Here is a 57515-nt window from a genome sequence, read left to right on the forward strand (position 1 = left end):
CTGCCCAAATACTCCCCCGACCTCAATCCCATCGAGCAGCTCTTCGCCAAGCTGAAGCACCTGCTGCGCAAAGCCGGCCAGCGCACCAGAGACGCCGTCTGCTCCGCCATCGGCCAGATCCTCTCCACCATCTCCGCCGACGAATGCAGCAACTACCTCGTCAACTCAGGATATGGACGATCCTAATCTCATCCCGCTCTAGCGTGCAGGGCGACATCAAATGAATCGCCGTCGATCATCCGACCGCCCCGACTCTGGTCATATAATCATTCGATGTTCATTAGATCAAGGTGGGATTTTTAAATACGCTTCTCGGGAAAGACACCTATCAAACTCTTGGCCATTGGATGCCTCTCAGCGTTAGCTCCGCAATCGCGCCATTTGCGGGGTTTAGGCCCCTTTGATAGGCGTCGACCGCTTTCCGGCAGACGCCGCGCACCACGACCGCGACCCTCGACTGCGGGCAGCGCGCCACCGCCGGCCAAGGCGCGGAAGCACATAAGTCCGCTCACAACTCGATCGTTCGATCACCAGTGCGGCAGGGCGCATGCCGCTTGAGATGGAGCCGCACACCCGCGTCGGGAGCAGCCAATGCATCCAGCCCGTCGCGACATGAGGCCGCAGCGCCCGTTGGTTCACATTGTGCATCTATTGAGGAGCGCGCACTTCTCCATGACCGCTATTACCAGGGAGGCGAGCACCGATCGCTATCCCAAAAGGCGTCCGAAGGCGAAAGACTCGCTTTAACGGCGACACCATCGGCGTGATCGGCACAACCTGGAGCTCGCATCGCGCAAGCCGCGTTCGCCCCGCCACAGCGGGACAAATGAATCGCCAAAGATCAACTGGTCATCTTTTGCACGTCGGCTTTCTATCAAAAGCCATGATATTATTCTGCTATATCGCTGGTTTTAGCGACATTTTCGGCGAAGTGAGCGTTTCCTCCTGTTAGAAGGGGGCAGTCAGCGCCGATCTGATGGTCAGTTGTCTTGACAGATGAACACGCTTCGCCTAGCGTTTTTCTCGTTCGAAGCGCTTTGCGCTCGCGGACATGGCCATGGGAGATGGCTGGGAGGATCTTTGCATGAGGTTAGCGTGAACGGCGGTTCCGCCGTGGGATGATCCTGGCCGAGCGCCGGGTCTTGGCGGGCACCAGCCTCGTGATGGCATCCATCTCGCTTTGTCATTCCCGCGCCGACCGCTTTCACCGAAACCTCGTCCAGTCCGCTGGAGCAGGAACACCTGGCACTTCGTCTGGCCTCACCAGACCTGCCGCTGGAGCGCCATCCGCGCCCCGTGGCGCCTAGTGCGGAAGACGCCTGCGCTCTTCAGTTGTTGAGGGACTTTGGATGAATCGAATCATCAACAATCCGGATCTCGTGGTCGAGGATGCGGTCCGGGGGTATCTCAAGGCTCACAAGGACCTCGTCGCGCCGACGGACAACCCGCGGGTGATCCGCCACCATCTCGCGCCGCAAAAAGGCAAGGTCGGCGTCGTCACTGGCGGCGGCTCCGGCCATGAGCCTGCGTTCCTCGGCTATGTCGGCGATGGAATGATCGATGCGGTGGCCATTGGGGAGATCTTTTCCTCCCCCTCCGCGAAAGCTTTTCACGACGCGTTCGTGGCGGCCGATGGCGGTCGCGGCGTGGCATGCCTCTACGGCAACTACGCCGGAGACAACATGAACGTGAAGCTCGCCGTCAAGCAGGCCGCGGCACACGGACTAACGATCAAGACGGTTGTTGCCAACGACGACGTGCCCTCGGCGCCGAAGAGCGAGCCGCAGAAGCGGCGCGGCGTCGCCGGCGAAATCCTGATGTGGAAGGTGGGCGGTGCCCGCGCCGCCGAGGGCGCCGAACTCGATGAGGTGATCGCGTCCGCGCAAAAGGCGATCGACTCCACTCGCTCCATCGGCGTCGGCCTTTCGGCCTGCACCATCCCCGCCTACGGCAAGCCGAACTTTTCCATCGAGGATGGAATGATGGAAGTCGGCATCGGCCACCACGGGGAGCCCGGCGTCAAGGTCATGGAAACGCGACCGGCGCGTGAAATGGCGGACCTCATGCTGGATCATGTGCTGCCGGATCTGCCGTTCGAGAGCGGGGACGACCTCGCGGTGCTTGTTTCCGGCCTCGGCGCGACGCCGGTGATGGAACTCTACATCCTTTACGATCGCCTCTCGGAGGTGTTCGCCGAGCGCGGCATGAAAGTCCGCCATCCCTTCATCGGCAACTATTTCACCTCGCTCGAGATGATGGGCGTCACGCTGACGATCATGCGCCTCGACAGCGAGCTCGACCGCCTCGTCGGCGCGCCGGCCCGCTCCGTCGGCCTCACCAAGGTGGCATTATGAGTGGCGTGCGGATCGAGACGGCCGGCGGGCTCGTCAAGGAACTCGTCGAGGCCATCAACGCCAATCGAACGTGGCTCTCGGAGATCGACGGCGCCATCGGCGACGGCGACCACGGCATCAACATGAGCAAGGGCTTCACCAGCGCTGGAGCCAAGCTCGGCGATACGCCGCCGCCGCTTCCCGAGGCGCTGAATGTGCTTTCAAGCACGCTGATGGAGGATATGGGCGGCTCCATGGGGCCGCTCTATGGTTACCTCTTCTCGCGCATGGCCGACGCCTTGGAAGGCAAGAGCAAGCTCGAGGCCGACGACTTTGGCGCCATGCTTCGCGGGGCGCTCGAGGGCGTGCAGGAGATCGGCTCGGCCTCCGTCGGCGACAAGACGCTGCTCGACGCGCTCGCACCTGCGAGCGAAGCCTTCGATGCGGCTCTCGCGGCGGGAAAGCCGTTCCCGCAGGCTCTCGATGAAATGGCGGTAGCGGCCGAGCGCGGGCGTGACTCGACGCGTGACATGGTGGCCAAAGTCGGACGATCGGCGCGCCTCGGCGAGCGTTCGCGCGGCGTGATGGATGCGGGGGCGTCGTCCTGCTGTCTCATCCTGCAGACGCTCGCCAACGGCATCAAAACAAGACTTTCCGAGTGACCGGCCACGGCCGAGGGCTCGAATGTGATGAAAGGCCCGAGGGCCGGAAGGAGTAGAGACATGAGCGGAGCCACAAGATCCAACACTCTTCCTGAAACCATGCAGGCGGTCGTCGCCTATGCGCCGCACGACTATCGCTTCGAGACGGTTCCCGTGCCGCGCGCAGGCCCGGACGACATCATCATCGAGGTCGAAGCCTGCGGCATCTGCGCCAGCGATATCAAGACCTTCATCGGCGCGCCCTCCTTCTGGGGAGACAAGGAACAACCGCGTTACGTCAAGCCGCCGATGATCCCCGGTCACGAATTCGTCGGCTATGCCGTCGAGGTCGGTGAGAACGTCGCTCGCAAGGGCGAGTTCAAGGTTGGCGACCGGCTCATCTCCGAGCAGATCGTTCCGTGCGACGATTGCCGCTATTGCAAGCGCGGCGAATACTGGATGTGCGAGCGCCACGACGTCTACGGCTTCCAGAAAAACGTCAATGGCGCGATGGCCAAGTACATGCGCTTCCCGGCTACCTCTCGCACCCACAAGGTCCCGACGGACGTGCCCGTGGAGAAGGCCGCCTTGGTCGAGCCCTATGCCTGCTCTGTCCACGCGGTGAACCGCGGCAATATCCAGCTCGACGATGTCGTGGTGCTGGCCGGGGCCGGCCCGCTTGGGCTCGGCATGGTCGGCGCCGCGCGCCTCAAGAATCCGTCGAAGCTCATCGTTCTCGACACCAAGCAGGACCGCCTGGATCTCGCAAAGAAATTTGGCGCCGACATCGTCATGAACCCGCTCGAGATGGACGTGGTCAAGGCGGTGAAGGACATGACGGACGGCTACGGCTGCGACGTCTATATCGAGGCGTCGGGTCATCCTTCGAGCGTCAAGCAGGGTCTTCACATGATCCGCAAGCTCGGCCGCTTCGTCGAGTTCAGCGTGTTTGGCGAGGAGATCACCGCGGATTGGAGCATCATCTCCGACCGCAAGCAGCTCGACCTTCTCGGCTCGCACCTTGGCCCCTACTGCTATCCCTTCACCATCGCCGGGATCGCCGACGGCCGCCTGCCGACGGAAGGCGTCGTGACCCACAAGCTGCCCTTGTCGGAGTTCCAGAAGGGCCTCGACATGATGCACGAGGGCAAGGGATCGATCAAAATCCTCCTGGTTCCCTGATCCATCAAAGAAGGGGCCTTCGCCACGCTGCGCCGATCTCCGACGCAGCAATGTCGCAGAACTAGGGCGCGGCCTTTTCTTCTGGTGCCACAACGCGGCAACGTAGATGAAGCCGCGCATCATGGCCCGACCGGGCACGGCTTCGCCAAATAAGGCGAGGAGGTGCCGGCCGGGCCTTTTTCGCGTCCCGAATCTGGTGGTCCTGAACGCTGGCGCAACCGACAATCGCCATCCCGGCGCTCACGCGAAAGCAAGCCGCAACTCGGCCTTCAGGAATGGAGCCCGTCGTCCCTCAAGCGAGGCAGCACCTGACAAACTCGGCGCGCGCCGCGACATCGGCCTTTGGAAGTTCGATCAGAGTATAGCCGAGCTCGCGGTAGACACTCACCATCGCCTCGTGGGTGCGCCGTGCCGTTTCCATATCCTGTCGGCGCTCGGCATCCTGCCGATAGATTTCCGGCCAGACAGGCGCGATGAAGACGCGCTCGTTATAGCGGAAAGTCTCGGCGGCTTTCATGACGTGAGGCGGCACGCCCAGGCCCTCCAGGCGAAGATAACCGACGACGTCAGGAAGTCCGCGATCGAAGAGCACCGGCGCGGAGCCGTCTTGCCGTGCGGCGTGATAGGATCGCATTTCCCAGCCCAGCATGAGCTCGGCGAAGAGCGCTCGGTCGCGCCAAGGCAGCGCGGGGCCGTCGATGGCCACCTGATCCTGAATGATGCCGCGTCCGGCCTCGAGCGAACGGCGAAAGCCAACGCCTTCGAGATGATCCAGCAGGGTGCTCTTTCCCGAGCCGGGACCGCCCGTGAGAATGTGAAAGTTGTCCTGCAAACAGCGCATGGGTGGTGCCTCCATGGCAATGAGCCAAGGCGCCGAGAACGGCGTCCTGATTGGATTGATAGAAGGGAGGGAAGGTTCAGCCGGCCGTGAAGGGCGCGCGGGACGCTCTATTTGCTCAGCAGGAACCGTGCGAGGCGCCCCACGGCGAGAGAATCTCGTACGTGCGGGCTGACCTGCCACTGCGATAACCGTGCCCCGCCGCCCAGGCAATATGTCGTCGCGTTCGCGCTGCGTTGAAAGGGAGCGATTGGCTTCCCTCGAAAACCTTGGTAAGCAGCCGACAACAGTCTGGGCGCCTCGCCCGATTTTTTCGAACCTTCGCGCATCCGCCTGGTTCGATCTCGCCCATCTAGGACACACTCATGTCTATCCCTTCGACGAGCGCGCCGCTCGCCGCCGCCCTCGCCGCCCGTGGCTATACGGACCTTACCGAGGTCCAGTCCGCGGTTCTCAATCCCGAGGCCGCCGGCCGCGATCTCCTTGTCTCCGCCCAGACTGGCTCCGGCAAGACGGTGGCGTACGGTCTCGCGCTGGCGGATACGCTGCTCGGGGAGGATGAGGCGCTGCCTGAAGCCGGCGAGCCGATGGCGCTGATCGTCACCCCGACGCGCGAGCTCGCCATGCAGGTGACGAACGAGCTCACCTGGCTTTATGCCAACACCGGCGCCCGGCTCGCCACGCTCGTCGGCGGCATGGACCCGCGCGCCGAGCGCCGCAGGCTGGACCAGGGTACGCACATCGTCGTCGGCACGCCGGGACGTCTGCGCGATCACCTGACCCGAGGCGCGCTGCAGATCGGCGGCCTCAAGGCTCTCGTCCTCGACGAGGCCGACGAGATGCTCAACCTCGGCTTTCGCGAGGACCTGGAATTTTTGCTGGAGGCGACGCCCGCCTCGCGCCGCACACTTCTTTTCTCGGCGACCCTGCCCAAGCCCATCATCCAGATGACCAAGCGCTACCAGCAGGGCGCCTATCGCATTGAGGTGGCGCGCGGGCAATCCGGCCATGCCGACATCGAATACCGCGCCGTGCGGATCGCGCCCAACGAGGTCGAGCACGCCGTCACGAACATCCTTCGCCGCGCCGAGGCGCCGAGCGCCATCGTCTTCTGCAACACCCGCGAGAGCGTCCGGCATCTTTCATCCGGCCTGATCGAGCGCGGTTTTGCCGCCGTCACCCTGTCGGGCGAGCTTGGGCAGGCCGAGCGCAACCAGGCGATTCAGGCGCTGCGCGACGGGCGGGCGCGGGTATGCGTGGCCACCGACGTCGCCGCGCGCGGCCTCGACCTGCCGAGCCTCGGCCTCGTCATCCATGCCGACCTGCCGAGCGACCCAGAGACGCTGCAGCATCGATCCGGCAGGACCGGGCGAGCCGGGCGCAAAGGCATCTCGGTCCTGCTCGTGCCGATCTCACGCCGCCGCAAGGCCGAGCGCCTTCTCGCCGAGGCTCATATCGACGCGACCTGGGGCGCGGCTCCCTCCGCCGAGGAAATCCGCGCCGCCGACGAAGAACGGCTGCTGGCCGATCCAGCCTTTACCCAAGAGCCAAACGAGGAAGATACGGCGGCCGCCGCCAAGCTCCTCGCTGCGCATACCCCGGAAGTGCTCGCCGCCGCGCTGGTGCGCCAATGGCGCGCTCGCCTTCCCGCTCCCGAGGAGGTTTTCGACCCCAATTTCGGCCCTGGTCCGAAGCCCGGCAGGGAGCGCGAGGAGCGCGGCCCTTCCAAGCATCAGCGCGGCGGCCCCACCATCTGGTTCCGCATGGATGTCGGCCGGCGCAACAACGCCGACCCGAAATGGCTGCTGCCGCTCCTTTGCCGGCGCGGCAAGATCACGCGCCAGGAGATCGGCGCGATCAAGATCTACGACCGCGAGACCAAGTTCGAGATCGCCGAGAGCGTCGCCAAGCGCTTCGCCGACGCCGCCGCGCATAGCGACGATGACGACATCACGATCTCTCCCGCCGACGGCGCGGGCGAGCGCGGAGCGCCGGCCGGTGAGCGCAAGACCTTCAAGCCGAAGGACAAGCGCCCCTACGCCCCCAAGGGAGCCAAGGGACAGGACCGCACCCCATACGAGAAGCCGAGGCGCCCCAAGCCGAAGAAGCCCAAGGCCTGAGCCGGAGCTTCGCTGCCGCCCCTCTTCAATGCGGGGAGAGCTTCTCCACCCTGACGTCGAAGACGTAGCCATGTCCGCGCTCGGTTTTGATCAGCAACGGATTGGTGGGGTTTGGCTCGATCTTGCGCCTGAGCCTCAGGATCAGGACATCGATGGTGCGGTCGAAAATGTCGTCCGTGGTGCGATGGGTGATCTCCAGAAGCTGGTCGCGCGACAGGACGCGGCCCTGACGCTCCACCAGGGCATGGAGGAGATCGAACTCGGCGACGGTAAGAGGAATGGGCTCGCCGCCGGGACCGGTCAGACGGCGCCGGTCGGTGTCGAGCACGTGACCGAGAAACCGATAACCGTTGCGTGGAGGCGGCTCGAAGGAGGCGCCGCCCTGGATGTAGCGTCGCCTCACCGCCTTGACGCGCGCCAGCAGCTCGCGCGCGTTGAAGGGTTTGACGACATAGTCGTCGGCGCCGATCTCGAGCCCGAGGATGCGGTCGAGCTCGCCGCCGCGCCCAGTCAGCATGATGATCGGCACGGCGCTCGAAGCGCGGATGCTCGCGGCCAGCGAAAAGCCGTCGCGATCCGGCAATTGAAGGTCGAGAATGACCAGATCGATGCTCTCGGAGCGCTCGGCAAGGCCGAGATAGTCGGCAGCGCTGGCGCAAGCCAGAGCCTCGATGCCTTCGCTCGCCAGCACGTCGCAGACAACTTCGCGCACTGACGTATCGTCGTCGACCACCGCAACGCGCACCTTCTGGCCCGACAGCGTCATTCCCTCCCTGTTGGTGAAACTCGATCGTTCAGCCCGCCCGATCTTTGCCCATTACGGTTTCACGAAGCGCGAGAGGGATCAAGTCTTGTTCACTTGAGCGCGCGAGCGCGGCGACGTTGATGCTGGTGCAGATCTTCGTGAACAATATTACAGAAGAGCTATGCTGGCGTGAAATCCGTGGTTCACACACTCCCTGAAAGCTCCACCTGTCGATCAGGTCAGGAAGGCGGCCATTCCCGTTGGGAGCGGGAAAGGAGATCGCCGACCGTCTCGGGGGAGGAGGGCGCATGAACGATACTGTCTACGCGGCTCGTCCGCCCTCGTCCGACCAGGACAAGGCTCACGCGGTAGCCGACACGCCGGCTAATCCTGACATCGCCGCCGCGCTCGACGGGACGCCGCGTCCGAAGCGGGGATTGCGGCGACGACTGATGTGGCTTGCCGCCGGCGTCTTTCTAGTGATCCTCGCCTTCGAGGGCATGGCGCTGGTCGGGCTGGAACGGCTCGACGGCGTTCTTCGCGAAATCCAGAGCGAAGCCAGCCAGGACGCACGCAAGGTGCTGCTGCTCGCCGAAAGCACGGCGGGACTGTCACTCGCGGCCGATCGTTTCACCAAGGTTCGTGATCGTCAGGCGCTGTTTCGCGCCGAGGCCGATCTTCGCGCGGAGATCGATGCCTTTTCCGAAATGGCGCGGCAACTGCCGACGGTCCATGCGGGCGCCGAGACGCCCTCCCCGATGCCGCCAATCATCAACGCTGCCAACCGGCTCGACGGCGTCCTTCGCGAGCTCGCGGCCACGGCGGGCGAGGCGATCGACGCTCATGCCGGGATGAATGCGGCAGAGGAGGACCTTGGCAACGTCAAGGCGGCGCTGCTCCACGCCCAGGACCTCACCCCCGCCAACACAGAGGCTCTTGCCCTTGCCAGCATGGCGGTGGTTTCCGACGATCCTGAAGAGGTGAAGAGACTTCGCGCGACCTATAGGGATCTCGTCGCCCGCAGCGGCCGGCCGATGGCGCTCGGGCTGTTGACGCCACTCTTCGACAGGCGCCTCACCGTGCTCGACGTCGAGGCGCGCCAAGCCTCCCTCGTCAGCGCCGCGACCGTCGCGGCGGCGGAGGTGGCAAGCCTGGGGCGGCGTTATGGCGAGATCCTCGATCTGATTAGTGCCGAGCGGGTGGCCGAGCTGACCAGGGCATTGAGCCTCGGCAAGCTCGTGGCCATCGGCGCGGGGCTGATCGCCCTCCTCGCCGCCTTTTTCATTGCCAACGCCTTCCTGCGCGGAGTGGTCGCGGATCTCACCGGCATCGCCGAAGCGATGCGCCGGCTTTCCAAGGGCGACACCTCAGCTCGTGTGCCCGGCACCGCGCGCACCGACGAGATCGGGGCGCTTGCCGATGCCTTCGCGGTTTTCAAGAGCCAGGTGATCGAGCGGGCGCGCATGGCGCGAACGTTGCAGCAGGCCGAGCGGCTGGAGGCCATTGGGCGCCTCACCGGGGGCATCGTCCACGACTTCAACAATATCCTCACCGCCATCACGACCAACGCTCAGCTCATCCATGACGACGCCGATCCCGCCTCGCCGGCCAGGACAAGAGCGCTGCGCACGCTGGAGGCCGCCGAGCGCGGCTCGGCCATGGTCCAGCAACTCCTGACTTTCGGCCGCCGCCGCCCGCTCGCCCCCGAGGCGACAGATATCGACGCGATGATTGCCGCCATCGTCGATCTCGTGTCCGCGGGCTTCGGCGAGGGCGTGGCGCTGCGCCGCCGCGCGACGACCGCCGGGGATGGCCGCCCTCTCCTCGCCCATGTCGACCCGGAGCAGCTGGAGAATGCGCTGATCAACCTCCTGTTCAACGCGCGCGACGCCGTCGCAAACGCGGGAACGATCGAGATTGCGGCCGAGCTTTCGCCGGACGGCGACGTGCGCATCACAGTCGCCGACGATGGCTGCGGCATGACGCCGGATGTGCTCGACCACATCTTCGAGCCGTTCTTTTCGACCAAGCCCGCCCATGCCGGCAGCGGCCTCGGCCTCGCGACGGTCTACGGCTTCGTTCGCCAGTCGGGCGGCGAGATCGCGGTGACATCCGAGCCCTGCGTCGGAACGCGGGTGATGATGGACCTGCCGCGCTTTCCACGGGTGAGCGCGACATGAAGCGAACATCGAAAGCCGGACCATGGTGTCCGAAGCCTTCCGCGTCATGCGGACCAACGCCATCCATGAGGACAGCCGGAAAACGGCTGCTGGGAGGATGGGCATCACAAGGAGAAGTGACCATGAAAGCAATGACATGGATGACGATGGCGGCCGCGATCGTTTCCCTGGGAGCGACGACCGCTCTCGCGGCTGACGGCAAGGTGGTCGTCTACACGGCCGCGCCGCAGGAGATCGTGGACAAGCTCGTTCCCGCCTTCGAAAAAGCGTCGGGCATGGACGTCGACGTGGTCAAGGCCGGCGCGGGCGAGCTGATCAACCGCCTCAAGGCGGAAAAGGGACGCGAGACCGTTGACGTCCTCTGGTCGGTGGGCAGCGAGGTGATCGAGGCCAATCCCGATCTCTTCCAGGCCTACAAGCCCAAGGAATCCGACAAGATCGTCAAGGAAGTGGCGACGGAAGGCGTGTGGACGCCGTTCACCGTGGTCGCAACGAGCTTCATTATCAACACCGATCAGCTCGCCGAGGGCGAGCGGCCGAAGACCTGGAAGGACCTCGCCAAGCCGGAATACGAGGGCATGGTTTCCATAGCGCGTCTCGACAAGTCGTCCTCGTCCTACATCCAGCTCGCCACGTTGCTGCAGATCTACGGGGTCGACGAAGGCTGGGATCTCTACAGCCGCATCCTCGACAACACGGTCCTGGCCAATTCTTCCGGCGCCGTTCCGAAATTCGTCAATGACGGGGAAGCGGCCATCGGCGTCGCGAACGAGGACATCGCCAACCGCTTCAAGAACGGCGGCGGTCCGGTGGAAGTGGTCTATCCGGAGGACGGCACGACCGCCCAGGCCGACGGCATGGCGCTTCTTGCCACGCCCGCCAATCCCGAGGGCGGCAAGGCCTTCATGGACTACATGCTCTCGGCGGACGCGCAGAAGCTGGTCGCCGAGGTCGGGCGGCGCCCCGTGCGCGAGGACGTGACCGCGGGCACCAGCCTCACGCCTCTCTCCAAGATGAAGCTGATCGACTACGACCTCGAATGGGCCTCCAAGTATCACGACGAGGCGCTTGCCAAGTGGCAAGACGTCGTCATGAGCAAGTAACGATCATCGGACGGTCGCCGCGCCGGCGGCCGTCCGTTTTCTCGACCCTCGGAAGATGGAGGCAGGCCGATGGCCCGGGTTAAGATCGAAAATCTCAAGAAGAGCTATAGCGACTTCGTCGCGCTCAAGAATATTTCTCTCGACATAGCCTCGGGGGCCTTCTTCACGCTGCTCGGACCATCCGGCTGCGGCAAGACGACCCTTTTGCGCGCCATCGCCGGCTTCCACCGGCAGGATTCAGGATCGATCCAGGTGGACGGCGAGTCGATCGGCGACAAGCCGGCGCACCTGCGCGATGTCGGAATGGTCTTTCAGGACTACGCCGTCTTCCCGCACCTCAGCGTCTTCGACAACGTCGCCTTCGGGCTGCGCCAGCGCAAGGTTTCCTCTGCGGAACTCAAGCAGAGGGTCGGCGAGATCCTGGAGATCGTCCAGCTCGCACCGCTCGCGGACCGGATGCCGCATCAACTGTCGGGCGGCCAGCAGCAGCGCGTCGGCCTGGCGCGCGCTCTCGTCATCCGCCCCAAGGTGCTTCTCATGGACGAGCCGCTGTCCAATCTCGACGCCAAGCTGCGCGTGGAGCTGCGTCGCGACATTCGCGCCCTCCAGCAGGAATTCGGCATCACCACCATTTATGTGACGCATGACCAGGAGGAGGCGCTGGCGATTTCCGACGAGGTCTGCGTCATGTATGGCGGCGTCGCCCAGCAGGTCGCCAGCCCCTGGGACATCTATTCGCGCGCCGGCAATCTCTTCGTCGCCTCCTTCGTCGGCTCAAACAACCGGCTGAAAGGCGCGCTTGCCAACGGCCGCCTCGCCATCGGCGAACAGGCCTCGGAACGCCCCTTCAACCTTCCCGACGGACCGGTTATCGCCACCATCCGGCCAGAGAAGGTGAGGCTGGGCCGCGATGCCGGCGAGGACGCGTTCTCCCTCAAGGGCACGGTGCGTCATGCCATGTTCATCGGGCGGGAGCTGGAAGTTTCCATCGCCACGCAAGACGGCGTCGTCGACGCGCTGGTCAAGCCGGAGGCGCGCGCCGTCGCGCTGAAGCCCGGCGATCCGATCGAGGCGTCGCTGCCCGTTGCCGACCTGATGCTTTACGACGACGCCGAGAACGGGAGGCTGCTGGCATGAGCGAGGCCACTCCTTCCGCGCCGCTGCGGCGCAACCGCCTCGCATCCCTGAGCTTCTGGGATGCCGTCTTCGCGCTCTGCGTCCTCATCGTCTGCGTGCTCCTGATCCTGCCGCTGACGAAGGTTCTCTATGTCGGCTTTCTGGACCCGGAAACCGGCGCCTTCACGCTGAACAACTATATCGAGGTGCTGACGCGCCGCTATTATGTCGGCGCCCTGCAGAACACGCTGCTGGTCGGTGCCGGGGGCATGCTCGGTGCCTGCCTGATCGGCGTGCCCCTCGCCTATTTCGTCGCCCGCTATCACGTCACGGGGCGAAATCTCATCTCGACTGTCGCCGTCCTCGCTCTCGTCTCGCCGCCCTTCATCGGCGCCTATTCGTGGATCCTGCTCCTCGGCAACAACGGCGCGATCACCAGGGCCTTCCGCGATCTCGGCGTCCATCTGCCGTCGATCTACGGAACGGCGGGGATCATCCTCGTCTTCTCGCTGAAGTTCTTCCCCTTCGTCTATCTGATGACGGAAGGGGCGCTGCGCGCCATCAATCGCTCCTATGAGGAGGCGGCGGCCAATCTCGGCTGCTCGCCGGTGAAGAGCTTCTTCGCCATCACCCTGCCGCTCGTCTTTCCCGCGGTCAGCTCGGGGGCGATTCTCGCCTTCGTCCTATCGATCGCCGATTTCGGCACCCCCGCCATCATCGGGCGGAATTTCCGCACCCTTTCGACCATCGCCTACAACCAGTACACGGCCGAAATGGGCGGCACTCCCTCGACGGCCGTCGCCATCTCCATGGTCATGATCGCCATTTCCATGGCGGCCGTGTTTCTCCAGCGCTTCATTCTCGCCAAGCGACGCTATGCCGGTTCCTTCACCAACCTGCCGATCAAGAAGCCGCTCCATGGCCTGTTTGGGGCCGGCGTCCACGCCTTCTGCTATCTCGTGGTGGTGCTGGCAGCGGTTCCCATGGTCGTCGTCTTCTATACCTCGATCCTGGCGACCAACGGCCCGGTCTTCACCGGCGAGTTCGGCTTTTCGAGCTACGCGCGGGTGTGGAACGAACTGCCCAACGTCGTTGGCAATTCCTTCCTCTTCGCCACCGCCGCCGTCGCGATGATCACCCTCGCCAGCGCCTTCATCTCCTATCTGGTGGTGAGGCGCGAGACGCTGGCGGCGAGCGTGCTCGACAGCGTCCTCATGGTCCCCTACGTCGTGCCCGGCGTCGTCATGGCGATTGGCTTCGCCCTGACCTTCAACCGCGCGCCGGTCGATCTCATCGGCACCGCCTTCATCATCATTCTCATCGTCTTCATCCGGCGTCTGCCCTATGGCGTGCGCTCGACCTCCTCGATCCTCAGGCAAATCAAGCCGTCCATCGAGGAGGCGGCGGTCAATCTCGGTTCGCCGCCGGCCAAGGCGTTTCTCAAGGTCACGGTGCCGATCATGCTGCCGGGGATCATCGTCGGCGCGATGATGAGCTTCATCACCGCCATCAATGAACTGTCCTCGACGCTGCTTCTCTACACGGGATCGACGGCGACAATGCCGATCAAGATCTACAGCGCCGTTCTCGACGGCGAGTTCGGCCTTGCCGCCGCGCTTTCGACGATCCTCCTCGTCTCGTCCGGCATCTGCGTCTTCATCGTCTTCCGCCTTTCGGAAAGCCGCGAAGGCGCCTTCGTCTAAGTTTCGGGGGCGGGGCGCGCGTCGCTCCCGCCCTCTTCACCGAGCATGCCGCGAGGCTGCCGCAACAGGCGGCAGCAGGCGGCGCCGTGCCAATGTCAGGGCCTCTTCCATGCGCATCGACTGTCTTTCCGTTCCGAAATATCTCTCCTCCAACCGGCCGGGCGACGACGTGCCACTGGTGATGCCCGGCCGATGCTACGCCGTGTTCGACGGCGCCACCGACGTCAACGGCTCGACCATCGCCGGCGTCGGCAGCGGTCGCTTCGCAGCGCTCGAATGCGCCGCCGCCCTCGCCTCGGCCATGAGCACACCACCGGCGGACCGGCCCCTGCCCGGCGGCCTCGTGGCGATGCTCAACCGCCGCCTCAAGGACGCGCTGGAGCGCGAGTCCGAACGCCAAGGCAAGCCCGTCGGCGCCTCCACGACGCTGGTGATGATGGAGGACATGGGCGAGACCTATCGCTTCACCCTGGTCGGCGACTCCGGCCTGAGGCTCAACGGCACGGAAGTCTTCCAGCATCTCAAGCCCGTCGACGACATCATGTCGGCGGGCCGCGTGGCGCTTTTCCATCATCTCAAGGCACGAGGCATGGAAGCGCCAGAGCTGGAGCAACGCTCGCGGCAGGGCGTCTTCCACGGCTTCGACGCGGCAATCCCGGAACTGCTCTCGGCCGCGGAGGCCGAGGAGCTCATCGCCCGGACACGCGAGATGCTGGCGCCGACTTTCGACCCGGCTCTTTCCGAGCACATCGAGCCGATGCTGCGCGCGGGGATTCCCAAAGGGCAGTACCGCTATTCCAACGATCCACGCCATCCCATGGGCTATGCCGCCCTCGACGGCGGGCACTCGCAGGGCCCTGGCTGGCTGACTTTCGAGCGTCCGGCAGAGACGATCCACACGGTCGAGATCTTCAGCGACGGCTATCTGGAGCTGCCCCAGGAGACGACCCTTGCCGCCTGGGAAGACGTGTTCGCCCGCATCGAGCGGGAGGACCCGGGCAAGACCGAGACGCATTGGGGCGTCAAGGGTTCGAGCGCCGAGCAACTTTTCGACGACCGAACGATCATCATTCTGTCCGGCCTGTAACCGGGTCAAAAATCCGGTTCGCGCGGGGCGATGGGACGCCAGCCGTGATCGGGGACGAGGTCCGGCAGGCGCGCCTGCCAGAAATGTCCCTGAAACGGCTGGTCGAACGCCCGGCTGATCGCTTTTCCCGTCAGCGCGCAAAGAAGCAGCGTGCCGACCGCGCCATGGGCGACGATCGCCAGATCGCCTTCCCCGTGGCCCGCCACGATTTCTTCTACTGCGCGGCGGACCCTTGCCTGCGCATCCGCTGCCTTCTCCCAGCCGCGAACGCTCACGTCCGGCTGGGCGAAGAAGGCACCGGCGACCCGCTCGAACTCGTCCGGCGGCAGGAAGCCCGTCGCGCTGCGGTCGTTCTCACCCAGCGCCCTATTAGCGGATATGCCGCATCCGCGAGCTCCCGCCAGGATGCCGGCGGCCTCGATGGCCTTGGTCTCCGCGCTCGACCAGATCGCAGCGACGCCGGACAGCAAGGGCGAGGCGGCAAACGCCCTCATCCTGTCGATGCCGCGCGGGCTGAGGTGCCAGCGCTCGATCGCGGTGGCGGCATCGACGACGACCTCGGGATGGGTGATAAAGAAAAGTGTTGCCATGCATCCAGCCTATCGAACATGACGGCAATCACCGCGTGTCACGATAGATTGCACAGGCGACGCTCCACAAGCGCCCCCGGGGTTGGCATCCTCGCGCGAAGCGGATAACGCCGGCCGGCGATCGGATTGGCCCGCTGACGGATGTCCCCAAGATCGATGAAGGCCCAAGCCGTATGACCATCTCCAACGAACATGAACTCGAGAAGCTGCGGGAGATCGGCCGCATCGTCGCCAACACAGTGGAGGCCATGAAGGCTGCCACTCAGATCGGAATGACCACGGCGGAGCTCGACGCGATCGGCCGGCGGTCTCTCGAAGAGCACGGCGCCCGCCCCGCTCCGGAGCTGTGCTACGGCTTTCCCGGCGCGACCTGCATCAGCGTGAACGAGGAGATCGCTCACGGCATTCCGGGAGAATACCGGATCGCGGCGGGCGATCTCGTCAACATCGACGTGTCGGCCGAGAAGGATGGCGTCTTTGCCGACACCGGCGCGTCCTTTGCGGTTCCGCCGGTTGCCAAGGCGATCGAGCGGCTGTGCAGGGACGGCCGGCGCGCCATGTGGGCCGGCATCAGGCAGGTTGGCGCCGACCGCCCCATCGCCGGCATCGGCCAGGCCATCGGCGAGTTCGCGCGCAAGAATCGCTATACGCTCGTCCAGAACCTCGCGAGCCATGGCGTCGGTCACTCGCTTCACGAGGAGCCGAAGGAGATCGCCACCTGGCCGGACCCGTCGGAGCGCCGGACCATGCATGCCGGCCTAGTCTTCACCGTCGAGCCGTTCCTGTCCTTCGGGGCCGAATGGGCGACCGACGGCAACGACGACTGGACCTTGCTCAGCGAGCCTTCGGCGCCGACGGTTCAGTTCGAGCACACCGTCGTCGCCACCCGAAACGGGCCGCTCGTTGTCACCCTTCCGGGGTGAAAAGCGGGACGCGCTTGCGCCTCCCGGCGTTCGCTCTCCGCTTCCTCTTAGCCAGCGAGGCTTATCGACAATTCTTCTCCAGGCGCCAAATTGATGAGCCATGGATGCAAATTTGCATCCGCGGTTCCAATTTCTGCTTGGAGCAGACGACATGGCCATCACCATCAATGGAAGCGACGTCGAGGCGCCGGGCGATGCCCGCGTCTCGCTTTTGGACTTGGTCCGCGACCGCCTGAACCTTCCCGGCACCAAGAAGGGCTGCAATCAGGGCGCCTGCGGAGCATGCACGGTTCTGGTGGACGGCGAGCGCGTACTTTCGTGCATGACGCTGGCGGTTCAATGCGAAGGGCGATCGGTCACGACGATCGAGGGTCTCGCGGCGGGGGGCGCGCTGCACTCGTTGCAGCAGGCGTTCATCGACCACGACGGGTTCCAGTGCGGCTATTGCACGCCGGGACAGATCTGTTCGGCGGTCGGCATGATCGCCGAGATCGAGCGCGGGGTTCCGAGCGTGATCACGGCGGACCTTGGCGGCGAAGGTCTTTCGCTCAGCCGAGAGGAAATCCAGGAGCGGATGAGCGGCAATCTGTGCCGCTGCGGCGCCCATAACGGGATCATCGACGCGATTTCCGAGATTCTCGTTCGGGAGGCCGCAGAATGAACCCCTTCAGCTATTCCCGGGCCGCCGGTGCGGCCGATGCCATCCGCCTCGGCGCGGTGGCCGGAACCAAGTATTTGGGCGGCGGCACCAATCTGGTCGATCTGATGCGCGAGGGTGCCGAGCACCCCGAAGCGCTGGTCGACGTCACGGCCCTCTCCCGCGAGATCGAGGAGCGGGAGGACGGTGGCCTCATGATCGGCGCGGCCGTGCGCAACACGGCCCTCGCCGAACATCGGGCGGTGCGCCAGCGCTACCCCATGCTGTCGCGCGCCATCCTGGCGGGCGCATCGGCGCAGATCCGCAATATGGCGACGATCGGCGGAAACCTCCTCCAGCGCACGCGCTGCACCTATTTCTATGACGGCGAGGGATCGCGCTGCAACAAGCGCGAGCCCGGCCAGGGATGCGACGCCATCGATGGCTTCAACCGTAACCATGCCATTCTCGGCGCCTCGCCAGCGTGCGTCGCCACCCATCCTTCCGACATGTGCGTGGCGCTGGCGGCGCTCGATGCGAGCGTTCACATCGAAGGCCGCTCGGGCAAGCGCTCGGTGCCGCTGGTCGAGCTGCACCGCTTGCCGGACGGCCGGCCGGATCTCGATACGGTGCTGGAGCCGGGCGAACTGATCACGGCCATCGAGCTGCCGGCGCTGCCCCTTGCCAGCCGTTCCACCTACCGCAAGGTTCGCGACCGGGCGAGCTATGCCTTCGCCCTGGTTTCGGTGGCGGCGGCCCTGGAGGTCGAGAGCGGCACAGTCAAGGACGTGCGCCTCGCTCTCGGCGGTGTCGCTCACAAGCCCTGGCGCGCGTGGCGGGCCGAAGAGGCGCTGCGCGGCCAGCCGGCGAGTGAAGACGCCTTCCGCGCGGCCGCTGAGGCGGAACTCGCCGATGCCTCGCCGCTCAAGGACAACGCATTCAAGGTCGAGCTGGCGCGGCGGACGATCGTCGCGGTCCTCGGCGATCTGGCGGGAGCGGGCCGATGAGCAATTTTGTCGAGAACGCCAAGCAGGCGGTCCAGGGCGCAGCCCAGGCGGCGATGCAGAAGGCGGTCGAGCTTGCGCCCGATAGCTGGATTCCCGGCGGACGCCCCGATCCGCTGATCGATCGCAAGCACGGGCTGATCGGCGCGCAGACCTCGCGGGTCGACGGTTCGCTCAAGGTTCGCGGCGCGGCGCCCTTCGCGGCCGAGTTTCCGCTGGAGGGGCTGCTCTACGCGGCGGTGACCTTCAGCACCATCGCCAAGGGTCGCATCACCACGCTCGACACGGCAGAGGCCGAGGCCGCGCCGGGCGTCGTGCTGGTGATGACCCATCGCAACGCGCCGCGCATGCGGCCCATGCCGCTGTTCCTCACCAGCCAGAAGGCGGCGGGTGGCGACGATCTACCGGTCATGCAGGACGATCGCATCCACTGGAACGGGCAGCCGGTCGCCCTTGTCCTTGCCGAGACCCAGGAGCAGGCGGACCATGCCGCCTCGTTGGTTCGCGTCGCCTATGAGGTAGAACCGGCCCTGCTCTCTTTCGCCGAGGCCAAGGCGAAAGGCACCGAGCCGGGGATTTTCATGGGACCGATGAAGCTTGAGATCGGCGATCCCGAAGCCGCTCTGGCGGCCGCCCCGCACAAGGTGGACACGGTCTATCGCACGCCCCGCCACAGCCACAACGCCATCGAGCTGCATGCCGCCACCGTTGCCTGGCAGGGCGACACGCTCCGCGTCCACGACGCCTCGCAGGCGGTCGCCCACACCGCCTGGTCGCTCGCCGAGATCTTCGGCATCGACGAGAGCAACGTCCATGTGACCTCGCCTTTCGTCGGCGGCGGATTCGGCGGTAAGTCGCTCTGGCACCACCAGGTGCTGGCCGCCGCCGCCTCGAAGCTCACCGGCCGCCCGGTCCGCATCGTCCTGTCGCGCGAGGGCGTCTACCGCCTCGTCGGCGGACGCACCCTGACGGAGCAGCGGCTGGCGCTCGGTGCGCGCGACGACGGCACGCTCGACGCCATCATCCATACCGGGACGGTCGCGATGACGCCTCACAACGCGATGCCAGAGCCCTTCATCCTGCCGACACAGAGCGCCTACGCCGCCCGCTCGATCAAGCTCGACGTCGAGGTGGTCAAGCTCGACATGCTGGCCAACACCTTCATGCGCGCACCCGGCGAATCCGTCGGCACCTTCGCCCTGGAATCGGCGATGGACGAACTGGCGGTGGAACTCGGCATGGACCCGGTCGAACTCAGGATCCGCAACGAGCCGGAGAAGGACCCGACCTCCGGCCTGCCCTTCTCCTCACGCCACATTGTCGATGCCTATCGCATGGGCGCGGAGCGTTTTGGCTGGAGCGCCCGCAGCGCGACCCCCGGCATGCGACGGGAGGGAGAATGGCTGATCGGCATGGGCGTGGCGACCGCCACCTATCCCTATCACCGGATGCCCGGCGGCGCGGCGCGCCTGACGTTGACGCGGGACGGGCGTGTGACGGTCGAGGCCGCCGCCCACGAGATGGGCATGGGCACGGCTACCGCGCAAAGCCAGATCACGGCCGAGCGGCTCGGGCTATCGCTCGACCAGGTCACGGTCCACTATGGCGACTCGGCCATGCCGGGCATGATCCTGGCGGGCGGCTCTCAGCAGACGGCCTCGATCGGAGCTGCCGTCATCGCCGCCCAGCGTGAACTGGTGGCCGAACTCTTGAAGCTGGCGGGCAACGACTCTCCCCTCGCCGGGCTCAAGCCCGACGAGGTCGGCGGAATGAACGGCGGCCTCGCCAAGCTGGACGAGCCCGACCGCTTCGAGAGCTATGTCTCCATTCTGACGCGGGCGAACTCCGACGAGGTTTCGGTGGTCGGCAATGCGCCGATGCCGCTGGAGACGCAGCACTGGTCGATGCATTCCTACGGCGCCATGTTCTGCGAGGTGCGCGTCAACGCGATCACCGGCGAGCCGCGCGTCAGCCGCTTCCTCGGCTCTTTCGACTGCGGCCGGATCATCAACGCCAAGACCGCGGCCAGCCAGTTCCGGGGCGGCATCATCATGGGCCTCGGACTAGCGCTGATGGAGGAGACGGTCTTCGACGAGCGCTCCGGGCGCATCATGAACCCCAGCATGGCGGAGTATCATGTCCCCGTGCACATGGACGTGCCGGAGATCGACGTGATCTGGACCGACATTGCCGACCCGCACACGCCGATGGGCGCTCATGGCGTGGGCGAAATCGGCATCACGGGCGTCGGCGCGGCCGTCGCCAACGCGGTCTACAACGCCACCGGCAAGCGGGTACGCGATCTGCCGATCACGCTCGACAAGCTGATGTGAGCCGACTCTCGTCCTGCTCCTGGCGCCCCCTCCTGCGCCGGGAGCGGCCCGGTCGAGGAATGGAAGTTCCTCGCAGCGGCGCACGGCAGAAAGGCATTCCTTGAGATCGCCCGCGCTCTACCCGAGATAAGGCGCCAACAGAGATCACCTTGAAGGACTACCCATGAACAAGAGCCTCCTCGCCGCCCTGTCGCTCACGCTTCTCGCCGCGGCGCCCGCTTTCGCCGGCAACCTCGCTGATATCAAGCAGGCCGGCACCTTGCGGATCGGGACGGAGGGCACCTATGCGCCGTTCACCTATCACGATGCGTCGGGCAAGCTCGTTGGCTTCGATGTCGAGATCGGCGAGGCGGTGGCCAAGCACCTCGGCGTCGAGCCGCAATTCGTCGAAGGCAAGTGGGACGGGCTGATCGCCGGTCTTGGCTCTGACCGCTACGACGCCGTGATCAATCAGGTCGGCATCACCCCCGAACGCCAGCAGCGCTTCGATTTTTCCGATCCCTATATCGTCTCCAAGGCCGCGCTGATCGTCAAAAGCGACAATGACGAGATCAAGAGCTTCGACGATCTCAATGGCAAGCGTGCCGCCCAGTCGCTAACCTCGAACTATGGCAAGATGGCCCAGGCCGCCGGCGCGACGATCGTCGGCACGGAAGGTTTCGACCAGTCGGTTCAGCTGGTCCTCACCGGCCGCGCGGACGCCACCATCAACGACAGCCTGTCCTTCCTCGACTTCAAGAAGCACCAGCCGGACGCAAAAGTGAAGGTCGTGGAGACCCGTGAGGACGGCGCGCCTTCGGGGATCATCGTGCAGAAGGACAATCCCGAGCTCGTCGCCGCCATCAACGAGGCGCTGAAGGACATCAAGGCCGACGGCACCTACAAGGCGATCGCCGAGAAGTATTTCGGCGAGGACGTGTCGCGCTAACACCCGAGGCCATCGCGGGATGCGAGTTGTCGAATTGCGTTCCGCTCTATTTGCCTGATATGCCGCGCCGCTGATCCGCGAGCTTTCACGACGCTCGCGGGTGAGGTTTCCGGCGCGGTTCCTCCGGGGGCGAACCGAAGTGTCGTCGCCGGCTTCGTCCCGCGTTCTCATGCCCGGCGCCGCGCAGCGCCCCTATCTCCCGGCGAGGTCCGATTGCCCGACTGGCTGCAACTGATGCTGACCTCGTTCTGGCCGCTGCTGCGTGGCGGCTTGATCTTCACCGTGCCGCTGGCGATCCTGTCCTTCATCCTGGGGCTCGCCGTCGGCCTCCTGGTGGCGGTGGTCAGGCTCTTCGCGCCCAAGCCGCTGGTCTGGGTCGCCTCCTTCTATGTCTGGATCATCCGCGGCACGCCGCTGCTGGTGCAGCTCTTCGTCATCTTCTATGGCCTGCCGAGCGCCGGCATCCTGATCGACGCCTTCCCTGCCGCGCTCATCGGCTTCACGCTGAATGTCGGCGCCTATACCTCGGAGGTGATCCGCGCGGCGCTCACCTCCATCTCGAAGGGCCAGTGGGAAGCCGCTTATTCCATCGGCATGACGACGCGACAGGCGATGGGTCGCACGATCCTGCCACAGGCGACGCGGGTCGCCCTGCCGCCGCTCGGCAACTCTTTCATTTCGCTGGTCAAGGACACCTCGCTTGCCGCCGCGATCACCGTGCCCGAGCTGTTCCAGCAGGCACAACGCATTGTCGCCGTGACCTATGAACCGCTGATCCTCTACATCGAGGCGGCGCTGATCTATCTCGCCTTCTCCTCCGTGCTCACCGCCCTGCAAAGCCGGCTGGAAACGCAATTCGGCCGCTATGGCGGCTTTCTGGAGCGGGTCCGATGATCCGTCTTACCGGAATCGAGAAGCGTTTCTCCGGCAATCCTGTCCTGAAGGGTGTCGATCTTACCGTTGCCGAAGGAGCGGTCACGGCCCTGATCGGCCCCTCCGGCAGCGGCAAGAGCACGCTGCTTCGCTGTGCCAACCTCCTGGAGATCCCCGATGGCGGCGCGGTGGAAATCCAGGACCTTCGGCTCGAGTTTTCGGCCGGACGCAGGCCTTCGCAGGCCGAGATTCTGCGCCTGCGCCGCCGCACCGGCATGATCTTCCAGAACTTCCAGCTCTTCCCCCATCGCCGGGTGATCGAGAACGTCATGGAAGGGCTGGTGACGGTTCAGAAATGGCCGAAAGAACGCGCGCGCGAACGGGCGATGGACCTTCTTGGCAAGGTCGGGGTGGCCGAAAAGGCCGAGGCGTGGCCGGCGACGCTGTCTGGCGGGCAGCAGCAGCGCGTCGCCATCGCCCGCGCGCTCGCCCCCTCGCCAGCGCTGATCCTCTGCGACGAGCCGACCTCCGCCCTTGACCCCGAGCTCGCCGAGGAAGTCGTGGACGTTCTGAGGGCGCTCGCCAGCGAGGGCGCGACGATGCTGATGGCGACGCACGACCTTAGGCTCGCCCGCAGCGTCGCCAGCCACGTCGCTTTCCTGGAAGGCGGCGAGATCGTGGAGGAAGGCGCGCCGGAGACGATCTTCAGCGCCCCGGCCGAGCCACGAACGGTGCGCTTCGTCAGAAGCCTTGGGGCGTGATTCTCATCCGCTTGGGCGATCGAAGACCGCCGTCAGCCAGTCGATGAAAACACGCAGACGCGGCGCAAGCTGGCGCTTCTGCGGATAAAGCGCCGACACAGGGCTCGGCCGGGGCCGGTGGTTCGGCAGCACCTCCACCAGACGCCCTGCAACCAGGTCGTCGGCAAACCGATAGAGCGGCGCCTGAATGAGCCCGAACCCGAGACAGGCGAGAGCGGCGGACGTATCGGAGTGGTTGGCCGACACGCGCCATGGCAGCGTCACCTCGCACACCTTTCCATCGACCATGAATTCCAGCGGCATCGCCTCGCCGGTACGCGAGGAAATGAAGCCTACCATCCGGTGGCCGTCGAGATCGTCGAGCGATCGCGGGATACCGTGGCGCTTGAGATAGGAGGGGCTGGCCAGCGTCGACTCCTCCAGCGTTCCCAGCCGCTTCATGACGAGGCCGCTGTCTGAAGGCTCGCCAACGCGGATCGCGCAATCGACGCCCTCTCGCACAAGATCGACCAGCCTGTCGCTTTGCCCAAACTGGATGTCGATCCGCGGAAACCTATCGAGAAACGCCGGCAGCGCCGGAAGCAGGAAGGTCCGCGTGAGCAGGCCCGGCGCGTCGACGCGCAGGAGCCCGTGCGGCTCGGCCGCGCGCAGCGCCCCCTCCGCATCCTCGATATCGGCGAGGATCGCCACGCACCGTTCGTAGAACGCCTGTCCGTCGAGCGTCGGCGCGACATGCCGCGTGGTGCGATCGAGCAGGCGCGCCCCGAGTCGCGCCTCCAGGCGCCTTACCGCTTCCGTTGCGGTCGAGCGCGGCAACCCGAGATCGGCGGCAGCCGCCGTGAAGCTTGCCCGTTCGATCACCCTTACGAGCAGGCGCAAACTATTGAGATGATCCATCGCTCATTGTTCGCCTAAACCGAATGGAGTTGGCAAGCTCCGGGCGATTATTCCGCTTCGAGGCTCGCTTAAGTTCGAGGCACAAGGAGATTGATCATGACAGAGCAGCATCAACGCACCGCCATCGTCACCGGCGCCTCGAAGGGGATCGGCGCGGCCATCGCCCGCCGCCTCGCCGCCGATGGGATTGCCGTCGTTGTCAACTATGCCCATGGCCGCGAGGCCGCCGAGGCAGTCGTCGCCGACATTTCCGAAAAGGATGGCCGAGCGATCGCCGTCAAGGCCGACATCGGCGCCTCGGATGGCTTGCCGACATTGTTCGACGCGGCCGAGGGAGAGTTCGGCAAGGTCGACATTCTGGTGAACAACGCCGGGATCATGACGCTTGCGCCCATCGCGCAGATGGACGACGCCGCCTTCGAGCGTCAGGTGGCGGTCAATCTCGGCGGCGTTTTTCGCGGGATGCGCGAGGCTGCCCGCCGGCTTGCGGACGGCGGCCGCATCGTGAGCTTTTCGTCCAGCGTCGTCGGGCTCTATCAGCCCACCTATGGCGTCTATGCCGCCACCAAGGCCGGCGTCGAGGCGATGACCCACGTCCTTGCCAAGGAACTGGGGCCGCGTGGCATTACCGTGAACACGGTTGCCCCCGGCCCCGTCGCCACCGACCTGTTTCTCACTGGCAAATCGGACGAGCAGGTTTCCGCGATCAAGCGAATGAACCCGTTCGGCCGTCTCGGCGAACCCGACGACATCACCCGGGTTGTCGCTTTTCTGGTGGGGCCGGACGCCGGCTGGGTCAATGGCCAGACCCTGCGCGCGAACGGCGGCGTCGTTTGAAGAAGCGCTGTGGCCAAGACGACGACGGCGACACTCTCCCGCATAACCTGACCCAATACCCCCTTTCGATAAGGATTTCCCGATGCCCTTCGTCAACATCAAGATTCCCGAAGCCGCCCTTTCGCGAAAGCAGAAAGAGGAGATCGTTCACCGCGCCACCGACATGCTGGTCGACTACTTCACCGAGGCCGCGCGTCCGCACACGATGGTCCTGATCGAAGAGGTCAAGGATGGCGGTTATGCCCGCGCCGACGAGGTATTCGTCATTCCCGATGCGTACCGCGCGGTCGACGCCTGAGAGCTCGACAAAGGGGCGCGGGTCTTAGCCCCGCCCTCAAACTTGGCGGATTGTCTTCTCGATCGACCGCTTCCACGATTGGAATGCCGCCACGGCGGCAGTCATCGTCGCCCCTCGTGCCACCATTCACTCGCCATCCTGCCTGGCGATGGTGATTGGACGACGCGGGGGATCAAGCGGTAGCCCGTGGTCCATATCCATCATGCTCTGTATCTCTTCGCCGGGATTGAAGTCGCTGACCGTCGCCTTCAGGAGACGCAGAGCGCCGGATACGTTGTTCGTCTCGATCATCCGGCGCAACTCGTCAAAAATGCGGATGATCAAGGCACCTTCAATGGCCCGGGGCGACGCCGTCAGGATACCCTCGGCGTTGGTTTGCTTCAGAGCCTCGCCGGTACTGAACAGCTCCTCGTACAGCTTCTCGCCGGGGCGCAGACCCGTGTAGACGATCTTGATGTCGAGTTCCGGGCGCAGACCCGACAGGCGGATGAGGTTGCGCGCAAGGTCGACGATCTTCACGGGAGCGCCCATGTCGAGCACGAAGATCCTTCCGCGCTCGCCGCGGTGATTGAGCCCGTAAGCGGCAGCCTGCATGACTAGGAGGCAAGCCTCGGGGATGGTCATGAAGTAGCGTTCGATCTCAGGATGAGTGACGGTCACGGGACCGCCGGCCTTGATCTGCCGTTCGAAAAGCGGCACCACAGAACCGGAGGAGCCGAGAACGTTGCCGAAGCGCACTGTGACGAAGCGGGTTTCCGTGGCGTCGGCATCCAGATCCATGGCTTGGCAGAACATCTCGGCCAGCCGCTTGGTTGCGCCCATGGCGTTGGTCGAATTTACCGCTTTGTCGGTAGAGACGAGAACCACCGCCTGGGCATTGACCTTGATCGCCGCCTCGGCCACGTGCCGTGTGCCGATCGCATTGGTGAACAATCCCTGGAGTGGCTGCGCCTCGACGATCGGAACGTGCTTCAGCGCCGCCGCGTGGAAGACAACCTCGGGCCGATGGGTCTCCATGACCTGAAAGACCGACTCCCTCTCCCGCACATTGCACAGCAGCGCATGGCGTGGAACGTCGCGGAAATCGCGCGCCATCTCCATGTCGATCGAATAAAGAAGGTATTCGTTGGCATCCAGCAGAACGAGGTTGCGCGGCTTCAGCCTTGCCACCTGCCGCACCAGCTCGGAGCCAATCGACCCTCCCGCGCCGGTAATCAGCACCGACTTATCCGAAATCATCGCGGCGATGCTTTTCATATCAAGCTTCACCGGCGGGCGTTGAAGAAGATCCTCGACCTTCACCGGCTGAACCTCGACCGCTTGATCGAGCGAGCGCATCTCCAGGAGGTTCGGCAGGCGAAGCAGCTCCAGATGATACTGGCCGGCGACGGCGACGAGTTGCACCAGAAGCTCATGTGCCTGGTTCGCGTCCGCCGATTGAGCCACGATAAGGGCATCGACCTCCAGGCCACGGATATGGAAATCCTCGATGATGGTGCCGAGCATCTCCAGGGGCCCCTTGACCGGCACGCCCTGGATGAAGCGCCCCGCCCGACGCCCACGCTCATCGATGATCGCAAGAACCTCAAAGCCCGCGCTCGAGCGCTCCTTGATCACCTTGAGAAAGAGGTCGGCGGCGTCTCCCGCGCCAATCAGCAGGGCCCGCTTCTTTGCCTTCGCCTTGCCTCGGTGGGTGTCGCGCTCATTGCGATAAACGCGATAGGCGACGCGGGGTCCGCCCAGCAGAACGATCAGGAAGGCCCAGACGACGATAATGGAGGAGCGCGGGATACCATCGAGACGGACGAGAAAGAAATGGATGGCGATGAAGAGCAACACCGACGCCGTCGCCGCCTTGACGATGGCAACGAGGTCGGGAAGCGAGGCATAACGCCAGACGCCCCGGTTCATACCAAGCAGGAATCCGAACGCGCTCACGATGATGCCGAACATGAGCGAGGCGACGATGTACTCGACCAAATGCGGCATCAAGCCGTCGAAATCGAGCCGCAGGACCAGGGACAGCAGGAAGGCGATCGTGCCCATGATGATATCATGGAAAAGCGCCGCGCCCCGAACAAGCAGCATGCGAGTGTGGGGTCTGGATAGCGACATCATCATCCTCGCCGACAAGCCCCGGCTCCCGGGACAGGATCGCATATCACCGATCTCACCATTGCGACAATTGAGGGGCGTTATACTCGGCGGCTATTTCGTTCGCCGGCTCACCCACCTTTTTTGCGCTTGTCGACGACGGCGCGCCAGCCAAACGCAATGGACGCTACCACGTCCGGTGGTGAAAAACGATCAGAAGCTGTCTTGCCACATCGAGCGATTCCGGCCGTCACCGTCGTATCGAACGACAACACGACCGTTTTCTCGGCACGGGAGGGGCAGCATATTCAGATTTCAAGCCCTGGACCAAAGCTTCCAGCGGATAACTCGGCGGGCGGACTGGCCCGTCGATCAGCGAGCCGTTAAAGCTCCTGGGATTTTGACCTGGGGCGATGACGATGAACGGTAGGGGCGGGTATTTCCCGAATTGGACTCTCAAGAAGGAAGGCAGGATCATGCCTGACGAACGTTTGCCGCTCGGGCAAACGTTCGTGATCGGGCTACAGCATGTGATCGCCATGTTCGGCGCCACCGTGCTCGGCCCCATTCTCATGGGCTTCGACCCCAATGTGTCGATCCTCTTTTCCGGCATCTCCACTCTCATCTTCTTTGTCGCCGTCGGCGGCCGCGTGCCGAGCTATCTCGGATCGAGCTTCGCCTTCATCGGACCGGTTCTCGTGGCGACCGGCGCGACGGTCGGCGTGGCCAATCCGAACATCGGCGTCGCGCTCGGCGGCATCGTGGCGGCAGGCATTCTCTATGCTCTCGTCGGCGTCGTCGTGATGCTGGTGGGCTATCGCTGGATCGAGCGGCTGATGCCACCGGTCCTCACCGGCGCTATCGTGGCGGCCATCGGCCTCGTTCTCGCGCCGATCGCCATCGCCAGCGCATCTGGAACCTCGGCGGGCAATCCCGATGGCAGCGCACTCGCCCGCTGGATCTCCATCCTGACGGTGGCGGCCGTCGGCGCGGTGGCGGTCTACGGCCCCGGCCTATCGCGGCGCCTGCCGATCCTCATCGGCGGCGCCCTCTCCTATGTCGTCTATCTCGTGCTCGCCAACGGCATGGGCTTGGGCGCCCCCATCGACTTCACCCGTGTCGGCGAGGCCGCATGGCTGGGCCTGCCGCACTTCACGAGCCCGGTGTTCACCACCTCGGCGATGACGCTCATCATGCCGGTGGTGCTGATCCTGGTCGCGGAAAACCTCGGGCACATCAAGGCTGTCGGCGCCATGACCGGCCGCAATCTCGACCCCTATCTCGGCCGCGCCTTCATCGGCGACGGTTTGGCCACGATCCTGTCGGGCTTCTTCGGCGGAACCGGCATGACGACCTATGCCGAGAACATGGGCGTCATGGCCGTGACCCGCATCTTCTCGACGCTGATCTTCGTCGTCGCCGCCGTCATCGCCATCCTGCTTGGGTTCTCGCCAAAGTTCGGCGCGCTCATCCAGACGATCCCCGTCCCGGTCCTTGGCGGGCTCTCCATCGTGGTCTTCGGCCTGATCGCCGCAACGGCCGGCCGCATCTGGGTCGAGAACGCCGTCGACTTCTCGAACCCGCGAAACCTCATCACGGTGGGCGTCGCGCTGGTCCTGGGCGCTGGAAACTTCAAACTGACGATCGGCAACTTCACGCTCGACGGCATCGGCACGGCGACGATCGGAGCCATCATCCTCTATCACGTCCTGAACGGCGCGGAGGCGCGGGCAGAACGCGCTCGCTGACGCGTATCGGAGCAAACTTGCCGGATTAGAGTCAGAATCAGGACGGTCTATGCGACATTTTGTCGCATCATCATTCAACTGGTTCGTGCAGCAAAGGCTCGGTCCAACGATCGAGCCTTTGTCATTTGTGCGAGACCGCTTCCGGTATTCAGCCACCTCCAGGTGACGCTATCCACCTCAATGCCCGGAAGGCGTCACGTTGAAACGCCGCCCGAAGCGCATCGGCCAACGCCCGCACCGCCTTCGTCCCAAGGTTTCATTCCTCGAAGCCTGCTCCATTCGCGTGTTGGCGCCCGTAGCCCTGCCTCATTTGTCGAGGCGAGTCACGCACCCGGCATGGCGGTGGCCTCGCGCCATCGGATCAGCCCGGGCCCCCGCGACCAGGAGGCACCGCATCGCGCGGCTTACCTAAGGTTGCATGACGTCAATGCTGCAAAGTTGAGCCAGAAGCAATAGTAATAGACTATTATATTATTGCGGACACCCTTTTCTTCTGAAGATGACCAGGAGGGAAGTGTCGTGCGTTTAAACATTCCGCAGAAGCTTGTTCTTCTGATTGTGACTGCGGCTGCCTTGACCATGGCGGCTATCGGCGTCCAGTTGTACTCACTGAACCAAACAATTTGGGAAGATCAAGAAGAAACACTTGTGGCCCAGGTCGACGCGGCCCGATCGCTGATCCAGGGTTTTGCCGACGAAGCCAAGCAGGGCGAGATTTCAGAGGAAGAAGCGAAGCAGCGCGCCGCGAAAGCAGTGGGCAATATCCGCTTCGGCAACGATGATTACCTCTTCGTGTACGACTATGACGGTGTGGTCGTGGTTCTTCCAGGCAGCAATGAGGTCGGCCGGTCGCGATGGGACGAGCGGGATGCGGATGGCTCTTATCTCGTTCGCGACGTGATCGCGGCGACCAAGGCCGGCGGCGGCTTCGTCGAATATTCGGTTCCCCGTCTGGGCGAAAAGACGCCGACGCCGAAGCTTGCCTATGCTGCCCCCTTTGAGCCGTGGCAGTGGTCGATCGGGACCGGCGTCTATATCGACGACCTTCATGCACACACCTGGACGGCGGCGCTCCATTCGCTGGCTTGGCTTCTCGGCATCCTTGGCGTTCTGGCGTGTTGCGCCTGGCCCATCGCGCGGAGCATTACGAAGCCGCTCGGGCGGATCACGGGTGTCATGCACAGGCTCGCCGAAGGAGAGAAGACGATCGAGGTCCCCTTCATCGCGCGCCGAGACGAGATCGGCCAGATGGCCGGCGCCGTCGAGATCTTCCGGCAGGCCGCGATTGAAAGGGATCGGCTCGAGGCGGAGGCCGAGGCCGCACGCCAGCGCGCCGAGGCTCTAAAAGCAGAACAGGCAGCCGCCGAGCGCGCCAAGGCAGAGGAACTGCGTGCTTTCGTCGCCGATATCGAAAGAGGCTTCGCCCGGCTCGCCGATGGTGACCTGACGGTTCGCATGGCCCGCCCCGTGGCGGCCGAATATGAGGACATCAGGAGCCAGTTCAACATGTCGGTGGAGCGACTGGAAGGCACGATCGGCTCGGTTGTGACGGCAATCGGCTCCATCCGCAACGGGCTCGACGAGATCAACATCGCGTCCAACGACCTCGCACATCGCACCGAGCAGCAGGCGGCAGGTCTGGAGGAGACGACGGCGGCGCTGACCGAGGTGACGCGGGCGGTGAACGAGACGGCCGAAAGCGCGGGCCGCGCCCAGCACTCGGCCGAAACCGCCCAGAAAAACGCAGAGAAGGGCGGAGAGATCGTTGGTCAGGCCGTCGAGGCGATGGCCGAGATCGAGAAGAGCTCGGAGGAGATCGGCAAGATCATTGGCGTCATCGACGAGATCGCCTTCCAGACGAACCTCCTTGCGTTGAATGCGGGCGTCGAGGCGGCACGCGCCGGCGAGGCCGGCAAGGGCTTCGCCGTCGTCGCCCAGGAAGTGCGGGCTCTTGCCCAGCGCTCGGCGGAGGCCGCCAAGGAGATCAAGGGACTCATCTCCATGTCGTCCCATCAGGTCGGCCGCGGTGTCGAGTTGGTCACGGCGTCGGGCAAGAGCCTGGAGGAGATCGTGGCGCAGGTCGCGGCCATGAGCCGGGAGGTCGCGGACATCGCCAACAGCGCCCGCGAGCAGGCGGTGAGCCTGAAGGAGGTCTCCACCGCCGCCGATCAGATGGACAAGGTGACCCAGCAGAACGCGGCAATGGTCGAGGAGACGACGGCCGCCGCGCAGACGCTGGCGAACGAGACCGACCACCTCGCCCAGCTGATCGCCCAGTTCAAGACGGCGGCGGCCATGGCCCACGCTGCTCAGGCCGAACGCGCGGCCCGGCGCCCCGTGCCCAAGCCCGCTCCGGCAACCTCTGCGGCGAAGCGCGCTCAAACATCACCTTCCAAGACCGCTTCGAAGGCCGCGCCTTCCGCGCCCGTGCGCCAGATGAAGGCACAAGGGATCGGGGGAGCAGCGGCAAAAATGGAAGTGGAGGAAGACGACTGGGAGGAGTTCTGAGAAATCGGACATGACGGGGCGCCGGCTTGTCGGGCCGCGCCCACTCGCCTGTTCCACCTCGCGCCGTAAACAGCGACGAGGCGGGACAGGCCTCCGCTTGATGGCGCCGCGCTTGACGGCGGGCGCGGGAATGGATCATCTCCTGGAACGAACACCCTTGCGAATCCCGGCCGGATGAGGATCGCGTTCCATGGCTGAGAGACCTCAGGCCCTCGACCGTGCCATTGGCGCCCTGGCCGGCGTTGCTGTCGGCGATGCGCTGGGAATGCCCTCGCAGACCTTCCCGCGTCAGAAGATCGCCGAGACCTACGGCCATATCACAGACTTCGTCGCTCCTTGCGAAGGCCATCCGGTATCCCACGGCCTGCCGGCCGCCGCCATCACCGACGACACGGAGCAGACACTGCTCCTGGCGCGCCTCCTGGTCCGCTCGCCCGGTCGTTTCGACGATCTGGAATGGGCGCGCACGCTGATAGCGTGGGAGGCGGACGTTCGCGAGCGCGGCCTGCGCGATCTCCTCGGCCCCTCCACCAAGCGCGCCTTCGAGGCGCTTCTGTCCGGGGTCGACGCTTCGGAAACCGGTCGCGCCGGCACAACGAACGGCGCGGCGATGCGCGTTGCGCCCGTCGCCATCGTGACACCCTCAGGCAGCGTCGCCGCCCTCGTCGACCGCGTCGAGGAGGCATGCCGCGTCACCCACAACACGCGGGAGGCCATCGCGGCGGCGGCGGCCGTTGCCATGGTCGTCAGCCGCGGCGTCGACGGCGCGGATTTTACCTCGGCTTTGCCGGCGGCACTGGAGGCAGCACGCGAGGGCGCGCGGCGCGGCGCCCCGGTGGGAGAGAGCGACATGGCCGGGCGCATCGAGGCGGCGCTCGACATCGCCGCACATGGGACAGAAGCCGAGCTCGCCCGCACGATCGGCACGTCCGTTGCCAGCCGCGAATCGGTAGCGGCCGCCTTCGGCGTCGTCCGGCTGGCGGGGGGTGATCCGTGGAAGGCGGCGGTGATCGCCGCCAATATCGGCGACGACACCGATACGATCGGCGCCATTGCCGGCGCCATGGCGGGGGCGTGCAGCGGTGCGGCGGGGTTTCCCCGCGACAAGCTCCAGCGTATCGTCACCGTGAACCGCCTCGATCTCGAGGAACTCGCGTTGGCGCTCCTCGACCTGCGCCGCATGCGCACCGTGGAGGCCGCGGGATGATGCCGCGCCTCGTCCAACTCTCAGGCGTCATCGTCGACGTGATCTATCGCGTCGAAGAGGTTCCGCCGCCGGGCGGCGAGGCGATCGTCCATGGCATGACGGTGGCGGCCGGCGGAGGGTTCAACGCCATGGCGGCGGCGCGGCGCTGCGGCATCGACGTCGCCTTTGCCGGGACCTTAGGCACTGGCCCCTTTGCCGACATCGCCGAGGCGGCGCTGGCGAGCGAAAGTATCGAGCGGCTGCGGCCCCGGCTTCAGGGACATGACCAGGGCTGCTGCACCGTGCTCGTCGACCGGCATGGCGAGCGCAGCTTCATCGCCGCCTCGGGCGCGGATGGGCTCGTCAGCGACGACGACCTCGCGAGCCTGACGCTTCGGCCCGACGATCATCTTCTGCTGTCGGGCTACGCCCTTCATTATCCGGGTAGCCGCGAGGCGCTGACGCACTGGCTGGAGAATGACGGTAAGGGCCGGCGCCTGGTGTTCGACCCCTGCCCCATCGTCAGCCATCTCGACAGTCGCGCCCGCCGGGCGGCGCTCGATGCCGCGCTGTGGGTCACGGCAAACCGGGCCGAGGGCGAATCTCTCACCGGCCAATCGAACCCCGGGGCCGTCGCCCAGGCCCTCGCCAAAGGACGGCCGGCAGATGGCGGCGCGATCTTGCGCGACGGGGCGAATGGCTGTTTCCTTGCGCCCGCCGGAAGAGAGGCGGCGCACGTGCCCGGATTTGCCGTCGAGCCGATCGACACCAACGGCGCGGGCGACGCACACACCGGGGCGTTCATCGCCATGCTGGCGCGCGGCGAGCCGCCTTTGCGCGCCGCGGCGATCGCCAATGTCTGCGCCGCTCTTTCAACCACAAGGGAGGGGCCGTCGACGGCGCCCGACCTCGCAACGGTCCTCGCCGCCATGGGCGAGACCGCCACGCCACCGACAGGCTGAACCGCTCCCATACCCGTGAGGAGGAGAAGATGAAGAGACTGCTTCTGGCCGCCACCCTGGCCCTCGCCGCGCAAACCGCGCATGCCGACGAGATCCGCGTCCTCAACTGGCAGGGCTACGGCACCGATATCGATTGGGCCGTCAAGGAATTCGCAGAGAAGACGGGCAATACCGTCGTCCACGAATATTTCACCTCCGAACAGGAGATGCTGACCAAGCTGCGGACCAACCCCGGCGCCTACGACGTGGTCCTCGTCAATTCCGCCTATACCGCGCAGGCAGCGGACGAGGGCCTTATCGCCCCGATCGACACCGCGAAGATCAAGAACTTTTCCGATCTCGATCCAAAGCTCACCGGCACCGAAGCTCTCAACCCGAAGGGCAAGCTCTTCGGCGTGCCGTGGACCTGGGGCCTGACGGCGCTCGCCGTCAACACCAACGATTTCCCGGAGCCGCCGACCTCGCTCTCGGTCCTGTGGGACCCACAGTGGAAAGGGCGCGTCTCCATCCGTGACGACGGCCTGGAGGCGGTTCAGTTCGGCGCGCTGGCGCTCGGGCAGGATATGGACAACATCACCGACCTTTCCGCCATCAAGGCCAAGCTGGCCGAACTCATGCCGCAGATCACCACCTTCTGGAGCTCGGAAAACGAGTGGAACCAGGCGATGGCCTCCGGCGAGTTCGCGGTGGCGACCTATTGGTCGGGCTCGGCGGCGCGGTCGATCTCCAAGGGACTGCCCATCGCCTTCGTCGTGCCGAAGGAAGGCGCCGTCGGCTGGCTCGACAGCCTGGCGGTTCCCGCGGCGTCGAAGCACAAGGATGCGGCGCATGCCTTCATCGACTGGATGGTCGATCCCGCCTTCTACGTGAAGTGGGATGCCGAGGGCGCGCCGGTCTCCTCCAACACCAAGGCGATCGCCGCCCTTCCCGATGACAGCTTCAACAAGAAGCTGGTGGCCGATCCCGCGACGGTTTCGCGCGTTCACTTCTTCAAGCCGGTCTCCGATGCCGACCGCGAGACCTATCTGAAGCTCTGGCAGGATTTGAAGGCGGCGCAATAGCGCGGCTTGAAGGGGGGGAGGAAGCCGATGGCGAGCGCGATCCTGCGACGCGACCGGTTGCGCGCGCTCACGCTCCTCTCCCCCGCCTATCTGTGGCTGACGGTGGCGATCTTCCTGCCGCTGTCGGCCATGGTCTTCTTCAGCGTCCTGACCGACGTTCCCTTCGGCGATCGGGAATGGCACCTGACGGCCGGCAACTATCAGGCCTTCCTCGAAACCGGCACCTACGCCCGGCTGCTGTGGAAATCGCTGCAGCTCGGCGCGACGGTCACGGCGCTCTCCGTACTCATCGGCTTTCCCTGCGCCTATGTCCTGGCCAAGGTCGTTCGAGGCCGCTCGCGCGAGGCGCTGTTTTTGCTGGTGGTCCTGCCCTTCTGGTCCAACTCGCTGGTGAGGATCTTCTCCTGGGCGATCGTCCTTCGTGGCAACGGCGTTCTTGACCGGGCGGTGAACGCCGTCCTTCCCTGGCCGGTCAAGCTGAACCTGATGTACAGCCAGAGCGCCATCGTCATCGGGCTGGTGCACTCCTACCTGCCCTACGTCATTCTCACCTCCTATCTCGCGCTTCAGGCGATCGACGACAGCCTCATCGAGGCGGCGCGCTCGCTCGGCGCCAAGCGCCTGACGATCCTGCGGCGGCTGATCCTGCCTTTGTCGATGCCGGGTCTCGTCGCCGGCGCTGTGCTGATCTTCGTCCCCGTGGTCGGCTCGTTCATGGAGCCGAGACTGCTCGGCGGGCGGCTCGGCACCTATTACGGCACACTGATCGAGGACCAGTTCGTCGCCGTGTTCAACTGGCCGCTCGGTGCCGCCCTCTCGTTCATCCTGCTCGCCGTCGTCCTCGTCATCCTGGGCCTCGCGAGCCCGATCCTGAGGAAGGCGCGCCTATGACGGGCAAGGTTCTCGGGATCGTCGGGCGGGTCTATCTCGCGCTGATCCTCTTCTTTCTCTACGCGCCGATCCTCGTCATGGCGGCGATGTCGTTCAACGCGTCGGAGTTCTATCAGCTGCCCTTCGCCTATTCGGGCGAGTGGTACGAGCGGCTTTGGAGCAACCGCGCGATCCTTTCGGCCGCGTGGCGCTCGATCTGGATCGCCTTCGTGGTGACGGGCATTGCCACCGCGCTTGGCACGGCCGCCGCCATCGCCCTCTTCCGCTATGACTTTCCGGGCAAGAAAGTCCTTCGAGCGCTGCTCTTCCCGCCGATCGCCATTCCCTGGCTGATCATCGGCACGGCAATGCTGATCTTCTTCTTCGGTATCGGCCTCGGGCGCGGCACGCCGACGGTCATCATCGGCCATGTGGCGCTGGCGCTGCCTTATGTGATCGTCATCGTTTCGGCGCGTCTGGCGACTTTCGACGCCACCCTGGAAGAGGCGGCGCGGGTCCTCGGCGCCTCGCCCTGGCAGGTGACAAAGCGGGTGACGGTGCCCTGGATCCTTCCCGGCATCGTCGCCGGCGGCCTGCTGGCCTTCGCCGTCAGCTTCGACCAGTTCGTCGTCTCCTATTTCCTGTCCGAGCCCGGCGACGCCACCCTGCCGGTCCTGATCTACACATCCATCCGCAAGGGCTTCACGCCCGAGATCAACGCCATTTCCACCCTCATTATCGCGGTTTCCATGTCGGTCATGCTCCTTGCGGCGCGCTATTCGAACTTTGGGGGAGAGCGCTGATGGCCGAGGTTCGCGTCGAAAACCTGACCAAGACCTACGGGCCGCTGAAGGCGCTCGACGCGGTGACGCTCGACTTTCGCGACGGCGGCTTCTTCGGCCTTCTCGGCCCCTCGGGCAGCGGCAAGACCACGCTGTTGCGCGCCATCGCCGGCTTCGTCATTCCCGATGACGGACGTGTGCTGATCGGCGGGGAGCCGGTGGAGCGCGTTCCGGTGGAGGCGCGCGAGATCGGCATGGTGTTCCAGAGCTACGCGCTGTTCCCCAACATGACGGTAGCCGACAACGTCGCCTTCGGGCTCGACGTGCGAAGGATCCGTGGCGCGGAGCGCGACCGCCGGGTCAAGGACGTGCTCGATCTCGTCCAGCTCGGCGATCTCGGGCAACGCAAGCCGCACCAGCTTTCCGGCGGCCAGAAGCAGCGGGTCGCCATGGCGAGGGCCATCGTCACGCGGCCGCGCGTGCTCCTGCTCGACGAGCCGCTGTCGGCCCTGGACAAGGCGCTGCGGGTCGAGATGCAGGTGGAGCTGAAGCGCATCCAGCGCGAGGTCGGCATCACCACGATTTTCGTCACCCACGATCAGGAGGAGGCGCTGACGCTCTCCGACGAGATCGGCATCCTGAGAAACGGCCGACTGGTGCGCCACGGGCCGCCGCGCGAGGTTTACAACAACCCGCGCGACGCCTTCACGGCGCGCTTTCTCGGTGAGGCCAACCTGTTCAGCGGCTCGTTGGAGGCCGGAGGACTGCGCCTCCCCGACGGCGCTTTGATCCCCGGCGCCACAACGGCCATGGTTGCGGTCCGGCCGGAGAACGTCCAGGTGAGCGCGTCAGAGCCGAGCGGCCCGATCCGCCTGCGCGCGGAAATCCGCCGGCGTATCTTTGCCGGCGCCATGGGAACGCTGATTCTCGACCGGCACGGCGAGCCGATAAAGGCGATCGCGCGTGACAGCGAGTTCGCCGAGCTTCCCGACAATGGCCGGGTTTGGCTCTCCTGGCGCGAGGGGAGCGCCATTCCCGTCGAAAACGCGCCCAACTGATGCGCTCAGTGCATAACGACTGATCAGTCTGGGCCTATTTCCGCCACTTTTGTCCAAAGGAGACGGTGAGCCTTGCACTCAGCGAATGGAGCAGTTGCGCGAAAGGGTCTGACCAAACGCGGCGCATTGATCCATCTTAAGGGCAACAGCGAACGAGATTTCGAAAGGCAAAAACGATGACCGAGCGTCAGAACAACACCTCTTCCACCAGCAAGCCGAAGACCTTCTTCCAGCGCATCATCGAAGCCCGGCAGCGCCAGGCCGATCGCTACATCGCCGAGCGTCGCTTCGACTTCTAATAAACGGTAAACATCAATGCCGGAGCAGGCTCTTTACGATGCCCTGGCTCCAATCCCGAAGCATCATGGCCGCATGATCAAAAGAATCAGTGGCTCGCGATGAATTACATCACCGTTGCCGGGACCGTGCGGGCTCCCCGTTTGAGGCGCGGTGGTGATTGAGGGAAGCGCCGTTTTCGATCCGGCGCGGCATCAGATCGACGGCATTTAGACACCCGGAGACCTCTCAGGTTTCCGGGTGTTTTGTTTTGCGCCATCAAAAAAAGTCCATCATCCTGACCATCCGATACTAGAACTCGCTCCAAAGCTCCTGGGTGCGACGGAAGGGGGCGGACGATGTTGATTCAGATCAACTTGGCATCGGGGTCTCACGTCTAGAACCGGGCGAACGAAGCCGGCGACCGGGAGGGCCGCGTCGGCGCTCAATTCACCCCAGACGGCCTAGAGACTTCGGTTCATGTCCGGAGAGTGCGCGCCAGGAGTTCAATCGTTTGAAAGAGGCTTAACGGCTGCTGCCGTTTCCTTTGCCTCCGACGTATCCTGCCGCCTCCGCCGCCGCTCGCGTAAGCTGAAATCCTCCTCTTCATTCGCTTTGACGACCGTCCAGCACCGTGTTTTCTGGCGCGTCGATCGCCGGCCAAATCAAGAATTTCACAAGATCTACTTCAGTATCCGCCGAGTATGCACCGGCCCGGCCACTCCCTGTCCTGCCGGCGCCATGCATCATGAACGAGAGGAGGCTCCATGGAGCTCTGGAGAACCTTGTTTGCAAGCGGTGAAGGCGTCGCCAACGCGCTCTTCGCCGTCTCGCTGGTCGCCGTCGCGGGCCTCGCGATCGGCGAAATCAAGGTATTTGGGATAAAGCTTGGCATCGCCGGTCCGTTGTTCGCGGGCATCGGCTTCGGCTATTTCGGCTTGACGATGAACGAGCACATGCTCGAATTCGTCCGCGAATTCGGCCTCGCGCTCTTCGTCTACGGCATCGGCAACGCCGTCGGCCCGACCTTCTTTTCATCCTTCGCCAAGGACGGTCTGCGTCTCAACGCATTGGCCGTGCTCGTCGTGGGAGGCGGCGCGCTCATCACGGTGTTCCTGCATTATGCTTTCGGCACGCCGTGGGAAGCGGTCATCGGCCTCTTTTCGGGCGGCACCACCAACACACCGTCGCTGGCGGCGGGTATCTCCATGCTGCGGCAGGTCAACGCCACGCCCGACCAACTCGCGACCCCGGCGGCGGCCTATGCCGTCGCCTATCCGTTCGGCATCATCGGCATCCTTCTGGTAATGGGGCTGATCCGCATCTTCTTCTCGGTGAAGATCCCCGAAGAGGCGGCGGAGTGGGAGAAGGCGCGCCAAGCCAGCCGCTTCACCCTCGACCGCATGAACATTGAGGTGCAGAACGAGCAGGTCGCCGAGCACACGATCGGCGAGGTGCTGGGGGGCGCCAAGCGCAACCTGGTCATCAGCCGCGTGAGCCGCGACGGAACCCAGGCAATCGCTGACCCCAATTTCAAGTTGAGGAAGGGCGATGTGGTTCTCGCCGTCGGCGAGAAGCGGCATCTGCAGGATCTCCAGTGGCTGCTCGGCCAGCCCGCGCAGGTCCGGCTTCAGGACGAGAGCAAGGGCCCGATCCAGGCGCAGCGCCTTGTGGTGACGCATTCGCGCCTCTTCGGCAAGACGATCGGCGAGGTCAATCCCCGCGCCTATGGCGTTACGATCACCCGGCTTAACCGTCAGAGCCTTGAACTGGTGCCCGACGATGCAAGCCAGCTTCAGTTCGGCGACATCCTGATGGTGGTTGGCGAGCGCGACAAGCTCAGCCGCTTCGCCGAGGTCGTCGGCAACGACGACAAGAGCCTGACGCACGCCCAGGTGATCCCGATCTTCGTCGGCCTCGCCCTCGGCGTGATCCTCGGCTCGATCCCCTTCACCATTCCGGGAATTCCCGTGCCGATCAAGCTCGGCCTCGCCGGCGGCCCGCTGATCGTGGCGATCCTTCTGTCCCGCCTCGGCAGCTTCGGCCCGATCGTCTGGTTCATGCCGCCGGGCGTCAACCACATCATCCGCGAGCTCGGCATCACCTGCTTCATGGTGTGCGTCGGCATCTACTCGGGCCCACGCTTCATCAGCGCCATCGCCTCGGGTGACGGCTTGATCTGGATGGCGCAGGCCACGATGATCACGTTCATCCCGCTGTTCCTGGTGGGCTTCTTCGCCCGCATGATTCTCAAGATCAACTATCTCACGCTCTGTGGCGTGCTCTCAGGCACCATGACGGATCCGCCGGCGCTTGCCTTCGCCAATGCGCTCTCGCCCTCGCAGGCGCAGGCGACAGGTTATTCGGCAGTCTATCCGCTGACCATGTGCCTGCGCATCATCGCGCCGCAGCTCATCATCGCCATGCTGTGGCTGTTGTAGCGAGCCGCGTCGAACGCGCCCGGTCATGACAAGGGCCGGCTGACTTCCCGTCAGCCGGCCCTTGTCTTTCGCCGCTCCCGCTCAGGCCGAGGCCAGTTTTTCCACCCTTGCAGGCAGGCCCTGGCGCACCGCGCTTCCCGCCACCGGATCGAGCCAGACCGACACGCCCTTACGAGTCGGATCTGCGATACCGAGGTCGTTGAGGTTCACGCCGGCGCCGATCCCCGCGATCTCTGGCTGGCGCTCGCCGTCGATCGTGTGGGCGCGCGCTCCCAGCTCCTTATGGCCGAAGCCGTGTTCGACCGCGATGACGCCCGGCATCACGCCGTGGCGCACGATGGCGACGCCCTCCGCCGCACCTCCTGGCGTCGTCAGGCGAATATGATCGCCGGTGCTGATGCCGAGGCGCGCCGCGTCCTCAACGTTGAGGCCGACGGGGTTGCTTGGGTGGAGATGGCGAAGGCGCGTCGCCAGGATGGTCAGCGACGAGATGAGCACGGATTTCGAGCTGACCAGCTCGAACGGCCAATCCTCGGCCTTATGGACGGATCGCATCTCCGTGCCGTCGGCGAAGGCCGGCGGGGTGAAGGTCGCAGTGCCGGTCCAGCGCTTGCCGGTCATGGCATTTCTCGAGGTGGCCAGCGCCTCATTATAGACGAGGAGCCCCTTGTCGAAGGTATGGCCCGCCTTGTCTTCGACGAAGCCGCCGCTCTGGTTCTCGAAACGGCCGCCGCGCGCGAGGACGAAGGCGACCTTGCGCCACTCCTCCTCCTTCAACGTCGCCTTGAGGCGCGGCAGGATGCGCTCGATGCCCGACAAAGCGATGTCGTCGTCAGACGCGTCTGGTAGCGGCTTCTTGCCGAGCCAGGCGATGTTGGCGCCGCCGCGCAGATACCAATCCTCCGGCTTTTCCAATGGATGCAGGTTGCCATCGACATCGGGAATGGCGCCTGCGCCGAATCCAGGGAGGCCGAGCGTCTTGGCGAGCCGGATCAGGAAGGTCTCCATCTGGACAGGCTCGCCGTCCGGAGTCTTGTCGTTGCGCGGATCGACCACCGGCCAGCGGGCCGAAGTGAGCTTGGTCGGAACACCGCCCCAGGCCGATGTCCAGCCCCAGCTCTCATACATCACCGTGTCGGGCACGATGTAGTCGGCGAAGGCCGAGGTCTCGTTGATGAAGGGATCGATCGAGACGACCAGGGGAAGGACCTTCGGGTCCTTGAGCTTTTCAACGCTCGCCAGCCCCATGCCGGGGATGCCGTAGACGGGATTGCTGTTCCAGAAGAACAACGCCTTCAACCGATAGGGATAGCCCTCGCCGAGCGCGCTGGTCATGTATTCGGTGGTGAGCTGCGGTGCGTTGGGATACCACGGCTGCGACGCCGGATAGGCCTTGCCGGCGGCCTTCCTGGCCTTGAACTCGCTCGACTTCTCGTAAGGGATGGGGCGGCTCACCGGCAGACCGGAAGGCTTCACCGCTCCCTCGAAGCTCGCAAGGTTGTAGCGTGGCCCCTCGCCCGAGTCGGGAAAGCGGCCATTGCCGAAGATTGTCCCGCCCTTCCAGTTGAGATTGCCGACGAGGGTGTTGAGCGTGACGACGGAGAAGGCGTTGTAAAAGCCGTTGCCGGCCATCATGCCGCCATGGGTGTTGGCGGCGGCCTTTTTGCCATGGCTGGTGAACTCCTCGGCGAGCCCGGCGATGACCTCGACCGGCACGCCGCAGATCGCGCTGTAATCCTCGATCGAGCGCGCCTTGGCGGCCTCGCGCAGCAGGGCGAGGCTGGTCTTCACTGCCACTGGCCCCACCGAGGTTTGCACGACGCCGTCATGGAACAGCGCCGCCGCGCCGCCGGCCACGTCGTGGGCGGCAGGCGCCCCCGAGGCATCGATAACGACAAAGGCGTCGCCATCGCCGTAGCGATCCTTTTCCTCCAGGGCGACGAAGCCCATGTCGGAAGCGCGCAGCATCCGCCCCTCGCGCGGATGCCCCTTCTCCACGATGACGAGATGGGTGGCGTTGCACCAGCCGGCCTCGCCCGCCGCCTCTGCCACCTTGCCGTTCGGTTGGGCCAGATAGTTCGTGTCGATCCGACCGTTGTCGAACATCCAGCCCATCATGCCCATGACGAGCGCGCCGTCCGTGCCAGGGCGGATCGGCACCCAGTTGGTTCGGCCGGGCGTCGCTCGGTTGTCGGCATTGGTCAGCACAGGATCGACGACGACATAATTGAGCTCGCCATCCGTGCGGTACTTGCCGGCCAGCGCCGCCTGACGTTTGAACGGATTGCCCGCGTTAGAGGGCGCGGTGCCGATGAACAGCACGAACTCCGCGTTCTGCATGTCCGGCTTGGCGTGGGGCATTTTCTTAAAGTCGCCGAAGACGGCGCCCGAGCCGGAGCGGTAGGCGCCGCCGCAATAGGAGCCGTGGCCGACATAGTTGATGGTGCCGTAGGCGAGGTTGAAGAAGCGCCGCACGAAGGCGTCGCGCCCATCGTTGACCGGCGCGATGAGGCCCACCTGGTTCGCCTTCGGGCCGAACTCCGGCGCCGCCGGATCGATGGGCGTCTCGAGGTCGCGCAGCGCCCGCAACCCCTCGACGGGCCCCTCGCCGAAGAGATCGCCGCCCTCGGCGATTTCCGCCACCAGCTGTTCCAGGCTGATCTTCTGCCATTCACCCGAGCCACGCGGCCCAACGCGCTTCAAGGGGCTGGTGATCCGCATCGGCGAGGTGATCATCTGAAGAACGGCGTTGCCGCGCCCGCAGGCGGTGGAGCGGCCCTTGAGTCCCTTCTCCTCGAAGCGCGACAGCGACGTCAGGCTATCCCGCACCGGCGTCTCATAGGGCAGGAAGGGATCGGTCGACAACGGGCTATACGGGTTGCCGACGGCGCGAAGCACGGTGTTCGTTTCCGCATCGACCCGCACACGCACGCTGCAAAGCGTGGTGCAGCCCTGGCACGTGACATTGGCGACGATCTGCCCAGGCGTCGGCGCCAGCTCGCCGGTCTTCGGATCGACGGTGAATTCCGGCGACAGGGCGTTTCCTGAAATCCGGTCGCGGGGGTGCTCGCCCGCCCAGGCGCCCTTGACCATGGTGCGGCCGGTGTGGGCAAACCCTGCGGCGAAGGCGGCGAGTCCTCCGGCGGCGGCCGTCGTGCCGAGGAGCGTGCGACGATTGATGGACATGGGTGTCTCCCTTGGCGCTCGGGCGATCATTCGGCGGGGTGGAGGAAGGCGGTCTCTGCCGCCCCGGTCGCGGGGCGCTTAGGCATCGGCAGAAGCGCGGTGATGACGACCAGCAGGAAGAGGCAAAGACCGGCGGTGCCGACGATGCCGAGAAGCCCCTCGGCGCCGCGTGGCAGCGCGTACTCGTAAAATCCGGCGCCGGTCTTTGGGATCGACTGGCCGTCGATGAAGACCGTCCAGCGGAACATCCAGGCGCTGTGGATGGCGATGAGCCCGGTCAGGATGCCTGTGCCTCTCGGCTTCACCAGCGCGATGAGGAACGGGACGAGGGTCGCGAGCGCCGCCCAAATTGCTGTGTTGCGCCATGCCGGAGAGGCGGCGACTGTCCTCAGGGCCTGGGCATTGGCGGCATCCAGATCGAAATAGCCGAGGCCGAGCCAAACCATGCCAAGAACCATGACGCCGGCCAGCACCAGGGCGAGCAAGCGGTTGGCCTTCACCTCGACGCGGGCATCGCCGTCGCCGACGATCGGGTTCAGCACGAGAACCAGCCCAAGTGCGCCGGCGAGACCGGTCAGCAGGAACTGGAAGGGCAGGAGCGGCGTGTGCCAGAGGATTTGGGCACGAACGACATAGACTTCCACGCCCGTATAGAGCGCCACCAGCCCCGCCCCGACGAGAACCACGGCTCCGGCGAGCTTCATCAGGCCGGCACCGCGCGGCTCGCCCATGGCCACCAGGCGGTAGAGCCGGCCAAGGCGACTATCGACCCTTCCCTGGGCCGCGATCTCGGGGCGCAGCGCCGCCCAGGCATAGAAGAGCAGGCCGCCGATATAGACAGGGATGAAGAAGGAGCCCCACCACATCCAGGAATGCGGACGCCAGGCGACATAGAAGTGCCAGAAGCGGTTCGGCTGATGCAGGTCGGAGACGAGGGCAACGGGCGCCGCGAGCCCGCAGACCAGGGCGACGACGAGAGCGAGGCGGCTCAGCTTCGTCCAGTTCGGCCGCCCGATCCAGTAGCCCGGCAGCGAGAGAAGGACGGCGCCGACCGAGATGCCGATCAGGAAGAAATACTGTACTGCCCAGGGTAGCCAGGCGACTTCCCGCGTCACGTTGATGAGTTCGAGGATGTGTTCGTCCATCGCTGATGGCTCCGAATGCCCCCTGCGCCCATGGTCCATGGCCGGCGTCAGGGTGGAGAAACTGGAAAAGCGGGCGCTCCTGCGCCCGGCGGCCGCGCGACGCCGATCAGACTAGCGAGGGTTCGGCCTTCGCCCGGCTCGGCCGCCAGAGGGTCGGCGTGCCGTCGACGCGGCCCTGGAACTCGGCCTCGAGCCCAATATAGAAGACGCGGGGGTCCGTTCCCTCGCCCGGCTTCAGGACCTTGACGTCCTCGCTCGCCACCAGCTTCGAGACCGTGCTCTCCGGATCGTTCAGATCGCCGAAGATGCGGGCGCCGCCGACGCAGGTTTCGACGCAGGCCGGCAGAAGCCCCGCATCCACCCGATGAACGCAGAAATTGCACTTATCGGCGGTCAGCGTCTCATGATTGATGAAACGCGCATCATACGGGCAGGCCTGGACACAGTAGCCGCAGCCGACGCACACGGAGTTGTCCACCACGACGATGCCGTCCTGGCGCTGATAGGTGGCGCCCGTCGGGCAGACCGGCGTACAGGGCGGATTTTCGCAGTGGTTGCAGAGACGCGGCAGCATATAGGTCGCCGACTTGCCGTTCTCGGCTACCTCGTAGGTCGAGACGATGGTGCGGAAGCTGTCCTCCGGCACCCTATTCTCCATGATGCACGCCATGGTGCAGGCTTGGCAGCCGACACATTTGCGAAGGTCGACGACCATCGCCCAACGGTGGGCGGCGTCGCCGCCGTGGCGCGCCTCGCGCGCTTCGACGGTCGCGGGCTGAAGGGTGGCCGTGCCGACGGCGGCGGCGCCAAGTCCTAGAAAGTTGCGTCGTGATCGGTCCATGCCACTCTCCGCCTCGTTCCGCGCAAAGGCGCGGGCCATCTGACTGCGAGGCTAGCGGCTGGACAGGGTCGATCCCATTGGGGGAAACCCCAGACTTTTCAGGGTTTTCACCGATGACGATGTGTCGCGGAAGTGCGGTCATCCGCCGCATTCCCGCGCGCTTTTGGTCAAGCAGCGTCGATAAAGAGGCGCGTCAGTTCGGCCACGGACGCCACCTCCAGCTTTTCCATGATGTTGTGACGGTGGACCTCGACGGTCTTGAGGCTGAGGTTGAGTTCGGCGGCGATCGCCTTGCTCGGCCTGCCCTCCACCACCCGTTCCGCCACCTGCCTCTCACGCGCCGTCAGGCGCGAGAGGCGCGCCTCCAGGTCCGCGCGCCTTGCGCGGTCGTCGTAGGTTGTGAAGGATCTTGCCAGAGCCGCGTTCACCCGGTCGAGCAACATCTGGTCGTTGAACGGCTTCTCGATAAAATCGACGGCGCCGGAGCGAAGCGCCCTCACCGCCATGGGCACATCGGCATGGCCGGTAATGACGACGACGGAGAGAAGCGATTCCGTGTTTGCCAGCGCGTCCTGAAGCTCCAGTCCGCTCATGCCCGGCATTCTGACATCGGTGACGAGACAGCCAGGCCGCCCCGGGCGAAGTGCGGCCAGGAAATCCTCCGCCGAGGCAAAGGCTTCAACCTTGAGGCCAAGCGAGCCGATGAGCCAGGCAAGGGAATCGCGCATGGCCGCATCGTCGTCGACGACATAGACGATCCGCTCCGGTTCGGCCTTCATCGTTTTCCTTCCTTGTTCAACGTCGGGAGTGTGAAGGCGACGATCGCACCGCCATCGGGGTTGTCGCGCGCGGTCAGATGCCCGCCATGGGATTCGATGATGGTGCGGCAGATCGAAAGGCCGAGCCCCATCCCGTCGCGCTTGGTGGTGAAATAGGCCTCAAAAAGGCGCTGGCTGGCTTCAAGCGAGAAGCCCGGCCCGTGATCGGCAACGGAGACCTCCACCTTTCCCGGCTCGGCGAGATGGCTTGCTATCCTGATGCCCTTCAACCGCGCGGCGTCGTCCGTCATCGCGTCGAGAGCGTTTTTCACGAGATTGATCACCACCTGCTCGATCTGGACCGGATCGGCCGCGACCGCCGGAAGCCCTTCGCCGAGATCGAGAGCAAGTGGCACGCGATCGCCGCGGGCGCGTGGCTCGCACAGCGCAAGCGCCGAGGAGATGGCGGCGTTGACATCGGTGGCTCCGAGCTGGATCGGGCGCTTCTTTACGAAGGCGCGGATGCGCGCGACGACCTTGCCGGCACGCTCGGCCTCGTGAGCGATGGCCTCCGTCGCCGACACGAGGTCCTCGGGGCGCGCGAGCCCCGCGCTGATCCGCCGTGTGCAGCCGCGCGCATAGTTGGCGATGGCGCCGAGCGGCTGGTTCAGCTCGTGGGCAAGGTTGCTCGCCATCTCGCCCAGGATCGAGAGGCGGCCGACATGGTCCATCTCGCGCTGGCGCTCGCGCGCCTCGTCCTCGGCGCGGCGGCGCTCCGCCATCTCGCGGCGAAGCTCCAGGTTGACCGCCTCCAGCTCGCCGGTCCGCACCTTCACCAGATGCTCGACGCGCAGCGCATGCCATATCCACCAGGCGAGCGCGATCAGCGCCATGACGAGCCAGTGCCAGTTCGCCTTCGCGACATCGAGAAGCGAAGGATTGCGCAGATTGGCGTAGGGGCCGATCCTCAACGCCCAGAAGAGGGCGTGGACCGGCTGATAGTCCATGGGAACGCTCCAGCCTTCGTAATTGCCGGCGACCGCCGCGGGATCGTCGCTTCGCATCTCGAACAGCGCGATGGCGACCTTCTTGGCAAGGGCCTCCGGCGTCGCCGCAAGCCGCGCGAACGGCCAGTCGGGATAGAGCGGCGTCGACAGAAGGCAGTCGAAGCCCGGCACGTTCCGCTCTCCGAGAACGTGGAAGTCCGAGAGCTTCACCCGCCCCTCCCGGGCAAGGTCCTCCAGAACGCAGGCGCGCATGATTCCGGCGTCCACCTCGCCCCGCGTCACGGCGAAGGCGATGCGATCGACGGGAAAGCCGGAGAACCGCAGCTCCGAAAGATCCTTGAACGGGTCGACGCCCGCCTTCAGCATCTCTCCCCAGCCGATCTGGAAACCGCCGAAGGCTTCGGCATCGACGGCGATGACGCTGCGCCCTCTGAGATCGGCCAGAGTGGTGATGTCCTTTTCGTCGCGCCGTGTCACGATGACCGAGCCGACCGCGCCGCCCGACTCGCCCGAGCGCAGCGAATGGAGCGTGGCGATGCGCGAGACGCCGAACGCCGCTTCGAGCTCGACATAGTTGCCGGTGTTGGTGAGGATGAAGTCGACGCTGCCTTCCGCCACGGCCTTGCGAATCCCGGCAAGGTCGAGCGCGACCATGACGACGTCGTCGTCCGGCAGCGCGCGCGAAAGATAGCCGATCGTCGGCCCCCAAACCGCCTCGGCATGGTCCCCGCCGCGATAGGCGAGGACCCCGACACGAATGGGCGCGGCAATCGCGCCCCTGGAGCTCGCTGTCCCGACTATCGCCAGAAGCAGCGCGACGAGGATCGCGATGACGGCTCGCCGTGGAGGAACGTGGCAGTCGATCATGGCGGCGAACCTTGCACAACTTCGCCGCGCTGATGATGCGTAGGATCAAATGCGCGTGGGCGCGGCCGGAAATCAGCCGCGCGGAGTGATCTCCCGGACGCCGGGGCCGGCGACGCAGTCGTAGATCGGCGGCGTGATGCCGGTCGCAGCGTGGTAGCCCTCGACAAGCGCGCGCTCAAAATCCTCCGCCGCCTCGTCCGCGACCAGCGACACCGTGCAGCCGCCGAAGCCGCCGCCCGTCATGCGCGAGCCGTAGACCCCCCGCTGCGCCAGCGCGATTTCCACCAGCTGGTCGATCTCGGGACAGGTGATCTCGTAGTCGTCTTTCATGCTGGCGTGGGATTCGACCATCAGCTGGCCAAAGCGCCAGGGATCATCGGAGGCCAGCGCATCGACGGCGGCGAGCACCCGCGCATTCTCGCTGACGACGTGCCGGCAGCGGCGATAGGTGGTCTCGGGCAGAAGGTCGCGATGAGCCTCGAGAGCCTCGGGAGAAACGTCGCGCAGCGCCGTGATCTCTCCCATCGCGGGCTTCAGAAGCTCCACCCCGCGCTCGCAATCCTGACGACGTAGATTGTACTCGCCGCTGGCGAGCTCATGATGGACCATGGAATTGCAGATGACGATGCGCGTGCCCTGCGGGATCGCCACGGTTCGCGTCGAAAGGCTCCGGCAGTCGATGAGCAGCGCATGGCCCGCGACGCCGCAGCAGGAGATGAACTGGTCCATGATGCCGCAGCGCATGCCGACGAACTCGTTTTCCGCCTTCTGGCAGAGCTTGGCGAGTTCGGGCAGCGCGATCTCCTCGCCCGCCAGCCGAACCAGCGAATAGCCGACCGAGACTTCGAGAGCCGCCGAGGAGCTGAGACCCGAGCCGGTGGGCACGTTGCTGTCGACGACAAGCGAGGCGCCCGTGAGACGGTGGCCGGCCCTTTGAAGCATGACCACGACCCCGCGCACATAGTCGCTCCAGTCGCGGCGGGGCGCCGGATCGCTTTCGTCGAGATTGAAGGAGAACTCGGCGCCATTCATCCGGGATCGGACCGTGACGGTGCGGTCGGCGCGAGGCTCGGCCTCGATGCGCGTCGTCATGTCCAGCGCCACCGGCAGCACGAAGCCGTCATTATAGTCGGTGTGCTCGCCGATCAGGTTGACGCGGCCAGGGGCGGCAAAGCCGCGCGGGCCGGCTGCAGAACGGTGCTGGGCGGTGTCCGAGGTCATGATCGTCTCGCGGGTGATCCAGGCCTTTTTCAATCACCCGAACCAAGCGGTTTGTCGAGGGGCGATATTGTGCCGCTTCGTCGCTGCCCATCGGTTCAGCGGATCTCTCTGTGCTTGAGATCGGCAGGCAGGCAAGGGATGATAGACGCGATCACCACGCGCCTTTTGAGGCGCCGGGAGAGGACGGAGAATGGCGGACCAGCAGCGACAGGCGGAAGCAAGTCCGGACGAGGATGCTTCGGCTTCGATAGATGCGGCCTTCGTCGCCGTTCTGGAACATGCCCCTCCCCGCGCCGCCGCCTTCATCGTCACGCTTTACGGCGACGTTGCCGCCCCGCGCGGCGGCGAGCTCTGGATGGGAAACGTCATCGACGCCTGCTCCGAACGCGGCATTTCGGAGACGCTCGTGCGTACCGCCGTTTCGCGGCTGGCGGCGGCCGGCCAGCTGGTCGGAGAGCGTGTCGGCCGCCGCAGCCACTATCGGCTGACGCCGGCGGCACGGGCCGAGTTCGCCGCAGCCGCCGCGATTCTCTTTTCCTCGGCCGCACCGCCCAAACACTGGCTCCTTGTCCGTCCGCGCGAAGGAATGGGAGAGGAAGAGTTGCGCCGTGCCGGCTGGGCAGCGCTGGGAGGGGGGCTCTTCGTCGCGTCAGAACGGCCGGATATTCGCGCTCCTTCCGGCCTCCTCATGCGCTGCGAGACGATCGCGAGTATTGACGATCTGCCGGCCTTTGCGGCCGAACGCTGGCCACTGGGCGAACATGACGCGGCCTATCGCGGCTTCATCGCCCGTTTCGCGCCGCTGGAGCTGACGCTCGCCCAAGGTGCGGGCCTTTCCGGCGGCCGCGCGCTGGCGCTTCGCCTTGCCCTCGTGCACGAATTCCGCGCCGTGGTGCTTCGCGATCCGCGCCTGCCGGCAGCTGCCCTCCCCGCAGACTGGCCCGGCCGCGAAGCACGGGCGCTTTTCGCGAACCTCTATCGCCGGCTCTCGGGCAGCGCCGACGCACATATCGGCCGCCATTTCGTTTCGGCCGAAGGCGCCCTGCCCGCGGAAACGCCCGAGACGCGCCGCCGCCTGGATGCGCTCGGCTGAAAAGGCGCCTCAACCGGCAGAAAGAAAAGCCGCCAGGGCCGGAGACGGAGGCCTTCCGAGATCGTCGGCGAACCTCTTCGCGCCACGCCGACTGGCGTGAAACATCGGCCCGCCTCGCCAGCGCGGAAAGCCGTAGCCATGGATTTCGACGAGATCGATGTCCTTGGCCGCGACGGCAATGCCCTCGGCGAGAATCGCCGCACCTTCCTCCGCCATCTCGGAGACGAGCCGCGCCGCAATCGCTTCACCGGAAAGGGACGGGCCGCCGCCGACATGCGCCGCCAGCAATTCCCCGACCTCGGAGGAAGGGGTCGGCGCTGCGGCACTCTCGGCGTAGTCATACCAGCCGGCGCCGGTCTTGCGCCCCTTTCGCCCGACGCGCACCAGAATATCGGCCAGCGTCTCCAGCACCGGCTCGCCCGCCGCCCGCGCGCCCTCGCGCTGGAGATAGGCGATGTCGAGGCCGCCCATGTCCTGCGCCTCGAACGGCCCCATCCTGAAGCCGAAGCCGCGCATCGCCGCATCGATATCGGCGATGGCCGCGCCTTGGCGAAGAAGGTCTTCCGCCGCCGCGCGGTATCTCTTCAGGATGCGGTTGCCGATGAAGCCCTCACAGATGCCGGCCTTGACCGGCACCTTGCCAAGCCGCGCGGCGAGCGCGAAGGCCGTGGCCAGCACCTCGGGGGCGGTTTCGGGCAGCGGCACGATCTCCAGGAGCTTCATGACGTGGGCGGGCGAGAAGAAGTGGAGCCCAACATAACGCTCGGGATCGCCAAGCCCCGCCACGATGCGGCGGGGATCGAGATAGGAGGTGTTGGTGGCAAGGATCGCGTCCGGTCGGCAGACCCCGTCGAGCCGGGCGAAGACGTCGCGCTTGACGCCGATCTCCTCGAACACCGCCTCGATGACGAGATCCGCATCACCCAGGGCGCGTATCTCGGTGGTGACGGACAGACCGGCGAGAAGCTCATCTGCCTCGGGTTCGCTCACCAGAGCGCGCTTCACCATGCCGCCGACGAGATCGCGGAAATTGTCAAGGCCGCGCGCGGCAGCCGCCTCGTCCCGCTCCAGAAGGACCACCGGCAGTCCGGTTCGGCGCAGCGCCAGCGCGATGCCCGCGCCCATGGTGCCACCGCCGACAACGCCGGCCGAGCGGATCGGCCGCGGCTCGATGCCCTTGAGCTCGGGCGGCCGGCTCGCCGCGCGCTCGGCGAAGAAGACGTGGCGCAGCGCCGCCGCCTCGTCCGAAGCCCGAAGCTCCAGAAACGTCGCGCGCTCGTGCGCCATGGCGGCGGCGAAGTCGGCCTCGGCTGCGCGCTTCAGGCAGGCGAGCGCGCGCAGCCGCGCGGCTCCCTCTCCGCGCTTGGCAAGTCGCGTTTCCGCCTCCACCCAGAACCCTTCGTGCGGTGCGGCAACGTCTCGGGCGGCGAGCGGCGAGGGCATCGGTTTTCCCAGCGCCGCCCGCGCGAAGGAAAGAGCGGCCTGCCTCAGATCGCCCTCCGCAATCGCATCGATGAGGCCGATGGCCTTCGCCTCCTCCTCGCCGACGGGCTTGCCGCCCGTCACCAGCGCCACCGCCTTGTCGAAGCCGACGAGGCGCGGTGTCCTGACCGTGCCGCCAGCGCCGGGAACGACCCCGAGCGCCACCTCGGGAAAGCCGAGCCGCGTGCCGGGCGCGGCGATGCGGAAGCGGCAGCCGAGTGCGACCTCCATGCCGCCGCCCAGCGCCGCGCCGTGAATGGCGGCGATCCAGGGCTTCTTTGCCGTCTCGATCCGCGCGACCACATCGGGCAGATGGGGCGGCTCGGGCAGGCGGTCGAACTCCGAAACGTCCGCGCCGGCGATGAAGGCGCGCCCGGCCCCCATGAGCACCACCGCCTCGATGTCGGGGTCCGCGTCCGCCGCCTCGGCGGCGTCGATAAGCTCTTGGCGCAGATCGCGCGACAGGGCATTCACCGGTGGCGAGTCGACCGTGACAACGGCGATGGAGCCGTCCTTTTCCAGCGTAACGGCCATCTCAAACTCCCAGATAGGCTTCGCGAATCCTCGGATCGGCGATCAGTTCGCCACCGGTTCCGGTCATGACGATGCGCCCCGTTTCCATGACATAGCCGCGATCGGAGATGGATAGCGCGCCAAAGGCGTTCTGCTCCACCAGGAGCACCGTGACGTCGAGCGCCTTCAGCCCCTTCACCACGTCGAAGATCTGGGCGACTAGGATGGGCGCGAGGCCCATGCTGGGCTCGTCGAGGAGAAGGCAGGAAGGCCGCCCCATCAAGGCACGAGCGATCGCCAGCATCTGCTGCTGGCCGCCGGAGAGCCCTCCGGCTGAGAGATTGCGCTTCTCTTTCAACACCGGAAACATGGCGAAGGCGTCGGCGAGGTCCTTATCCACCCGCTCGTCGCTGTAGAGAAAGGCGCCGAGACGCAGGTTCTCCTCCACCGAGAGCTTGGTGAATATCTGCCGCCCCTCCGGCGACTGGGCGAGGCCGAGCCTGATGCGGCGGTGTGCGGGAACCGCCGTCAGGACCTCACCTCTGAAGGTGATGTCGCCGTGGGTGATGGGTTGGACGCCCGAGAGGCACCTCAGCAGCGTCGTCTTGCCCGCCCCGTTCGCCCCGACGATAGAGACGATCTCGCCGGAATTGACGGTGAAGTCGATACCATGGAGCACCTCGATGCGGCCGTAGCGCGAGCGCAAACCCTCAACCGTCAGCATGGGCGGCCTCCTTCGCATGGGCGCCGAGATAGGCTTCGACCACGCGCGGATCGCGGCTGACGGCCGCCGGATCGCCCTCGGCGATCTTCTCGCCGTGATCGAGCACCACGATATGGCTGGAGATGCGCATGACGAGCTTCATGTCGTGCTCGACAAGGAGGACGGCGACGCCCTCGGCCGCGACCTCGGCGATCAGACGGTCGATCTCCTCCGTCTCGACCGCGTTGCACCCCGCAGCCGGCTCGTCGAGCAGCAGCACCTTGGGCTTCAAGGCGAGAGCGCGGGCGATTTCCAGGCGCTTCAGCGTTCCGTAGGAGAGCGACCCCGCCTCCTGAAGCGCGGCACGGGCAAGGCCCAGGCGCTCCAGCAGAGCCATGGCGCCGACCTCCGCCGCCTTCGAGCGCCGGCGAGAGGACGGCAGATGCAGCATGTCGGCGAAGACGGAGCCGCGCTCATGGAGGTGATGGCCGGCGATGACGTTTTCCAGCACCGTCATCTGTTGGAATATCTGAAGGTTCTGGAAGGTGCGCGACAGTCCACGCTCGGCGAGGCGATGGGGGCTCATTCCCGTTACGTCCTCGCCCGCCAAGGTGATCGAGCCGGAGCCCGGCAGGTAGACACCGGAGATCATGTTGAAGAGCGTCGTCTTGCCGGCGCCGTTGGGGCCGATGACAGAGACGATCTCGCCGGGGTCGGCCGAGAAGCTGACGTCGTGGACGGCGCGCACGCCGCCGAACTCTATGCCGAGGCCGCTGACGGACAGAAGGCTCATGCGCCCCTCCCCCGGATCAGCCTGAGAGCCGACGGCACGAGACCCTCGCGCATGAAGATCATGACCAGCACCATGATGAGGCCGAGCATCAGCTGCTCGTATTCGGCAAGGAAGGTCAGCGCCTGGGGCAGCAGCGTCAGGATGCCGGCGCCGAAGATCGCGCCGAACACCGAGCCGGCTCCGCCGAAGACCGCCATGGTGACGAGCTCGATGGAATACATGTAGCCGGCGATGTCGGGCGTCACGAACCTGTTCTGGAGCGCCAGAAGAGAGCCGGCGACGGAGGCATAGACCGCCGAGATGACGAAGGCCTGGAGCGTGACGCGCGGCACGTCGACGCCGACCGTCTTGGCCGCAACCTCCGAGCCGTGCAGCGCGCGCAGCGCCCTGCCCGTCGGGCTGTCGTAAAGGTTCAGCGCCAGCCATGCGCCGACGAGAAGCACGACGCCGGAAAAGGCGTACCAGAAGACCGGCGCCTTGAGCTTAAGCCCCAGCGAGGCGAGGAGATCGCGCAGCCCGAGTTCTGCGACCTGGACGCCGTCCGGCCCGCCGGTGATGCCGCTCTCATTGGCCAGCACCATGGAAACCAGGATGCCGAAGCCGAGGGTGGCGACCGCCAGATAGTAGCCCTTGAGCCTGAGGATCGGGCGGCCGACGAGAAAGGCGATGAGCGCCGAGAGAGCCGCTCCCAGGAGAACGGAGAGCGAGGGCGGCAGCGAAAGATGGGTCGGGCCGAGGGCGCTGGCATAGGCGCCGATGCCGGCAAAGCCCGCGTGGCCGAGGCTGATCTGGCCGGCATAACCGGTGAGGATGACAAGGCCGGTCACGGCGATGCCGTTGACGAAGACCAGCGCGCCCACCCGGTAATAGTAGGCCGAGGGAAAGAAGAAGGGCGTCGCGACGATCAACAGCGCGAGGACGAGCAGCGTGGCGGATTTGGTGGAAAGGCGCATGGCTCAGACGCGCTCCGTCCGCTTGGCGCCGAAGATCCCTTGCGGCATGGCAAAGAGCACCGCGAGAATGACGATGAAGGCGGCGGCGTCCTTGTATTGCGAGCTGATGTAGCCGGCGGTGAGCGCCTCCAAAAGGCCGAGCAGGATGCCGCCGACGAGGGCGCCGTGGGGACTGCCCATGCCGCCCAGCATGGCGGCGGCAAAGCCCTTCAAGGCAAGCGCGATGCCGACGTCGTAGCGCGTCAGCGTGATCGGCGTGACGAGAACGCCCGCCAGGGCTCCAATTCCCGCCGACAGCGCGAAGGACAGCGTCATCACCCATGAGGTGTTGATGCCGACGAGCTGGGCGGCGAGCCGGTTGTTGGAGGTGGCGAGAACCGCAAGGCCCGTCAGCGTCTTGGTGAAGAACAGCCAGAGCCCGATGAAGACCGCGAGCGCGCCGGCGATCACCCAGAGGCTCTGGGGCAGGATCGTCGCCCCGAGGACCGCAATAGGGTCATCGCCCGAGAAGGCGGGAAAGCGATGGAGCTGCTTGTCGAAGACGAGCTGCGCCGCGCCGCGAATGAAGATCGAGGCGCCAATGGTGATGATGATAAGCGAGACGACGGGCGCGCCCCGCGCCGGCTCGATGGCGAGCTTGTTGAGGGCGACGCCGATCGCCGCCGTCACCACGATGGCGAGCAGGGCCGCCAGCGGCAGCGGCAAGCCGGCCATATGGGCGAAGACGGTGATCATGCCGCCGAGCATCACGAACTCGCCTTGGGCGAAATTCACGATGTCGGAGGCGTTGTAGATGATGGTGAAGCCGAGGGCGACCAGCGCATAGACCGCGCCGACCGTCGCACCCGACAAGAGAAACTGCATCAGTTCCGGCATGGGACGACCGATTCCGCCAGAGAGACGACCAGGGACGGATGGGGCGGCGCCATGCGGCGCCGCGTCTTTTCGTCAGCTTTCGGCTATTCCACCAGCGTCCAGCCGCCATCCTTGATCTCGAGCATGCGGAACGCCGTGAGATCGAGGCCGAGATGATCCTCGGGCGACATGGTCACGGTGCCGGTGGTGCCGACGAGGCCGGAGGTCTTTTCGATCGCATCGCGGATCGCCTGCGGATCGTCGGAGCCGGCGCGCTTGATGGCGTCGACCAGGATGGCGAAGGCATCGTGCGCGTAGCCGCCGAAAGTGGAGACGGGTGTTCCCGTTTCCTTCTCGAACTCTGCCTTATAGGCATCGACCACCGGCTTCTGCGGATCGCCCTCGGGCAGGAGATCGCCCACCAGCAGCGCCGTTCCAGGCAGGCGCACGCCCTCGGCCGCGTCCTTGCCGGCCAGATCGATGAAGCCCTTCGAGGCAACGCCATGCGACTGGTAGAGCGGCAGGTCGATGGCGAGCTGATGATAGTTGCGCGTCACGATGGCCGGGCCTTGGCCGAAGCCGGGGTTCAGCACCGCCTGGATGCCGTCCGTGCCCTTGATGTTGGTCAGCTGCGGCGTCATGTCGGCGTCCTGCGGCCCATAGCGCTCGTCGGCGGCAACCTCGATACCGTAGTCGCCGACGATTGCGAGGCACTGCTTGCGCATGGAATCGCCGAAGCCGTCGGAGCCGGAGATCATGCCGATCCTGGTGAAGCCGCGCGTCTTCATGTTCTCGAAGATCTTGGCGCAGGCCATCTTGTCGGTGTGGGGCGTCTTGAAGGCGAAGGGCCGCACAGGATCGATGATCTCGATGGCGCCGGCCAGCGAGATGAACGGCACCTCGGCATCCTCGGCGACGGGAATGATGGTCATCGAGGTTCCCGTCGTCGTGCCGCCGATGATGGCCACGACCTCGTCGTCCTCCACCAGCCGGGTGGCAAAGGTGCGCGCCTTGTTGGGATCGCCGCCGTCGTCATAGGAGACGAGGTCGACCTTCTCGCCGTTGATGCCGCCCTTGGCGTTCAGATCCTTGACGAGCATCTCCAGCGTCTTCGCCTCCGGGTCGCCCAGGAAGGCGGCGGGGCCGGTGGCCGAGAGCGTCGCGCCGATCTTGATGTCGGCGAGCGCTGTTCCGCTGAGGCCAAAGGCCAACAGCGCGGCCAGTGTGGTGGTCGTGGTCAGTTTCGCCATCATGGTCTCCTCCCAAGAGATGGTCGTTATTGTTCAGAGCGAAGGCTCGCCCGGCTCACGTGTCAGGCGCCACGGGGCGGCGCCACATCGCCCGGCGGAACCGCCCCGAGACAAAGGCGGTGTCCGTGAGCGAGGCATTGCCGGCTGGATTGGCGCCGGTGACGTGAAAGTCGCTGAAGGCGGCGCTCTGGTTGACGAAGATGCCGCCTGTCAGGTTGATCGAGAGATTGACGCCCGCGCCGAGCAAGGCGTCGATGGCGCGGGCGATCCGCTCCTCGTCGGTGTCATAAAGCGCGCCGGTGATGGCGCCCTTCGTCCGTGCGAGTTCTGCCGCCCGCGCGATGCCGGCATCGCCATCTTCGACCGGGATCAGGAAGGCGACAGGACCGAAGCACTCCTCCTCATGCGCGCCGGCCGCGCCGTCCTCCACGGCGAGGAGAAGCGGCCCGCCTTTCGCATCGTCGCGAACGATGCGCCCGGCGGCGCGCGCCTGTTCGACGCGCTGGCGCGTGGCCGGGTTGGCGATGGCGCCGGCAATGCCGGCCGCCTGCTTCGGGTCCGCCAGGAGCGCATCGATCGCCAGGGCGATTCCTTCACCCAGCTCCTCGAAACTCTTGTGGCCCTCGTTCGTCCTAATGCCGCGCCTCGGCACGAAGATGTCCTGCGGCGCGGTGCACATCTGGCCGGAATAGAGCGACAGAGAGAAGGCGATGTTGGCGCACATGCCGGCAAA

48 protein-coding genes (1 of these 48 running past the window's edge) are annotated in these 57515 nt (G+C 65.6%); 30 read left to right on the top strand and 18 right to left on the bottom strand.

Translation table 11 applies throughout. The features are described 5' to 3' along the window. From B5D38_RS06265 to B5D38_RS06280, 4 genes are all read left to right on the top strand, one after another. A partial coding sequence (locus tag B5D38_RS06265; protein ID WP_342587339.1) for a transposase occupies positions 1-186 on the top strand: 186 nt, incomplete at its 5' end. A 1163-nt stretch (positions 187-1349) separates the two neighbouring features. Continuing rightward, a complete protein-coding gene (locus B5D38_RS06270) occupies positions 1350-2354 on the top strand; it encodes a dihydroxyacetone kinase subunit DhaK (RefSeq protein ID WP_078707562.1) in 1005 nt (334 codons plus the stop codon). Then, positions 2351-2995, top strand: coding sequence for a dihydroxyacetone kinase subunit DhaL (gene dhaL, locus B5D38_RS06275; RefSeq protein ID WP_078707563.1), 645 nt, complete (start codon positions 2351-2353; stop codon positions 2993-2995). The genes B5D38_RS06270 and dhaL overlap by 4 nt, the downstream gene beginning before the upstream one ends. Positions 2996-3055: 60 nt before the next feature. Further along, complete coding sequence (locus B5D38_RS06280; protein WP_078707564.1) at positions 3056-4156, top strand: MDR/zinc-dependent alcohol dehydrogenase-like family protein; 1101 nt, start codon at positions 3056-3058, stop codon at positions 4154-4156. Positions 4157-4448: 292 nt separating this feature from the next. Here B5D38_RS06280 and B5D38_RS06285 read toward each other — a convergent pair whose 3' ends face one another. Beyond that, the gene (locus B5D38_RS06285; protein WP_207552902.1) at positions 4449-4997 is read right to left on the bottom strand and encodes an AAA family ATPase; all 549 of its coding nucleotides are present in this window, start codon (positions 4995-4997) and stop codon (positions 4449-4451) included. Positions 4998-5359: 362 nt separating this feature from the next. Here B5D38_RS06285 and B5D38_RS06290 point away from each other — a divergent pair, with 362 nt between their 5' ends. Next, on the top strand, positions 5360-7114 hold the full coding sequence (locus B5D38_RS06290; RefSeq protein WP_078707566.1) for a DEAD/DEAH box helicase: 1755 nt from the start codon (positions 5360-5362) through the stop codon (positions 7112-7114). Positions 7115-7139: 25 nt separating this feature from the next. On the opposite strand, the gene B5D38_RS06295 is transcribed toward B5D38_RS06290, so the two are convergent. Beyond that, the gene (locus tag B5D38_RS06295) at positions 7140-7880 is read right to left on the bottom strand and encodes a response regulator transcription factor (RefSeq protein WP_078707567.1); all 741 of its coding nucleotides are present in this window, start codon (positions 7878-7880) and stop codon (positions 7140-7142) included. A 287-nt stretch (positions 7881-8167) separates the two neighbouring features. Between B5D38_RS06295 and B5D38_RS06300 the strand changes: the two genes are divergently transcribed. The 5 genes from B5D38_RS06300 to B5D38_RS06320 all read left to right on the top strand — a co-directional run bounded on the left by B5D38_RS06300 (position 8168) and on the right by B5D38_RS06320 (position 15048). Next, positions 8168-10039, top strand: coding sequence for a sensor histidine kinase (locus B5D38_RS06300; RefSeq protein WP_078707568.1), 1872 nt, complete (start codon positions 8168-8170; stop codon positions 10037-10039). Between the two features lie 122 nt (positions 10040-10161). Further along, on the top strand, positions 10162-11142 hold the full coding sequence (locus B5D38_RS06305; protein WP_207552903.1) for an extracellular solute-binding protein: 981 nt from the start codon (positions 10162-10164) through the stop codon (positions 11140-11142). Between the two features lie 69 nt (positions 11143-11211). After that, the gene (locus B5D38_RS06310) at positions 11212-12279 is read left to right on the top strand and encodes an ABC transporter ATP-binding protein (RefSeq protein ID WP_078707569.1); all 1068 of its coding nucleotides are present in this window, start codon (positions 11212-11214) and stop codon (positions 12277-12279) included. Next, complete coding sequence (locus B5D38_RS06315) at positions 12276-13961, top strand: ABC transporter permease (protein ID WP_078707570.1); 1686 nt, start codon at positions 12276-12278, stop codon at positions 13959-13961. The genes B5D38_RS06310 and B5D38_RS06315 overlap by 4 nt, the downstream gene beginning before the upstream one ends. A gap of 109 nt (positions 13962-14070) precedes the next feature. Next, positions 14071-15048: a hypothetical protein gene (locus tag B5D38_RS06320; protein WP_078707571.1), complete on the top strand. Its 978-nt coding sequence runs from the start codon at positions 14071-14073 to the stop codon at positions 15046-15048. Between the two features lie 5 nt (positions 15049-15053). Here B5D38_RS06320 and B5D38_RS06325 read toward each other — a convergent pair whose 3' ends face one another. Beyond that, positions 15054-15638: a histidine phosphatase family protein gene (locus tag B5D38_RS06325; RefSeq protein WP_078707572.1), complete on the bottom strand. Its 585-nt coding sequence runs from the start codon at positions 15636-15638 to the stop codon at positions 15054-15056. A gap of 173 nt (positions 15639-15811) precedes the next feature. On the opposite strand from B5D38_RS06325, the gene map reads away from it, so the two are divergent. From map to B5D38_RS06360, 7 genes are all read left to right on the top strand, one after another. Beyond that, positions 15812-16561 (top strand): type I methionyl aminopeptidase, encoded by a 750-nt coding sequence (gene map / locus B5D38_RS06330; protein ID WP_078707573.1) that lies wholly within the window; start codon positions 15812-15814, stop codon positions 16559-16561. A gap of 151 nt (positions 16562-16712) precedes the next feature. Then, entirely contained in the window at positions 16713-17222 is a 510-nt protein-coding gene (locus B5D38_RS06335) for a (2Fe-2S)-binding protein (protein WP_078707886.1), read from the top strand. Beyond that, on the top strand, positions 17219-18205 hold the full coding sequence (locus B5D38_RS06340) for an FAD binding domain-containing protein (RefSeq protein ID WP_078707574.1): 987 nt from the start codon (positions 17219-17221) through the stop codon (positions 18203-18205). The genes B5D38_RS06335 and B5D38_RS06340 overlap by 4 nt, the downstream gene beginning before the upstream one ends. Before the next feature lie 53 nt (positions 18206-18258). Further along, positions 18259-20535, top strand: a complete 2277-nt coding sequence (locus B5D38_RS06345; RefSeq protein ID WP_078707887.1) for a xanthine dehydrogenase family protein molybdopterin-binding subunit — start codon at positions 18259-18261, stop codon at positions 20533-20535. 163 nt (positions 20536-20698) lie between these two features. Then, positions 20699-21463, top strand: coding sequence for an amino acid ABC transporter substrate-binding protein (locus B5D38_RS06350; RefSeq protein WP_078707575.1), 765 nt, complete (start codon positions 20699-20701; stop codon positions 21461-21463). A 213-nt stretch (positions 21464-21676) separates the two neighbouring features. Further along, positions 21677-22357 (top strand): amino acid ABC transporter permease, encoded by a 681-nt coding sequence (locus tag B5D38_RS06355; protein ID WP_078707576.1) that lies wholly within the window; start codon positions 21677-21679, stop codon positions 22355-22357. Then, the gene (locus B5D38_RS06360; RefSeq protein ID WP_078707577.1) at positions 22354-23097 is read left to right on the top strand and encodes an amino acid ABC transporter ATP-binding protein; all 744 of its coding nucleotides are present in this window, start codon (positions 22354-22356) and stop codon (positions 23095-23097) included. Before B5D38_RS06355 ends, B5D38_RS06360 begins: the two co-directional genes overlap by 4 nt. Positions 23098-23100: 3 nt before the next feature. On the opposite strand, the gene B5D38_RS06365 is transcribed toward B5D38_RS06360, so the two are convergent. Continuing rightward, positions 23101-23994, bottom strand: coding sequence for a LysR family transcriptional regulator (locus B5D38_RS06365; protein WP_078707578.1), 894 nt, complete (start codon positions 23992-23994; stop codon positions 23101-23103). Between the two features lie 96 nt (positions 23995-24090). Here B5D38_RS06365 and B5D38_RS06370 point away from each other — a divergent pair, with 96 nt between their 5' ends. Together B5D38_RS06370 and B5D38_RS06375 are read left to right on the top strand one after the other, a co-directional pair. Further along, positions 24091-24831 (top strand): SDR family oxidoreductase, encoded by a 741-nt coding sequence (locus B5D38_RS06370; RefSeq protein WP_078707579.1) that lies wholly within the window; start codon positions 24091-24093, stop codon positions 24829-24831. Positions 24832-24913: 82 nt separating this feature from the next. Further along, entirely contained in the window at positions 24914-25129 is a 216-nt protein-coding gene (locus tag B5D38_RS06375; protein ID WP_078707580.1) for a tautomerase family protein, read from the top strand. Between the two features lie 126 nt (positions 25130-25255). On the opposite strand, the gene B5D38_RS06380 is transcribed toward B5D38_RS06375, so the two are convergent. Then, complete coding sequence (locus B5D38_RS06380; RefSeq protein WP_165690803.1) at positions 25256-27244, bottom strand: polysaccharide biosynthesis protein; 1989 nt, start codon at positions 27242-27244, stop codon at positions 25256-25258. A 398-nt stretch (positions 27245-27642) separates the two neighbouring features. Here B5D38_RS06380 and B5D38_RS06385 point away from each other — a divergent pair, with 398 nt between their 5' ends. The 10 genes from B5D38_RS06385 to B5D38_RS06425 all read left to right on the top strand — a co-directional run bounded on the left by B5D38_RS06385 (position 27643) and on the right by B5D38_RS06425 (position 40115). After that, positions 27643-28971 carry a solute carrier family 23 protein gene (locus B5D38_RS06385; protein WP_078707888.1) on the top strand — a complete coding sequence of 443 codons (1329 nt, stop codon included), beginning with the start codon at positions 27643-27645 and terminating at the stop codon, positions 28969-28971. A 579-nt stretch (positions 28972-29550) separates the two neighbouring features. Further along, positions 29551-31479: a methyl-accepting chemotaxis protein gene (locus B5D38_RS06390; RefSeq protein WP_280949374.1), complete on the top strand. Its 1929-nt coding sequence runs from the start codon at positions 29551-29553 to the stop codon at positions 31477-31479. A gap of 190 nt (positions 31480-31669) precedes the next feature. Next, positions 31670-32686, top strand: coding sequence for an ADP-ribosylglycohydrolase family protein (locus B5D38_RS06395; protein WP_078707583.1), 1017 nt, complete (start codon positions 31670-31672; stop codon positions 32684-32686). Then, positions 32683-33627: a PfkB family carbohydrate kinase gene (locus B5D38_RS06400; RefSeq protein ID WP_078707584.1), complete on the top strand. Its 945-nt coding sequence runs from the start codon at positions 32683-32685 to the stop codon at positions 33625-33627. The genes B5D38_RS06395 and B5D38_RS06400 overlap by 4 nt, the downstream gene beginning before the upstream one ends. A 29-nt stretch (positions 33628-33656) precedes the next feature. Beyond that, positions 33657-34688 (top strand): ABC transporter substrate-binding protein, encoded by a 1032-nt coding sequence (locus tag B5D38_RS06405; RefSeq protein WP_078707585.1) that lies wholly within the window; start codon positions 33657-33659, stop codon positions 34686-34688. 27 nt (positions 34689-34715) lie between these two features. Next, positions 34716-35579: an ABC transporter permease gene (locus B5D38_RS06410; RefSeq protein WP_078707586.1), complete on the top strand. Its 864-nt coding sequence runs from the start codon at positions 34716-34718 to the stop codon at positions 35577-35579. Next, the gene (locus tag B5D38_RS06415; RefSeq protein ID WP_078707587.1) at positions 35576-36361 is read left to right on the top strand and encodes an ABC transporter permease; all 786 of its coding nucleotides are present in this window, start codon (positions 35576-35578) and stop codon (positions 36359-36361) included. The genes B5D38_RS06410 and B5D38_RS06415 overlap by 4 nt, the downstream gene beginning before the upstream one ends. Then, positions 36361-37398 (top strand): ABC transporter ATP-binding protein, encoded by a 1038-nt coding sequence (locus B5D38_RS06420; RefSeq protein WP_078707588.1) that lies wholly within the window; start codon positions 36361-36363, stop codon positions 37396-37398. Before B5D38_RS06415 ends, B5D38_RS06420 begins: the two co-directional genes overlap by 1 nt. Before the next feature lie 176 nt (positions 37399-37574). Next, positions 37575-37697: a hypothetical protein gene (locus B5D38_RS22720; RefSeq protein ID WP_280949371.1), complete on the top strand. Its 123-nt coding sequence runs from the start codon at positions 37575-37577 to the stop codon at positions 37695-37697. Positions 37698-38441: 744 nt separating this feature from the next. Continuing rightward, the gene (locus tag B5D38_RS06425; RefSeq protein WP_078707589.1) at positions 38442-40115 is read left to right on the top strand and encodes a putative transporter; all 1674 of its coding nucleotides are present in this window, start codon (positions 38442-38444) and stop codon (positions 40113-40115) included. Positions 40116-40196: 81 nt separating this feature from the next. Here the strand turns inward: B5D38_RS06425 and B5D38_RS06430 are convergent, their stop codons facing one another. The 6 genes from B5D38_RS06430 to galK all read right to left on the bottom strand — a co-directional run bounded on the left by B5D38_RS06430 (position 40197) and on the right by galK (position 49140). Continuing rightward, positions 40197-43301, bottom strand: a complete 3105-nt coding sequence (locus B5D38_RS06430) for a molybdopterin dinucleotide binding domain-containing protein (RefSeq protein WP_078707590.1) — start codon at positions 43299-43301, stop codon at positions 40197-40199. Positions 43302-43327: 26 nt separating this feature from the next. Continuing rightward, positions 43328-44446, bottom strand: coding sequence for an NrfD/PsrC family molybdoenzyme membrane anchor subunit (gene nrfD, locus B5D38_RS06435; RefSeq protein WP_078707591.1), 1119 nt, complete (start codon positions 44444-44446; stop codon positions 43328-43330). Between the two features lie 106 nt (positions 44447-44552). Further along, positions 44553-45287: a sulfate reduction electron transfer complex DsrMKJOP subunit DsrO gene (dsrO, locus tag B5D38_RS06440; protein WP_078707889.1), complete on the bottom strand. Its 735-nt coding sequence runs from the start codon at positions 45285-45287 to the stop codon at positions 44553-44555. Between the two features lie 167 nt (positions 45288-45454). After that, positions 45455-46066 carry a response regulator transcription factor gene (locus B5D38_RS06445; RefSeq protein WP_078707592.1) on the bottom strand — a complete coding sequence of 204 codons (612 nt, stop codon included), beginning with the start codon at positions 46064-46066 and terminating at the stop codon, positions 45455-45457. After that, positions 46063-47919 carry a sensor histidine kinase gene (locus B5D38_RS06450; RefSeq protein WP_078707593.1) on the bottom strand — a complete coding sequence of 619 codons (1857 nt, stop codon included), beginning with the start codon at positions 47917-47919 and terminating at the stop codon, positions 46063-46065. Before B5D38_RS06450 ends, B5D38_RS06445 begins: the two co-directional genes overlap by 4 nt. Positions 47920-47991: 72 nt before the next feature. Then, positions 47992-49140, bottom strand: a complete 1149-nt coding sequence (galK, locus tag B5D38_RS06455) for a galactokinase (RefSeq protein ID WP_078707890.1) — start codon at positions 49138-49140, stop codon at positions 47992-47994. A gap of 190 nt (positions 49141-49330) precedes the next feature. On the opposite strand from galK, the gene B5D38_RS06460 reads away from it, so the two are divergent. Beyond that, the gene (locus B5D38_RS06460) at positions 49331-50233 is read left to right on the top strand and encodes a PaaX family transcriptional regulator C-terminal domain-containing protein (protein WP_078707594.1); all 903 of its coding nucleotides are present in this window, start codon (positions 49331-49333) and stop codon (positions 50231-50233) included. 9 nt (positions 50234-50242) lie between these two features. Here the strand turns inward: B5D38_RS06460 and B5D38_RS06465 are convergent, their stop codons facing one another. From B5D38_RS06465 to paaN, 7 genes are all read right to left on the bottom strand, one after another. Continuing rightward, on the bottom strand, positions 50243-52249 hold the full coding sequence (locus tag B5D38_RS06465; protein ID WP_078707595.1) for a 3-hydroxyacyl-CoA dehydrogenase NAD-binding domain-containing protein: 2007 nt from the start codon (positions 52247-52249) through the stop codon (positions 50243-50245). Between the two features lies 1 nt (position 52250). After that, a complete protein-coding gene (locus B5D38_RS06470) occupies positions 52251-52952 on the bottom strand; it encodes an ABC transporter ATP-binding protein (protein WP_078707596.1) in 702 nt (233 codons plus the stop codon). Beyond that, positions 52939-53724: an ABC transporter ATP-binding protein gene (locus B5D38_RS06475; RefSeq protein WP_078707597.1), complete on the bottom strand. Its 786-nt coding sequence runs from the start codon at positions 53722-53724 to the stop codon at positions 52939-52941. The genes B5D38_RS06470 and B5D38_RS06475 overlap by 14 nt, the downstream gene beginning before the upstream one ends. Then, entirely contained in the window at positions 53721-54677 is a 957-nt protein-coding gene (locus B5D38_RS06480; protein WP_078707598.1) for a branched-chain amino acid ABC transporter permease, read from the bottom strand. Before B5D38_RS06480 ends, B5D38_RS06475 begins: the two co-directional genes overlap by 4 nt. 3 nt (positions 54678-54680) lie before the next feature. After that, a complete protein-coding gene (locus B5D38_RS06485) occupies positions 54681-55553 on the bottom strand; it encodes a branched-chain amino acid ABC transporter permease (RefSeq protein WP_078707599.1) in 873 nt (290 codons plus the stop codon). A gap of 83 nt (positions 55554-55636) precedes the next feature. Continuing rightward, positions 55637-56782, bottom strand: a complete 1146-nt coding sequence (locus tag B5D38_RS06490) for an ABC transporter substrate-binding protein (protein ID WP_078707891.1) — start codon at positions 56780-56782, stop codon at positions 55637-55639. A gap of 55 nt (positions 56783-56837) precedes the next feature. Next, positions 56838-57515: the 3' portion of a phenylacetic acid degradation protein PaaN gene (gene paaN, locus B5D38_RS06495; RefSeq protein ID WP_078707600.1), read on the bottom strand. 963 nt of this gene lie beyond the right edge of the window; 678 of the gene's 1641 nt are visible here — the last part of the coding sequence; its start codon lies off the right edge, out of view; its stop codon occupies positions 56838-56840.

This window comes from Consotaella salsifontis (assembly GCF_900167365.1).
Classification (GTDB): domain Bacteria; phylum Pseudomonadota; class Alphaproteobacteria; order Rhizobiales; family Rhizobiaceae; genus Consotaella; species Consotaella salsifontis.

Bases quoted from the DNA above. Each gene is read 5' to 3' on its own strand.
- B5D38_RS06295 (WP_078707567.1), bottom strand. From the start codon at position 7,880: ATGACGCTGTCGGGCCAGAAGGTGCGCGTTGCGGTGGTCGACGACGAT.
- B5D38_RS06400 (WP_078707584.1), top strand. From the start codon at position 32,683: ATGATGCCGCGCCTCGTCCAACTCTCAGGCGTCATCGTCGACGTGATC.
- B5D38_RS06485 (WP_078707599.1), bottom strand. From the start codon at position 55,553: ATGCCGGAACTGATGCAGTTTCTCTTGTCGGGTGCGACGGTCGGCGCG.
- B5D38_RS06430 (WP_078707590.1), bottom strand. From the start codon at position 43,301: ATGTCCATCAATCGTCGCACGCTCCTCGGCACGACGGCCGCCGCCGGA.
- B5D38_RS06470 (WP_078707596.1), bottom strand. From the start codon at position 52,952: ATGCTGACGGTTGAGGGTTTGCGCTCGCGCTACGGCCGCATCGAGGTG.
- galK (WP_078707890.1), bottom strand. From the start codon at position 49,140: ATGACCTCGGACACCGCCCAGCACCGTTCTGCAGCCGGCCCGCGCGGC.
- B5D38_RS06285 (WP_207552902.1), bottom strand. From the start codon at position 4,997: ATGCGCTGTTTGCAGGACAACTTTCACATTCTCACGGGCGGTCCCGGC.
- B5D38_RS06460 (WP_078707594.1), top strand. From the start codon at position 49,331: ATGGCGGACCAGCAGCGACAGGCGGAAGCAAGTCCGGACGAGGATGCT.
- B5D38_RS06365 (WP_078707578.1), bottom strand. From the start codon at position 23,994: ATGGATCATCTCAATAGTTTGCGCCTGCTCGTAAGGGTGATCGAACGG.
- B5D38_RS06325 (WP_078707572.1), bottom strand. From the start codon at position 15,638: ATGGCAACACTTTTCTTTATCACCCATCCCGAGGTCGTCGTCGATGCC.
- B5D38_RS06350 (WP_078707575.1), top strand. From the start codon at position 20,699: ATGAACAAGAGCCTCCTCGCCGCCCTGTCGCTCACGCTTCTCGCCGCG.
- map (WP_078707573.1), top strand. From the start codon at position 15,812: ATGACCATCTCCAACGAACATGAACTCGAGAAGCTGCGGGAGATCGGC.
- B5D38_RS06390 (WP_280949374.1), top strand. From the start codon at position 29,551: ATGGCGGCTATCGGCGTCCAGTTGTACTCACTGAACCAAACAATTTGG.
- nrfD (WP_078707591.1), bottom strand. From the start codon at position 44,446: ATGGACGAACACATCCTCGAACTCATCAACGTGACGCGGGAAGTCGCC.
- B5D38_RS06450 (WP_078707593.1), bottom strand. From the start codon at position 47,919: ATGATCGACTGCCACGTTCCTCCACGGCGAGCCGTCATCGCGATCCTC.
- B5D38_RS06415 (WP_078707587.1), top strand. From the start codon at position 35,576: ATGACGGGCAAGGTTCTCGGGATCGTCGGGCGGGTCTATCTCGCGCTG.
- B5D38_RS06475 (WP_078707597.1), bottom strand. From the start codon at position 53,724: ATGAGCCTTCTGTCCGTCAGCGGCCTCGGCATAGAGTTCGGCGGCGTG.
- B5D38_RS06315 (WP_078707570.1), top strand. From the start codon at position 12,276: ATGAGCGAGGCCACTCCTTCCGCGCCGCTGCGGCGCAACCGCCTCGCA.
- B5D38_RS06335 (WP_078707886.1), top strand. From the start codon at position 16,713: ATGGCCATCACCATCAATGGAAGCGACGTCGAGGCGCCGGGCGATGCC.
- dsrO (WP_078707889.1), bottom strand. From the start codon at position 45,287: ATGGACCGATCACGACGCAACTTTCTAGGACTTGGCGCCGCCGCCGTC.
- dhaL (WP_078707563.1), top strand. From the start codon at position 2,351: ATGAGTGGCGTGCGGATCGAGACGGCCGGCGGGCTCGTCAAGGAACTC.
- B5D38_RS06300 (WP_078707568.1), top strand. From the start codon at position 8,168: ATGAACGATACTGTCTACGCGGCTCGTCCGCCCTCGTCCGACCAGGAC.
- B5D38_RS06420 (WP_078707588.1), top strand. From the start codon at position 36,361: ATGGCCGAGGTTCGCGTCGAAAACCTGACCAAGACCTACGGGCCGCTG.
- B5D38_RS06305 (WP_207552903.1), top strand. From the start codon at position 10,162: ATGAAAGCAATGACATGGATGACGATGGCGGCCGCGATCGTTTCCCTG.
- B5D38_RS22720 (WP_280949371.1), top strand. From the start codon at position 37,575: ATGACCGAGCGTCAGAACAACACCTCTTCCACCAGCAAGCCGAAGACC.
- B5D38_RS06345 (WP_078707887.1), top strand. From the start codon at position 18,259: ATGCAGAAGGCGGTCGAGCTTGCGCCCGATAGCTGGATTCCCGGCGGA.
- B5D38_RS06385 (WP_078707888.1), top strand. From the start codon at position 27,643: ATGAACGGTAGGGGCGGGTATTTCCCGAATTGGACTCTCAAGAAGGAA.
- B5D38_RS06445 (WP_078707592.1), bottom strand. From the start codon at position 46,066: ATGAAGGCCGAACCGGAGCGGATCGTCTATGTCGTCGACGACGATGCG.
- B5D38_RS06310 (WP_078707569.1), top strand. From the start codon at position 11,212: ATGGCCCGGGTTAAGATCGAAAATCTCAAGAAGAGCTATAGCGACTTC.
- B5D38_RS06370 (WP_078707579.1), top strand. From the start codon at position 24,091: ATGACAGAGCAGCATCAACGCACCGCCATCGTCACCGGCGCCTCGAAG.
- B5D38_RS06320 (WP_078707571.1), top strand. From the start codon at position 14,071: ATGCGCATCGACTGTCTTTCCGTTCCGAAATATCTCTCCTCCAACCGG.
- B5D38_RS06395 (WP_078707583.1), top strand. From the start codon at position 31,670: ATGGCTGAGAGACCTCAGGCCCTCGACCGTGCCATTGGCGCCCTGGCC.
- B5D38_RS06480 (WP_078707598.1), bottom strand. From the start codon at position 54,677: ATGCGCCTTTCCACCAAATCCGCCACGCTGCTCGTCCTCGCGCTGTTG.
- B5D38_RS06490 (WP_078707891.1), bottom strand. From the start codon at position 56,782: ATGGCGAAACTGACCACGACCACCACACTGGCCGCGCTGTTGGCCTTT.
- B5D38_RS06360 (WP_078707577.1), top strand. From the start codon at position 22,354: ATGATCCGTCTTACCGGAATCGAGAAGCGTTTCTCCGGCAATCCTGTC.
- B5D38_RS06465 (WP_078707595.1), bottom strand. From the start codon at position 52,249: ATGGCCGTTACGCTGGAAAAGGACGGCTCCATCGCCGTTGTCACGGTC.
- B5D38_RS06410 (WP_078707586.1), top strand. From the start codon at position 34,716: ATGGCGAGCGCGATCCTGCGACGCGACCGGTTGCGCGCGCTCACGCTC.
- B5D38_RS06270 (WP_078707562.1), top strand. From the start codon at position 1,350: ATGAATCGAATCATCAACAATCCGGATCTCGTGGTCGAGGATGCGGTC.
- B5D38_RS06375 (WP_078707580.1), top strand. From the start codon at position 24,914: ATGCCCTTCGTCAACATCAAGATTCCCGAAGCCGCCCTTTCGCGAAAG.
- B5D38_RS06290 (WP_078707566.1), top strand. From the start codon at position 5,360: ATGTCTATCCCTTCGACGAGCGCGCCGCTCGCCGCCGCCCTCGCCGCC.
- B5D38_RS06425 (WP_078707589.1), top strand. From the start codon at position 38,442: ATGGAGCTCTGGAGAACCTTGTTTGCAAGCGGTGAAGGCGTCGCCAAC.
- B5D38_RS06405 (WP_078707585.1), top strand. From the start codon at position 33,657: ATGAAGAGACTGCTTCTGGCCGCCACCCTGGCCCTCGCCGCGCAAACC.
- B5D38_RS06340 (WP_078707574.1), top strand. From the start codon at position 17,219: ATGAACCCCTTCAGCTATTCCCGGGCCGCCGGTGCGGCCGATGCCATC.
- B5D38_RS06280 (WP_078707564.1), top strand. From the start codon at position 3,056: ATGAGCGGAGCCACAAGATCCAACACTCTTCCTGAAACCATGCAGGCG.
- B5D38_RS06380 (WP_165690803.1), bottom strand. From the start codon at position 27,244: ATGTCGCTATCCAGACCCCACACTCGCATGCTGCTTGTTCGGGGCGCG.